This window comes from Sphingobacterium sp. JUb56 (genome assembly GCF_014191365.1).
Lineage (GTDB): Bacteria > Bacteroidota > Bacteroidia > Sphingobacteriales > Sphingobacteriaceae > Sphingobacterium > Sphingobacterium anhuiense.
The window spans coordinates 3171932-3229602 of the sequence record NZ_JACHWL010000001.1 but is presented as its reverse complement, the minus strand read 5'-3'; the positions used below and the strand labels follow the sequence as shown (position 1 = coordinate 3229602).

The following is a 57671-nucleotide window of genomic DNA, read 5'->3' as shown; positions in this document are numbered from 1 at the left end:
TAAAGTTTTTTTCATGTTTTCTGATTTTTAGATTAAAATTTAAAATTCCAGGTAATGGAAGGAATAGGTGCTCCAAATATGCTGGTTTGAACTGCTTCAGTTGCATTGGGAACTTTTTTACTATCTCTGAATGCTATTCGATAAGGATCTTTATGGGCGTACACATTATAAATACCAAAGGTCCAACTGGACTGAAAATATTTACCAGGTGCTCCTTCGAATGTTGCTGCTAAATCTAAACGATGAGTGGCTGGCTGGCGATAAGCGTTTCTTTGTGAATAAGAGAAAGTTGTGTTACCTCCAATATTATATTTGCCAGTAGGATAGGTTACAGCTTTACCTGTTCCATAGACGAAATTGCTCGAAAAAGTCCATTTGTCGCTGTATTTGTAAATAGCAACTAAAGATAAATCGTGTGTCCGGTCGTGTGTTGCAGGGTAATATTTTCCATCATTTATTCCATCAAATTTACGTTCTGTTTTGGATAGGGTATAGCCAAGCCATCCGTTAAATTTTCCATATCTTTTCTTTAGGAATAACTCAGTACCATAGGCTCTGCCAATACCGTAGAGTAGTTGTGATTCTACATCCTGATTGACTAGCAATTGTGCCGCATCTTTATAATCGATTTGATTTTGTAAATTTTTATAATACAGCTCAACTGATAATTCGTAGGTATTGTCTTTGAAATTTCTAAAATATCCAGTAGAAATCTGATCTGCGATTTCCGGTTTGATATTTTTGCTGCTCATGACATATAGATCTGTAGGACTAGCGCTTGTTGAGTTTGTTAAAAGGTGAATGTTTTGTGTATTTCTATTATAAGAGGCCTTGATTGATTGCTGATCGTCTAACATATAGCTTACGCTGAATCGAGGTTCTAAATTTAAATAATTTTGAACAACTTCACCTGTCTTATACTTTTCTGACATTAACGTATTGCCTAACATATCATATTTGCTGAATGTTCCAGGACCGACGACTAGCATTGAACTTAGGCGTAACCCGTATATCATACTTAATTTATCGTTTACTTTCCATTCATCGCTTAAGTACGCTGCCATCTCATAACCATACCGATGTTCAACATGCTTATCATTAAAACTGGAACTCGCTGTGGTGGTAATATCTCCTGGTGAAATATCATGTCTAGTTGCCTGGATTCCAAATTTTAAAGCATGATTATAACTTGCATAATAATTGAAATCTTGTTTAAAATTTAAGTCGGTTATTTTTGAAGTTGCCTTAAAACCATCATTTCGGTCCAGTCCTTCAATAACATAGTTATAATTGCTGTAGATGAATGAAGTGTTTGAAAATAATTTACTATTGAAAACGTGGTTAAATCTTACCGTACCAGTTGCATTTCCCCAATTAGTGCCAAAAATGTCCTGAAGGCCCAATACATCCTTACCAAAATAACCTGAAAGATAAATGGCATTATTATCGTTGAATCTGTAATTTGCTTTTGCATTAACGTCATAGAAAAACAATGTGCTTTTATTTATTGTGGTATCTGATGAAGCTTTCAGGAAAAGATCCGCATATGTGCGGCGGGCGGAAATCATAAATGAACCTTTATCCTTTACGATTGGCCCTTCAACTTTAATGCGGGAGGCAATCATTCCGATACCGCCTTGAACGGTTATTTTTTTATTATTCCCTTCATTCATTTTTACATCTAAGACAGACGATAATCTTCCGCCATATTCAGCAGGCATACCACCTTTATAGATGCTCACATCTTTGATCGCATCTGAATTGAATGTTGAAAAGAAGCCTAATAGATGAGAGGCGTTGTAAACAGTAGCTTCATCCAATAAAATTAAATTTTGATCTGAACCTCCTCCACGGACATAAAAACCAGTATTTCCCTCACCGGAACTTTTTATTCCCGGCATCAGTGTAATACTTTTTAATACATCCTGCTCACCTAAAACGACTGGTAGCTGATTAATTTGCTTCATGTTGAGCTTTTCAACACCCATTTGCGGAGACGAAATATTCTTGTTGTTTTTTCTGTTCGTAGATATGACCACTTCTTCAAGCATCGCTTGAGACTGCAATGCTATATTCAAAACAAAATTTTTATCTAAGGTGATGGTATCTGTATAGGTCTTGTAACCGATGTAGGAGCTTATCAGTACATATCGTCCTTCTGGTCCACCAATTGAATAAAAACCATATGAATTACTTAAACTGCCGGACTGTGGTAATTCCTGAAGTTTAACCGAAGCACCAATTAGTGTTTCGCCGGTTGATATATCTGTTATAGTTCCTGATATGTTGTATCGCTTTTGGGCAATACCTATATTGGTGATTGATACTAAAAATAATAGAAAAGATAGTGGTTTTAACATATTTCAAATTTTCTACGAAAGTAGAGGTTTGGCAGAATGAAATATTTACTATTATAGGAACGCTGGTAGATATTATAGGAACATGCGATTTTGAGTGCTTTTTTAGAATATCGTATTGAGATGATCGATATCTTGATTCCGTTGGGATTAATTACATTGCCTAATCATCTAACGCATGTCCGCAATGAAAAGCGACGAATCATCCCAACGCTTATGTTCGAATCCAGGGAAAACAAAAAAAGCCTCACATTTGTGAAGCTTTTTTGTGATCCCGCTGGGATTCGAACCCAGGACCCATACATTAAAAGTGTATTGCTCTACCAGCTGAGCTACGGAATCCTTTCTTGTTGGAAGTGTATCCCTTTTTGAAAGTGATGCAAAGATATAGTTTATAGTACTATAGTCCAAATAAAATTTATTATTTAACCCTAAGTCCCTAGTACACCGATATATTTATTTATATAATGCTCTTTATCTCGGGATTTATATTGCTGTATATAGCGTGGGTGATCTAGAATCATTAAATTTTCAAATAAATGCTCTTCTTTATTTATCTTTTCAATAAACGTTGCATTCTTTTTTCCTAATACAAATACGTTAGTTGTATCCAGGCCTAAGCTTATGTGTTTTTTTAGAGATTCGATCATAAATGGCTTAACCATTGCAAACAAGTTTCTATCATCATAATAGTTTGCATTGATCCATTTGTTTTCCTTTGTTCTGCGGACAATGGCTAATGGGAAGGGTGAATTGATGTAAAATTGTCGATAAAAAGCATGTGCACCACCAAATTCCTTAATCATGTCATAAAGAAAAACGGAAGATATTTCATGGGTATGTGCAGATTTCATGGGGATACCACAGATGTGTTCTAACCTTTTGGTGTCTGTAAATGGTACGCCTGTGACCCCTGCGCCGTGACGGCTAGGATTGATTCCTATAATAAATTTTCTAGGAGCAGTGTCGTCGTAATACTTGTTGTAAAACTTTTCCATAACGATTAAGGTCTCCGGGTTTTCAAAGTAAGGATTTAATACTCGAAAGTCATCTGGAAGATTTCCTGAGTAATGTAATTGTTTATTAAACTCAATTATTTGTGTTGCTACAGTCTTGGCGTTGTCCATACCTTGATTTTAATATTCTATTTATTCACAAATTAATTATTTTCTGAGATATGACGTATACAAATACTGACCTATCACAATTTAATAACAACAAAAGCCAATCGAAAGATTGGCTTTTGTGTTTTCTGGTAAGTGTAATTATGTAAAATGTCTACTGCTCTAATTATTTTTGAACATTATTTCAGTAGATATGATCTATTTAAATATCGTTAGTACATGCAGTTTGCTTTAAAAATTGATTTTCGATCCTACAGCAAGTTTGTTGTTTTTTGCAAATACGCCACATAAATGAAATAGAAGTCTAGCACCTACGTTACCATCCCAGTCGTCTTCTCCGGGAGCAACTTCAACTAAATCAATACCAATAATGTTTTTATCGCTATTAGCCAATCGACTTAACAAGTAAGTTGCTTGTTCATAAGACAGTCCCCCAGGTACCGGAGTTCCGGTGTTTGGACAGTACCAACGCTGTAAAGCATCAATATCAAAACTGACCGCTACATTTTCCGGTAATTGTGCTAGAATTTCATCACATTGATCTTTCCAAATTTTTCCTTCAAAGCTATTTGCTTTTAGATCTGTGTCAGTAAATACTTTTACTTTATTTGAAGTTTGAACTGCTTCCAATTCTCCTTCACTAAAATCGCGAATACCAACCTGAACGATTTTTTCCAATTGTGGAAGTTTGATCGCGTTGAACATAATTGATGCGTGAGAGTAGGTAAAACCTTCATAAGCATTGCGTAAATCCATGTGTGCATCGAAATGTAAAATTCCAAATGAATCATGGTTTTCAGCTAAAGCTTCATAATATCCCAAAGGTGTAGAATGGTCTCCGCCTAAAAGAATTACTTTCTTACCTTTATTCATCCAATACAATGAGCGTTCTTTTACTTCGTCATTGAATTGTTTGGAAGCTTTATTTATTTCTTCTAAATACCCTCTTAGTGTAACGTCATTTTCAATATCTTCACCATTTTCTAACGCCTCTATAATCGGTTGCGCTAAACTTTTATATTTTTCACTGTTTTCCGACCAGTGCGCAGGAGTTTCATCCATGAAAATTCCTAATTTCCATAAATCAGGAAATTCCTGATGCAGTAAATCAACCTGAAACGAGGCGTTTAAAATAGCATCAGGGCCATTACTAGCACCGCTTCCATAACTTACAGTTACTTCCCAAGGTGCGGGTACAACAATAATATCACTTTCTTCAGCTGTAAAGGGAAGCCCGTATATGCTTGAATCTGGTAAGCCAGGTTGTGATGGATCGAAATTTTCAATTTTTGTTTGCTTTGTCGACATGTTATGAATCACTAGTTGAACTGCAAATATAAAAAAACTTACCTGCGTTAAAAAGGATATCTTGATCCATGTTAGGGAGGGTAAATGAACAAATAAAGGTTCAGGAATTTAGGCTATCTTTACAGTCTACTAAAAGTATAAGAAATAAAATGGCAGAGCAACGTATCCATATTTGGGCAGGGACATCAAATAAAACGGAAGAACAATTTTATAAATATTTTGACCAAAGTAAATTTATTAAGGATTATAATCGATTTAAAACTGATGAAACCTACGCGAGAAATGCACCTGACTTTAATCTTCGTTCACAGTTTAGCAAAGCAATTGACAAACAGTATGATTATGATGTAGATTGGATCACTGTTTACTTTAGTCGCAAAAAAATGAGTATTCAAGCTGCTATAGAAGAACTGCCTATATGGAATGATCAAACAGAAGTAGCAATCTATCAGGCATGTGTTGATAAAGGAATTTCAACTGTGAATGCCATATTATGCTATGCCGACGCAGAGTTGATTATAGACAAACCGCTCGGAAATTACAACGACATGATCTATATTGGAAGCTTTAATATCCCTGCCTAGCATATACTAAACCAGATCAGTGTGTAATTGAGTTCGTGTTTCCTTCTAATTCTCATATCGATTAAACAGAAGAAACTAATTTTAAGATTAGCTTCTTCTGTTGAATCGGCCGGGAATGAACTTAAATTCTTTTTGAAAAGATCTAGTGGGTTAAACCAATTGAAAGACAGTGCCTATATATGCATGCAACCATTTTTGCTATGTCACTAAACAGCACAATCATTTTTTTATAGGTTATTCAGGAAATTTATATATTGGGTAACACTCTTTTCAATCCACTCCTCTGAACTATTTTGTTCAAGTCCATAATAAGCAAAGAATGGCTGATAATCGGCTTTTATATATTCAAAAGTCAATTCAAAAGGCCGGGTCAGTTCCTTTAAAGTATATTTATACTTTCCCTTAGTAGTGTACTCTTCCTCATTTATACCGATAGATAATGCCAGAGCGATCTTCTTCCCTGATACTTTGTAACCACTCTTACTTCCATATGCCCACCCATAAATAAGAACTTCATCCAGCCACTTCTTAAATAAAGGAGGACAATTGAACCAATAAAACGGAAATTGAAATACAATTTTATCATACTGCTCTATCAGTTTCTGTTCTGCAGGCACATCGATCTTCTCAGTAGGATAAACTTCGTGTAATTGATGGATGTGATATTGATCAGGATACTTTTTCAATTCTTCCATCCATCTTTTATTGATTATGGAATTTTCTGCATCGGGATGAATAACAATTACTAATGTTTTCATATGTCTTCTAATTTTAAAATTCTTATACAAAAGTAATTGATGAAGCATTAATTTTGTATGTTAGATGCTCATTGTATGGTACTATAAAAAATGTAAGTAATGACAAAAATAAAAGCAACTTCAACGAACTTTGCAAATAAGCAGGCTTTAGCAAATGAATGTTTGGAGGTTTATGCTTCTAACATAATTGGCGGTCAGTGGTCACTGGCGATCTGCTGCTATCTAATTAACGGAAAACTCCGATTTGGAGAATTGAAAAAATGTTTACCAAACATTACCGAGCGTATGCTTACCTTACAACTACGTAAGTTGGAGGAAAATAAAATTGTGAAACGAACGGTATACGCTGAAGTCCCTCCGCGCGTTGAATATGAATTAACTCCAATCGGAAATGAATTGAAACTTATTATTGATGAACTTGGAAAGTGGGGTGAAAAACATAAAACTGGAGCAATATAGTGCGGAATATTTTAGGCACAGTACAACATGGAGTTTTATCTAGGGAAAAGCTGTTGGTCATTTGTTGTACATTCTCGATGGTAGAAATGCAATTGGTGCAGTTTTACAATTACCGTATAATATCTTTAGCTTCCAGTGGATGGCAACGATCCGAATGGTTCTATTGAAATCCAGTAATAGCAAAAAAGCTTCACATTTCTGTGAAGCTTTTGGTGATCCCGCTGGGATTCGAACCCAGGACCCATACATTAAAAGTGTATTGCTCTACCAGCTGAGCTACGGAATCCTTCCTTTTTTGAAATAAATTTCGTTTTTGAAAGTGATGCAAAGGTAGAAAAAAAGGTGATATGTGCCAACTTTTAAGTTGAATATTCTTAAATTATTTTATTACTATTTGGTAATGAAATGATTAAATTTTTATCACCTTATTTTTTAGCATGTATCATTCTTGGATTTTGTTGCATATCATGATGTAATATCACTGTTTTAAACCCCTTTTTTCGTAACATATCGACTGTTTCATCCCCATAATACTGATTAATTTCAAAATATAAGTCACCTTCAGCTGTTAAATGCTTCAGGGCAAAAGAAGCTATCGTCTCATAAAATAATAAAGGAGCAGTTTCTTCCACAAAAAGAGCTAAATGCGGCTCGAATTCTAATACATTTGGATGCATTTCCTCTTTTTCTTTTGGTGTAATATAAGGAGGATTACTGACGATAATATCATATTGCTGGGATTGAAAGATATATTCCCATTCTAGGATGTCTGCATTCACAAAATTTATTGGTGCATCTAAACGGAGTGCGTTACGTTTGGCTGTGGCAATAGCTTCTTTAGAAATATCCAATGCAGAAATATGGGCTTCCGGCAAATGCTTTTTAAGTGAAATCGGTATGCAGCCGGATCCAGTTCCGATATCGATAATACGTAGAGGTGCCTGATCTCGATGATTGCGGATAATCATATCAACTAATTCCTCTGTCTCTGATCGTGGAATGAGCACAAAAGGATTGACTTCAAAAACTTCTCCATAGAAATCAGCTTTTTTCAAGATGTGCTGTATGGGTTTCTGTTTTAGCAGATCTTTTAAAATATTCGAAATGTGAGTGCTTTCCTCTTCTGACAATGTCAGTTCTTTATTTAAGCTATATTGCATTCTGGAAAGTCCTAAAACATCTTCAATAACTATATAGAAGATGTTTTTGATTTCTTCTGCGTCATAAAATGTAGCTAGGTCTTTTTGGAACAAGCTGTCGTAGGTTTGTAAATTTTCCATTGGTCAAACTTAGATAAATTTGTTTTATTTACAATTATAATTACCGCAGATATCAAACAATTTATTTGTTGAAGTCTTTTTTATTTGGAACTCATGTTGTTAAAAAATAATCAATCCTCATGTTATATTTAGAATTACTGAAGAATCAAAATTTACAATATTTCTAGTATTTTCTGTTACAGTATTGTTTTGATACTTTTGTATATGAATATGCAAGAAAGCTACATGCGGAGATGCCTGGAACTGGCCGTTCTGGGAGCAGGTACTACAAGCCCTAACCCAATGGTGGGTGCTGTTATTGTCTGTGATGACCAAATTATAGGAGAGGGTTTTACATCACCTTACGGTGGAGCTCATGCCGAAGTAAATGCTATTCAGCAGGTATTGGACCATTATGGGGATGAGGCCGCAACTAAATTAAGACAGTCAATTTTTTATGTTAGTCTTGAACCCTGTGCACATTATGGTAAGACACCACCTTGTGCAAATCTTATTGCAAGATACAAGCCTAAAAAAGTATATATAGCATGTTTAGATCCATTCGCCAAAGTGAACGGTAAGGGTGCAGAGATTTTAAAAAATGCAGGAATAGCTATTGAGATCGGACTATTAGAACAGGAGGCTTTGTGGTTAAATCGCAGATTTTTGACACGTGTTCAAAAAAATCGCCCTTATGTTATTCTCAAATGGGCAGAAAGTGCAGACGGGTATCTTGGAAAAGAAGGGGAGCAAGTGTGGATTAGTAATGTGGCGAGTAAGCAGTTGGTTCATAAATGGCGAGCTGAGGAAGATGCAATTTTAGTGGGTGCTAAGACTGCATTGGTTGATAATCCTAGCTTGACCGTACGCGAGTGGAATGGAAAAAATCCGAAACGTATATTGATAGATAAATTACTTTCCGTTCCCGCTGAAGCTGCGATTTTTAACGATGAAGCTGAAACCATTATTTTTAATGCTTTGAAGACGGAATGGTCTGGTCATAATAAGTATATCGAATTGGAAAATTATGATTGGTATCTTCCTCAAAATATTTTGTATCAATTGTATTTAATGGATGTGCAATCTATTATTATTGAGGGTGGAGCAAAGACATTGTCCCTATTTATTGAAGCTAATCTGTGGGATGAGGCTAGGGTTTTTAAAAGTAAACGTACTTTGGATGGCGGGATAAAAGCCCCGCAGGTAAAAGGTGAATTGAAAGAAATTATGAAAATTTCGGATGATCAATTGGAAATTATCGTAAATATATAAACTTTAAATTATTTGATTATCTTTAGGTTATGGCTATTCCTGAAGATCTTTTGCAATTCATATGGAGGTTGCGTCTGTATCACACAGATCAATTAAAAACCGTAAATGGCGAATCCATCCAAGTTTTACATGTAGGTGAACATAATGACAATGCAGGACCAGATTTCTTGTTTTCAAAAACCCGTATCGGAAGTGAGTTGTGGACAGGTAATGTGGAGATTCATGTCAGATCATCAGATTGGTTTCTACATGGACATCAAAAAGATGCAAAATATGCAAATGTAATTTTACATGTTGTGTGGGATCATGATCAAGAAGTGTTTCATGAAGATGGCTCCCTTGTTCCAACACTCAGGCTGTCGGATTATGTTTCTGAAGAATTACTGAGACAATATCAGCGTTTAATGGATGGGCAACGTTGGATTCCCTGTGAAAGTCAGATACTTCATTTAGATAGTTTTAAAGTGGAGAGCTGGGTGGAGCGTATGGCAGTAGAAAGAATGGAAGATAAGTCAAGACTGATACTTGAATTACTGCAAAAATTTGATGGAGATTGGGAGAAAATATTTTTCATATGGCTGTTTCGAAGTTTCGGATTTAAAGTAAATGCAGAAGCTTTTCAGGCTTTAGGCGAGCAATTGTCAAATTTATTATTGCTGAAATATAGGACAGATATCAGTAAATTGGAAGCTATGATTTTTGGTCAGGCGGGTTTTTTAAATTCTACTTTTGACGAAGCATATCCTCTACAATTACAAAAGGAATATCTTTATCTTAAAAAAGCCTATTCCTTAAAAGAAACTCATTTTCCACTGCTTTTTTCACGGATGCGACCTCACAATTTTCCCACTATTCGAATAGCTCAATTAGCCAGTTTGTTACAAAATGAAAGTGTTCGTCTACAAGGAATCTTAGCGATTGAAAATTTAAGTGAATTTAGATCGCTACTTAATAATATAAGGGTTACTCATTACTGGAAGACTCATTTTAGTTTTGCGAAGCAATCCTTAGCGACTAGTGATCATAGTTTAAGTGAAATGAGTCAAAATAGCTTGATTATTAATGCATTTATTGCATTAACATTTTCTTATGGGGCTTACTTTAAGCTGGAAGATTTGAAAGAAAAGGCAATGCGATGGCTAGAAGAATTACCAACTGAAAGAAATAATATTATTCAAAAATTTGAAGATATAGGGGTTAATGCGTGGCATGCGGCACATTCACAAGGTTTGTTGCATATAAAAAGGAAGTATTGCGATTCAAAACAATGCTTACGTTGTGGGATTGGCTTAGAATTGCTCCGGCGTTAGTTTACATATCCTTAAGTATTGTTGCAATATCACTGTAGCCTTTTGAGGCAGCGAGATCTGATGCTGTTTTGTTATTGGAGTTCTTTAATTCAATAATAGCTCCATGTTCAAGGAGTAAAACGATAATTTCAATATTTCCTTGTTGTGCTGCTAAATGCAATGGGGTAAGACCTGTTTGCTGTCTGTTGTTAACATTTGCTCCAGCTTCAATAAGTAGCTTTGTAATTGCCGTGTTTTTATTTAGAAGAGCAATGTGAAGCGGGTAGAGATGTTCCTCATTTTGGGTAGGGATATCAGGATTGGCTTTATGTGCAAGTAATAGACGAACAACATCTTCTTTATTAAAATGGGTCGCTAAAGCGAGGGCAGAATAACCATGTGTGGAGACCTCATTAACAACTGAAGGTAACTGTTTAATCATCGCTTCAATATAATTATCCAAGCCGGCAGCCACTGCTTCATGAATATTTAAGCCTTGATTGTGCTGAAGAAGAACGCGGATAATTTGAGGTTTATGAAAATAGCAAGCTAGTAATAAAGGCGAAATGCCGTGACTTGTTTCTTCTAAGATTAAGGCTGGGTTGCTTGTTAAAAGCAAATCTAAATCTCTACTATTTCCAGATTCGATGTATTGTTCTAATATACTTAAACTCATTTTCTAGTATTATACGATCTTAACGGTAACTAAAATAGAAAAAAAAAGTGATGAAAATCTGGATTTATAAAAGAAATGTACAGATTATTTTTTATTAATAATCATTGGTTGTGCATGTAGATAACCTTGTTAAGTTTTAATTTATCAGGCTTTTAGGTAATGAATAAGGTGTTTTTAATTATTTTTAGGAATATAGTTGTAACAATTATTCTTTTTTTTAAAAAATCCTTTAAAATATTCACACTTATGGTATATTTGTATACGCCCCTCCCAAGGGTTTGTTTTTCATAGGTAGATGTAGGGTCGAATATTCCTTATTCGACCCTTTTTTATAGCTTTGTTTTATTAAAAGGAAATTATGTCTAGAAAAATTGTAGTAGCAATAACAGGAGCAAGCGGTTCCATCTATGCTAAGGTTCTGCTAAATCGACTGATGGAATTAAAAGATCAGATCAGTGAAGTGGGAGTAGTAATGTCAGACAATGCCAAAGTTGTGTGGCAGGAGGAGTTGCAAAATAAAGATTATGAACAATTCCCTTTCCAGTTTTACAGTAAAAATGATTTTTTTGCGCCATTTGCTTCGGGATCTGCACGATTTGACACGATGATTATCTGTCCTTGTTCAATGGGGACTTTAGCACGTATCGCGCATGGTATCTCTTCTGATTTAACAACAAGGGCAGCTGATGTCATATTGAAAGAACGTAGAAAATTAATTTTAGTAACTAGAGAAACACCTTTAAGTCATATTCATATTCAAAATATGAAAGTTGTTACTGATGCAGGTGGTATTATCTGCCCGGCATCACCGTCGTTTTACAGTTTGCCAAAAACTTTTGATGAATTGGCAGGTACAGTCGTGGATCGGGTGTTGAGTCTGGCTGGTTTTAATTTTAATCATTATCAGTGGGGAACAGAATAGCGATAGCTACGTGAATATTTTCTAAAATTCAATGGAGAATCGATAGTATTTTGTAACTTTGTTTTTTGAAATGAAGCAGTCTAAAGCTACACGTATTAAAAATAATCCTTCCTCTAATTTTCAAAGAGAAAACTCGCTATTTTTATTGAATTCTACTAAGGAAAGAGTATTAGTGTGCTTTAAAATTGCGCGTACTTACTATTCAAATCCAATAAATTTCAACTTCTTAAGCATATGAAAAGCGTATTAATTACTTCTGTCAAAGTGGTTTTGCCGGGAAATGAATTTGATCAACAGGTGGTTGATGTATTCATTGAAAAAGGAAAGATTTCCAAAATTGCAAATTCCATTGAAGTCGCTGATAAAAATATAGAAATATTCGATGGTTCAGGAAATATCCTTTCTATAGGTTTCTTTGACCTAAATGCTAATTTTGGTGAGCCAGGTTTGGAAACCAAAGAAGATATTACTTCTGGATCGGCAGCTGCCGCCGCTGGAGGGTACACTGCTGTTGCTGTGATGCCCAATACGCAACCGGCAATCCAAAGCAGGGCTGAAGTCGCTTTAATTGTCAATATTGCAAAAGGTAATTTGGTAGATATTTTACCGATCGGAGCAGTGAGTAAAAATCGCGAAGGTCATGAAATGGCTGAGTTGTATGATATGAAACAGACTGGTGCCATTGCTTTTAGTGATGGTAATAAAAGTATGCAGCATGCTGGTTTAATGAGCCGTGCATTATTATATGCGCGCGGATTTGGAGGCTTAATCATTGCTCATCCAGAAGATGCTTCAATGGCGGGAGGTAATAAAATGAACGAAGGGGTGATGAGTACTTATTTAGGTATGAAAGGTATTCCTAATCTTGCAGAGTCTTTGATGGTTTCTCGTGACCTTTATCTAGCTGAATATGCCGAGTCACCTATTCACTTTACTACGATAAGTACAGCCGAAGCGGTAGATTTGATAAAAAAGGCAAAAGCAAAAGGAATTCAGGTTACCTGTGATGTTGCCGCACATCAATTGGTTTTTACTGACGATGAAATTGTTGATTTTGATAGTAATTATAAAGTAAGTCCCCCGTTGCGTACCAAATCCGATGCAAAAGCGTTAATAAAAGGATTGAAGGATGGTGTTATTGATGCTGTTGTTTCACAACATACTCCGCATGAAATTGAATTTAAAAATGTTGAATTTCATATCGCAAAAAATGGTATAATTGGTTTACAGACTGTTTTACCTCTTTTAATCAAAGCAGGATTAAACGAACAACAGATAGTTGAAAAATTAGCTGTAAATTCACGACGGGTAGTTGGATTAACTTTGCCTGAAATAAAAGAGGGTGAAGTGGCCAATTTGGTGCTATTCAGTATGAATGAAAATTGGATTTTTGATCAAGAATCAAACAGATCCAAATCTAGAAATAGTCCTTTGTTCGGAAAAGAGTTAAAAGGGAAAGTTAAATTAGTGATCAATAATGGTCAAATCATAAAAAATGCTTAATAATGGAAGCGAATATTAAAGCGGCTGTTGCTGCAGGGATTAATACCTACGGTAGAGTAGATAACATCGAAACAAAATCAGAATTTTTAACAAAAGTTGAGCATGTTTTTGATACCGATGGAAAATATATCGATAAATTGGCTTTATTGGATGAAGCTTTTGATGACTATCCACTATTTGATGAGTTAAGAGAAGTATATGTCGATCTGTTATTGATGAACTTTTTTTCTATTGATATTCAAAAATTAGAAGAAGATTATTTGGAGTCTGAAGAATGGGAGAAAATCGAAGATGAAACAATAGATCGCGGTACAGAACTATTGAATATATTTTTATACTTACGTGAATGTAAAGATGATGAGATTGATCCTGATTTAGATGATTACTTGAAGGAGTTTTTATTGGTTGATGAAGATGAGTTTCAAGATGAGCATGAGATTTATGAAGATATCATTGCCAATCAAATTTTAGTAGAAAGTACATATGCAGAAATTGCAAAAACTGCAAAAACAATCAATCCATCAAGTGAGGTTTATGAGCTATTTTATGCAATCATAAGTTTCTTCAGTGAGATTAACCCTAAAGATGCGCAGTTTGAAGAGTATGAATCTCACAGCGAAAACAAAGCTTTCGATGCAGCTCTTTATCAAATTATTACTAACTTTTACAAGGGCTAATGGAAGTTGGTGTTGACAAAAATAGTAAGATTACAAGTATCCTATATGGTTTTGGCTTGGGGGTGATTTCATTTTTCTTAGGATTATGTTCCATTTATGTAGTAAAGCCATTAGAAGGATCAGCCTTATTGCAGTACAGCAATCCATTTTTTAATTTTATTTTATTTTTAGGTGTGACGGTTTTAATAACCTTTGCGTTACGAAAAAAAATGGGAGGTATCTGGGACTTTAGTAAGGCGTTGAAATGTATTTACATCATGCTTGTAATTAATCATTTAGTCGCTTCAGTAAGTACCTTTACCTATTTAAAATATGTAGAACCAACTCTTCAGGAAGAAAATTTTCATGTAATGATGAATGCTCGGATTGAAAGTATGGAAAGAAGTACAGGTTTTGCCAGTGAAGAAGAAAAGCAAAAAACAATAGATGTAAGCATTGAACAAATGGAGAAAGATAATGAATCGGTTGCAAACATGACTTTGGGCGCTCGTGCAAAAGGTTTTATTATCACCTTACTTCCTTATTTTTTGTTTGCCCTAATGTTAGCTGCTTTGACAAAAAATGGTCAAAAAGCTAGCAGTAATCCTGCTGTTTAAAAAGGATAAATTTTAAAAAATCATTACGTTAAGGTGTTGTCAGAATGACGATACCTTAACTTGTTTATAAAGCAAATATATTGACAATGATCAACGTACATATGGATATTTCAGTTGTTGTTCCCCTTCTTAATGAAGAAGAATCTTTACCAGAGCTAACCTCATGGATAGACCGTGTGATGGCTAAACACCAGTTTTCTTATGAAATTATTTTAGTTGATGACGGAAGCAAGGATAAATCATGGGCTATAATTGAAGAATTAAAAAAGAGTAATAACAATATTTCAGCAATAAAATTTAGACGTAATTACGGTAAATCTGCTGCTTTAAATGTTGGCTTTGCAGCAGCTCAAGGTGATGTGGTAATTACAATGGATGCCGATTTACAGGATAGTCCTGATGAAATTCCGGAATTGTATGATCGTATAATGAATAAAGGGGCAGATCTAGTTTCTGGATGGAAACAGAAACGCTATGATCCACTTACAAAGACATTACCTACTAAACTGTTCAATGCTGTGACAAGAGGTATGTCGGGAATTAATAATTTGCATGATTTTAATTGTGGATTGAAAGCATATCGTAAAGATGTTGTTAAAAACATTGAAGTGTATGGAGAAATGCATCGTTACATTCCTGTTATAGCGAAATGGGCAGGTTTTACCAATATTCAAGAACAGGTTGTACAGCATTATCCAAGAAAATACGGTACAACCAAATTTGGTGCAGGTCGTTTTGTAAAGGGTTTTCTTGATTTATTATCCATATTTTTTGTTGGAAAATTTGCTAAACGTCCTATGCACTTCTTTGGTGTAATGGGTGTAGTGAGTTTTTTAGTAGGTCTTATTATTACTTTATACTTGATCTGTCACAAATTGATGAGTATCGCCGCTGGGACACCATTTAGAGATGTCACAGATCAGCCGATGTTTTTTTTATCACTGACAGCGATTATCATTGGTTCACAATTGTTTCTAACCGGTTTTTTGGCAGAATTGGTTTCGAGAAACAGTACAGATCGTAATAATTATCAGATCGAGAAAGTAATATAATTAATAGAAATGCGCATTGTTATCTTAGGATCTGCATATCCATTAAGAGGAGGGGGGATAGCTTCATTTAATGAACGATTGGCCGAGCATTATCAGCAATTGGGACATGAAGTGGATATTTATTCTTTTTCACTCCAGTATCCAAATTTTTTATTTCCTGGTAAATCGCAATTTTCAGATGAGTCCGCACCAAATGGATTACGAATTTTTTCAAAGGTGAATTCTGTCAATCCTTTTAACTGGATTAAAATAGGACTAGAACTAAAGAAAGCAAATTATGATCTCTTAATCGTGCGCTTCTGGATGCCTTTCTTTGGGCCCTGCCTTGGAACGATTCAAAGAATTGTACGTCAAAACAAACACACAAAAGTAGTATGTATTGCTGATAATATCATTCCACATGAACATCGGATTGGAGATCAAATATTAGCGAAATACTTCTTAAATGCTGTTGATGGTTGCGTTACGATGAGTAGAAGTGTTTTGGATGATTTAAAAGAGATCAATTCTAAGATACCTGCAACTTATACACCACATCCTTTATACGATAACTATGGTCCTAGCATTAGTCTAGAACAAGCTAGAGCAGCGCTGAAGATACCAGTGGAAGACAAAGTTGTCTTGTTTTTTGGTTTTATACGCCAGTATAAAGGATTGGATATGCTTTTGGAAGCGTTAGGAAAAGTAGAACTTCAGGAGTTAAATGTAAAATTATTGTTAGCTGGAGAGTTTTATGGAGATGAGGATCTTTACCAGTCACTAATTCAAAAATACGGTTTGCAAGACCGTATTTATCTCCACACTTCCTTTATTCCGAATGATGAAGTTGGTAAATATTTCTGTGCAGCCGATGTTGTCGTATTACCATATAGAACTGCCACACAAAGCGGTATTACCCAAGTAGCCTATCACTTTGATCTTCCTATGATCGTTACTCGAGTAGGCGGACTGCCAGAACTGGTGCACGATGGACTCGTTGGTACCGTTGTCGAACCTAATATAGCAGAAATTGCAAAAGGAATAGCATCTTTTTATAATCAAAATAAAGGAAGTGTCTTTCGTGAAAATATGAAAGAGGAAAAGAAAAAATATAGCTGGGATATCTTTGGTGAAGAAATAATTCGATTGGCGAAGTAATCTTTAAAATTTAATGTATAAAGCGTTTCATATACAATTATTTAGGGACTGATTGCTAATTATTTCCAGCCAGATTTATCAGAAAAATCAGAATTGTATAGGCAATCAACAATGATAAAAGTGCTTTGCAACCTGTACATTTCCTGTTCAATTGGAGGTAATTGTATTGCAAATCTGAGCAAATTTATCTAAGTTTGAATATAGGCACAAGCATAAATAAGGGAAAAATTGGTAGCATATACACAAGGAAGTTTAGATAAGATCGAAGAACTTTTTAAGGATCAGGGATATAGGGTGAGGTACGAGAAAGGGACTTTTAAGACAGGAGCGTGTGTGTTACAGAGTTCACTTGTAGTTGTCGTGAATAAGTTTTCTAATTTAGAGATGAAAATTCAGTCCTTGATGGCTATTTTAACTGAAATCGACATCGATCAATCACGCGTTAATGAGAAGCACCTTACTATTTATACACAAATTACTAAACTAAAATCAAAACGTTGATAGTCAAATTTTTAGGAACTGGAACTTCGCAGGGTGTACCTGTGATCGCTTGTCAATGTGCTGTTTGTTTATCAAATAGTCATTTTGATAAACGTCTTCGTTCCTCTATTTTGATTAGTTATGACGATAGAAACATTGTCGTAGATACGGGGCCAGATTTTAGATATCAAATGCTACGCGAGCATGTGATGCATATGGATGCGGTATTAATGACACATTCACATAAAGATCATATCGCAGGTCTTGATGATGTTAGAGCATTTAATTTTAAGCAACAGTCTTCCATAGATATTTATGGTACAGATGTTCTTCATGATGCGTTAAGAAGAGAATTTTACTATGCTTTTTCTGGAGTAAAATACCCTGGGATACCGCGTTTAGAATTAGTGGAAATTGAAGCATTAAAACCATTTCAATTGTTTGGAAAGGAAATTCTTCCTTTGGAAGTGATGCATTATCAAATGCCTGTATTAGGTTTCAGAATAGACGATTTTGCGTATATTACAGATGCAAAGACCGTATCCGATTTAACAAAAGAAAAACTTCAGGGATTGAAAGTTTTAGTTATAAATGCTTTACAAAAAGAAAGCCATGTTTCGCATATGACTTTGGATGAAGCTGTAGCTTTTGCTCAAGAAATAGGAGCTGAACAAACTTATCTAACACATATTGGTCATCGAATGGGGCTGCATAAAGATGTTGTGAAGGAACTTCCTGCAAATATTACTTTAGCTTACGATCAACTTGAGATCAGGGTGTAATTATACACTTCTATACTTTTGAGTAGATCTGTGCAATTACCAGATCCTCAGGATAAGTTATCTTAATGTTTTTATAATCACCAATCACAATATGAATAGGTATACCTAATCTTTCCACAACGGAAGCATCATCTGTAAAAGTCGCCTCTTCATCCTGTTCATAAGCTGTTTCTAATAAACCTCCTTCAAAAATCTGAGGTGTCTGTACAAGCCAAATATGATTACGATCAATTGCATAGTTGGTATCTGCTGTCGTCATACGAACAGAATCAGTACACGAACGAGCAACGATTACCGCTTTAGAAACCTTCACTTGTTCAAAGGCCAGATCAATTGTATTGGTGGCTATTAAAGGTCTCGCCGCGTCATGTACAGCGATAGCAATTTCCTGTAAATTTAGTTGCTTTTTTTTGATAAATGCAATTCCATTTTTGACCGTCTGAAATCTGGTTTCTCCTCCATAAGTAATATCATGAGGAATAGTGAACTTGTATTCTTGACAAAGAGATTTCCAAAAATACTCCATTGCTGGATCAATCGCTATGATGATATGGGGTTGTTTGGTACTTGTATAGAACTTCTCTATCGTATGCATCAAGACTGGTTTCCCGTTCATCAATAGATATTGTTTCGGTAAATCTGACTGCATACGACTACCTTTGCCAGCCGCAACTATTAAAACAAAGCTTTGATCGATCATGGGTTATGATGAATATAAAAGGATTGAAAACAAAAAACGTGGATAAATATACTATTTATCCACGTCTATATTTTTTAATTGTCGATTAGATAATCAACATGGCATCGCCATAACTGTAAAATCTGTATTTTTCTTTAACCGCTTGTTCATAAGCATTCATAACGTGTTCGTAACCACCAAAAGCAGCAATCATTACTAATAAAGTAGATTCTGGAGTATGGAAATTCGTAATCATTGAGTTTGCAATACTGAAATCGTATGGCGGATAAATAAATTTACTCGTCCAATCGTTCGCTGGTTTTAAGTGACGATCAGCAGAAACAGCCGATTCGATTGCGCGCATTGAAGTCGTTCCTACGGCACAAACTCTTCTTTTTAAGTCAATAGCTTTATTTACTGTTTTAGCAGCTTCTTCAGTGATGATAAACTGCTCAGAATCCATTTTGTGTTTTGTTAAATCTTCAACTTCAACCGTTCTGAAAGTTCCCAATCCAACATGTAAAGTTACTTCAGCAAAATCAACACCTTTTAGTTCCAAACGTTTCATCAACTCGCGAGAGAAGTGAAGACCTGCAGTTGGTGCTGCAACAGCTCCTTCATTTTTAGCATAAATTGTTTGATAACGAAATTTATCCTCAGGTGTTGCTTTACGAGTAATGTATTTTGGAAGTGGAGTTTCACCCAAAATCTCAATATTACGACGGAATTCTTCATCAGTTCCATCAAATAAGAAACGGATTGTACGTCCACGTGAAGTCGTGTTGTCAACAACTTCAGCAACTAATAAATCATCATCTCCAAAGTAAAGTTTATTTCCTACACGGATTTTTCGAGCTGGATCAACCAATACATCCCATAAACGAAGTTCTTTGTTTAATTCACGTAACAAGAAAACTTCGATTGTAGCACCAGTTTTTTCTTTATTGCCATATAGACGCGCCGGAAAAACTTTTGTATTATTTAAAATCATGACATCTTTGTCATCAAAATAATCTAATACATCTTTAAAAATTTTATGCTCAATTTTACCAGTATCACGGTGTAAAACCATTAAGCGTGATTCGTCACGATTTTCAGTTGGTTCAGACGCCAAAAGAGACTCTGGTAAGTTGAATTTAAATTGAGATAACTTCATCTTTAATATTGATATTTTAAATGATTGCCTTTTATATGTATTTAAGTTCCCTATAACAGACTTATTGGAACATAAATAAGCATACAAAGGTAGTCAATTTTTTAGTTAAAAGGGAGTTTCTTTCTGGATTAAATTGATTAATGAATTGATTTTGACATAAAATCAAAACTTAATTGTAATTTAGAACCTGAATATGCTAGCAATAGGTCTCATTAAGGAAAGTGCAAAATTCGCACTGTCGGCGCTAAAAGATAACCGCACACGTACTTTATTGTCCTTATTAGGGGTGACAATAGGTATTTTAACGATTATTGGTGTTTTTTCAGCCGTTGATACATTACGAAATAATATTGAAGATTCTGTTAAAAAAATAGGATCAAATACATTATATGTTCAGAAATGGCCTTGGACTGGAGGTCCCGATTTCCCTTGGTGGAAATATCTCAATAGACCAGAACCAAAGTACGAGGATTATTTAATGCTGAAAGAACGTATAACGACAGCAGATAAAATTGCCTATATGATTGATATCGGTAATTCTACGATTAAATATAAAAATAATAACGCCTCAGGAGTGTCTATTTCAGCAGGTACACAGGATCAGTACAGTATTCAGAATTTGAATGTTGAAAAAGGTAGATATTTTGTCGAAAGCGAAACCCGTGCAGGGTCATTAGTGACTGTTTTAGGTGCTGTCATCGCAGAGGGACTTTTCCCAAATAGTGATCCTCTGGGAAAATATGTCAACATGCTGGGAAGGAAGGTACAGGTAATTGGTGTATTAAAGAAGGAAGGGGAAGGAGTTCTAATCAACACTTCTCCTGATAATAGTGCATTTATTCCCTTTGAGCTTGCTCGAAATCTAGTTAATTACGATAATTTTTCACCAAGTATTGCTGTTCGAGTGATGTCAAAGTATTCTTTAGCAGAAGCTGAAAGTGAAATTAAAGTTTTAATGCGTTCAATTCACCGCATTTCTCCACAACGAGAGGACGATTTTTCAATTAATCAAACAACCATGATAACTTCACAACTGGATAAAATGTTTGGCATTGTAAATCTAGCCGGTTTCTGTATTGGAATCTTCTCCATATTGGTAGGCGGATTCGGTATAGCCAATATTATGTTTGTGAGTGTCAAAGAACGTACACATATTATTGGTATTCAAAAGGCATTAGGAGCTAAGAACTTTTTTATATTGTCTCAATTTTTGATCGAATCAATTGTGCTCTGTCTTTTAGGTGGTGCTATTGGCTTATCTATCGTGTTTCTGATCACATTATTGGTTAAAATTGGTACTGGGTTAGCAATTGTCGTGAGTATAAAGATGGTACTCTTGACGGTCTTTATTTCGACGTTAATTGGTTTGATATCAGGTATTGTTCCGGCTTTAATGGCTTCTAGATTAGATCCGGTGGAAGCAATCCGTAGCAAATAAGCTATAAAATGAAATTAAGTTTATTCTTTACCACATGATGTAGCGAGTTTTTGTATTATTTATCGTAATTTAAGTTCAGCTTAAACTGATTAAATTATTTAAAGATAAATACTATGGGAGACTCGATAAAAAAAGAGGAAATTGCAAATGATCTGTTAGATGCAAACTCGTCTGAAGATAATGTACATCATGTTAATAATCCTGTATTAGACCTTCCTACTATAGAGAAAAAATACCTGGCTAGAGTAAGAGCATGCTCTAAGGATCGGAATACATTTTATTTTACAGATGGTATTGCTAAAGTGGAAATTCGAATAGTTTCTGATGAAATTATTCGCGTTCGTTTGGCTCCTCAAGGATCTTTTTTAGATGACTTTTCTTATGCTGTTATCGATACAGATCAGCACGCAGTATCGTTTTCTGTAGATGAAGATGAAACAAGTTATTACGTCAAAACAAATAAAGTGATCTGCGCTATCCGTAAAGCAGATTTTTTGGTTTCATTTCAAGATTTTTCAGGTAAAGTATTCAATACCGATGATAAACCAATGCATTGGGAGGAAAATCCAGACTTTGGCGGTTATTATGTATATTGCAGTAAAAAGGCACATGAAGATGAAGCTTTCTTCGGCTTGGGAGACAAAGCCACCAATTTAAATCTTCGAGGTAAACGATTTAAAAACTGGAATTCGGATACCTACGGCTATGCTTTTAATCAAGATCCCCTTTATAAAACAATTCCATTTTATATCGGAGTGACTGGTGGAGAAGCCTACGGTATTTTCTTTGATAATACATTCAGAACATTCTTCGATTTTGCTTCAGAAAATAAACAACGTACAAGCTTCTGGTCCGAAGGCGGTGAGATGCAATATTATTATATTCATGGCCCAAATATGATCGATGTGGTAAAACGTTATCATAGTATCACTGGAACCCATTATATGCCTCCATTATGGGGGATTGGTTACCATCAATGTCGATGGAGTTATTATCCTGAGCAGAATGTAAGAGATATAACAGCAGAATTTAGAAAAAGAGAAATCCCTTGCGATGCTATTTACCTCGATATCGATTATATGGATGGCTATCGCTGTTTCACCTGGGACAAAAAATATTTTCCGGATCCTAAAAAAATGATATCAGATTTAGCTGCCAATGGCTTTAAAACAGTGGTTATGATAGATCCTGGTATTAAGGTTGATGAAAATTATTGGGTGTTCAAGGAAGGACAGCAAAATAGGTATTTCTGTCGTCGAGGTGATGATTATTTTATGGAAGGTTTTGTGTGGCCGGGAAGATGTCAGTTTCCCGATTTTACAAATCCAACTGTAAGGGAATGGTGGGGTACTTTATACAAAGGCTTGGTTGATGACGGAGTTGCTGGATTTTGGAACGATATGAATGAACCTGCTGTTTTTGGAAGAGGTACATTTCCGGATGACGTAAGACATAACTATGATGGCTATCGAGGTTCCCACAGGAAAGCGCACAATATATATGGCATGCAGATGGTACGTGCTACGTATGATGGTTTAAAAAAGCTATATAAAAATAAAAGACCTTTTACTATCACGAGAGCAGCGTATTCGGGTACACAGCGTTTTTCTTCGGTATGGACCGGAGATAATATTGCAACATGGGAACATCTTCGTATTGGTCTTCTGCAGTTGCAAAGATTATCCGTTTCGGGACTTTCTTTTTGCGGAACCGATATTGGAGGATTTACAGGAGAACCGGATGGAGAATTGTTTACACGTTGGATGCAATTTGGCGTCTTTTCTCCATTCATGCGCGTACATTCCGCAGGTGATACCCGCGACCGTGAACCATGGAGTTTTGGTCCCGAATGGGAAGCAATATGTAAGAAATTTATTGAAATGAGGTATAAATTACTACCTTATATCTATACCATTTTTTGGCAACAACATCGTTATGGAGAACCTATTTTAAGACCGATTTCCTTGGTGGAACAACATATCCCTAAAAATTTAATACGAGAGGAAGAGTTTTGTTTCGGAGATAAAATTTTAGTCTCACCTGTTCTTAATCCGGGACAAAAAAATAAAGTGGTTTATCTTCCAGAAGGAGAATGGTATTATTATTTCAATTTACAGAAATATGTAGGTTTACAGGAACATACTATTGATACTCCCCTAGATGAAATGCCAATTTTTGTAAAAGGAGGAAGTATAATTCCTGAATATCCCGTCATGCAATATACATTTCAGCAAAAAATTGATGCATTGAAATTGAATGTTTATTTCAGTAGAGGTAAGTTTGACTCTTATACCTATGCTGATCATGGCGATACCTTTGCTTATGAACAAAGTGTCTATGCTGAAAAACACTTCCTTTTAGAAGGGACAGATAATAGCTTAGTGATACTGCAACAAGTGGAAGGACTTTACAATGAAAGGTTTGATGATTACAAAATTTATCTGATCGGCATTCCATTTGAAGTAAGAACAGTTAAGGCAGATGGTGTTGAACTCAACTTGTTAAAAGATGAATCAGGCAATGATTACATCCAAGTAGAAAAAGATTTCAGAAACTTAATTATAACATAATTTACGATTATTAAACCTAACACCTAATCTGATCATGGGTCAACCAGTAGAAGTATTTTCGTTACTTACAGCATTCGACATATCATTATTTAGAGCTGGAAGACATTACAAATTATATGAGAAATTTGGATCTCATGTTGTTGAGTATAGCGGTCAATCAGGAGTTTATTTTGCCGTTTGGGCACCTTATGCAAGTCAAGTTTCCGTGATTGGAAATTTCAATGGTTGGAATCCTTATACACACCTTTTGCATGTGCGTTGGGACGGAAGTGGTATCTGGGAGGGATTTATTCCAAATATTGGAATAGGAGAAGTATATAAATACCATATTAATTCAATGTCAGGAGAGCAATTGGAAAAAGCTGATCCTTTTGCGTTGATTAGTGAGTTACCACCACAAACTGCGTCAATTGTCGGTACAACTTGGTATGAGTGGGAGGACAAAAACTGGATGTCACAAAGAGCTCAATTTAATAGTTTGGATAAACCTATGTCGGTGTATGAAATACACTTGGGTTCCTGGCAACGTGATCCTTCAGATCCCGATCGCTTGCTTTCCTATCGCGAAATTGCAGATCGATTAGTTCCCTATATAATAGAAACAGGATTTACACATGTCGAGTTTCTTCCTGTTATGGAACACCCCTTTTATCCATCTTGGGGTTATCAGATTGCGGGTTATTTTGCTGCATCTTCACGCTATGGGGGACCACAAGATTTAATGTATTTGATCGAATCTTTACATAAGCATAATATTGGTGTAATTTTAGATTGGGTACCTTCACATTATCCTGGTGACGCTCATGGATTATATCGTTTCGATGGTAGTTTCCTTTACGAGCACGAAGATATAAGGAAGGGATTTCATCCAGATTGGAAATCATATATCTTTAATTATGGTCGAAACGAAGTGCGATCATTCCTCATTAGTAATGCGCTCTTTTGGTTGGACCGGTATCATGTGGATGGTTTGCGTGTGGATGCCGTTGCTTCCATGCTTTATCTTGATTATTCGCGTAATGAAGGCGAGTGGGAACCCAATAAATTTGGAGGAAGAGAAAATTTGGAAGCTGTAGAGTTTTTAAAAGAATTTAACGAAGCTGTTTATCATCATTTCCCAGATGTTCATACCATCGCAGAGGAATCAACATCTTGGCCTGGTGTAAGTAAGCCAACATCTGTAGGAGGATTAGGTTTTGGCATGAAATGGATGATGGGTTGGATGCATGATACGTTAGATTATTTCAAAGAAGATCCTATTAATCGCCGATATCATCATCACAAATTGACTTTTGCAACTGTGTATGCATATCATGAAAATTTTATGTTGCCCTTATCTCATGACGAAGTTGTGCATGGAAAAAAATCTCTTTTGTATAAGATGCCGGGTGATGAATGGCAAAAATTCGCAAATTTAAGAGCACTTTATTTGTATATGTTTACATTAACCGGGACGAAACTGTTATTTATGGGTGATGAATTTGCACAAACAGCAGAGTGGAATGAAAACAAATCTTTGGATTGGCACTTACTGGATTATTCGCCACATAAAGGTATGCTTAGATTTGTTACCGCCTTAAATCGTGTGTACAAAAGTCAACCAGCACTTTATCAGAAAGCTTTTGTAGGCGATGGGTTTCAATGGGTAGAACAAGGAGATTATACCAATAGCGTGTACGCGTATTTACGCAAGGGATATGAAGAAAAAGACAACTTATTAGTCATATTAAATCTAACCCCAGTTGTTAGAAAAGAATTTAGGATAGGTATACCAAAAAATGGCGTATGGGAAGAAATTTTGAATTCAGATCAATTAGAATTTAATGGGAGTGGACTGATCGGCGAAGCTTACAATTCAACACATATTCACTGGATGGGTTTTGAGCAATCGATAACGATAACTTTACCACCTTTAGGAGGTATAATATTAAAACGAAAAGCATAATGAAAGTAATACATTTAAGTGTTGAATGTTTTCCGGTAGCAAAGGTAGGCGGACTGGCAGACGTATTGGGAGCTTTACCTAAATATCAGCGTAAACTTGGTGTTGACGCATCCGTTGTTATGCCTTGGTACAATCGAAAATTTACACAAGAAAATAAGTTTGATCATATTGCCTCCGGAGCTTTCTATCAAGGATCGGAATTATTGCATTATGAAATTTTGAAGGAAGCAAATGATCTGCTCGGATTTCCATTATATCTCATTCGCATACCCGGTAAATTAGATCGTGAGGAAGTATACTGTTACCCTGATGAATCTGAGCAATGGCTGTCATTTCAACATGCTTTTTTACATTGGTTAAAAGCAGATGGCATACAACCCGATTTGATCAATTGTCATGATCATCATGTCGGATTGGTTCCTTTTTTATTGAAATACAGTTATGAATTTCAACAGTTTTCGCATGTTAAAACACTTTTTACAGTTCACAATGGACAGTATCAAGGCTGGATGAATTGGAGTAAAGGTATTTTATTGCCAAGTTTCGATACTTGGCAATGGGGATTGCTTGATTGGGATGGTGTAATTAATCCCATGGCAGCAGCGGTTAAATGTTGCGATGCATTTTCTACGGTTTCAGAAGGATATTTAAAAGAATTATTTATCGAAGCAAATGGTCTACAATCTTTGTTTTCATCCGAATCGCAAAAAGGATACGGCATTGTTAACGGGATCGATACAGATTATTGGAATCCGCAGTTAGATACTTTAATTGATTCGAATTATAATCTTAATACAGTTGAAAAAGGTAAATCACAAAATAAAAAAAGCTTATGTGAACAGTATAAATTAGATCCTTCTTTACCATTAATGTCATTTATAGGCCGATTTGCGATAGAAAAAGGAGCAGATTTATTAGCTGAAATAATTGATCAACTATTGGGAAATATTAAATCCAAAATGAGTATATTTATTTTAGGCTCAGGAGATCAAGATATTCAGGATGCTTTGCAACAGGTTTTAGAAAAATACCCAAAACAGCTTGCGGTTTATTTTGGGTATAATGAATCACTTGCACATCAAGTATATGCAGCAACAGATCTGTTATTGATGCCCTCAAGAGTGGAGCCTTGTGGATTAAACCAATTATATGCCCTACAGTATGGGACAATTCCAGTAGTAAGAGGTATTGGCGGGCTCAAAGATACAGTTATTGACGTGCAAGAGACAGGTGGATACGGTATCGTATTTCCCGAAGCACATGTTGAAGATGCAGTACAGGGTGTGATAAGGACTTTAGAAATAGTTAATCAGGCCGATTTGTTGTCAGAAATTAGACAAAGGGAAATGCATTTGGATTTTTCATGGAATAAGTCAGCTCAAAAATATTTGGATTTGTACACTAAATTATTGAAATAATATGTCACACAAAGTAGTCTCTATTGTTTTGGGGGGTGGACGAGGTACTCGTTTGTATCCCTTGACCGAACAGCGCTCAAAACCAGCTGTACCAATTGCTGGTAAATACCGTTTGGTGGATATTCCGATTTCGAATTGCTTAAATTCCGGATATAATAAAATCTTTGTTCTGACACAGTATAATTCGGCATCTTTAAATAAGCACATTAAAAACGCTTATAATTTCAGTATTTTTAGTAAAGGATTTGTAGATATATTAGCTGCAGATCAAAATAATGAAGGCGATCGGTGGTTCGAAGGAACAGCTGATGCTGTGAGGAGAACACAGAAAAATCTGCTGAATGTCGATTATGACTATGTACTTATTCTGTCAGGTGATCAATTGTATCAAATGGATTATGCTGCATTAGTCGACTTTCATGTTAAAAACAAAGGAGATGTCACCATTGCAACTATTCCTGTCACTGGTAAAGATGCAACAGGATTTGGAATTTTAAAATCGGATGAAAATAATGTTATTACCTCCTTTATAGAAAAGCCTAATAAAGAAGAACTGTTAAACTGGGGGTCCGAAGTATCAGAAGAGATGGATAAGCGCGGTAGACATTATTTAGCTTCTATGGGGATTTATGTTTTTTCAAAAGGTGTATTGGCCTCCTTACTCAAAGAAAATCCAGGTATGGATTTTGGGAAAGAAATCATTCCTGAAAGTATAGATTCCAAAAATGTACTGAGTTATCAATTTGATGGGTACTGGACTGACATTGGTACAATTAGTTCTTTTTTTGAAGCAAATATTGGTTTAACCGATGATATCCCTGATTTTAATTTGTTTAATGAAACAGTTTATACAAGAGCACGGATGTTGCCTCCTTCTAAAATATCAGGAACTACATTAAACAATACAATTGTTGCAGATGGATGTATTCTTAATGGCGATAAAATTCAGCGTTCAATCATTGGTATTCGCTCCCGTATAGGACATGGTACAGTGATTAAAAACACCTATATGATGGGTAGTGATTATTATGAACAACTGGAGGAAGTTTTGGAATTAGGAAGTACGCAGGCACCTCCGCCAGTAGGCGTCGGTGAACGATGTTATATTGAAAATGCAATCCTAGATAAAAACTGTCGTATTGGTAATAATGTTCGTATAAAAGGAGGGAAGCATCTTAAAGATGGAGATTATGAGACTTATGCTGTTTGTGATGGTATCGTGGTCGTAAAGAAAGAAGCGGTTATTGTGAACGGCATTACCATTGGTTGTTAAGTGAAATTTTGAAAATTAAGGTAATTTTTTAAATTACCTTAATTAAATCAAATCGGAAGAGATGACTTTGGGTTGGAAAAAAATCATTGGTAATTTAGTACTATTATTACTGTTTGGCTATAGCTGTATCCTAATGGCAGAAATTATTTGGCAATATCGAAATTTTGAATTAGATACTTCTTTTTTACAGATTAAACAGACTGAAATAACGGAGATCTTCTGGTACAGATATGTGTTTTATGCCCATGTTACTTTTGCAATTTTAGCGCTTCCAGCTGGATTTACACAATTTAGTAGCACCATTTTAAGAACATACCCACGTTTACATATCGCATTTGGTTATTTATATGTTGGTGCTATTTTAATTGTTGCAGCACCCTCTGGTTTTTTAATCGCAATGCAAGCCAACGGTGGACCAGTTGCTCAGATTGCCTTTACCTTACTTGCAATATTTTGGTTTTACTTTACACTTCAAGCTGTTCTAAAAGCAAAAACGGGAGATTTTAAAGCGCATAAAAAATTTATGATCAGAAGTTTTGCATTGACATGTTCGGCATTAACTTTGCGCTATTGGAAACTTGTATTAGTTTATTTCTTTCATCCCTATCCCATGGACCTATACCAATTGGTGGCCTGGTTAGGCTGGATTCCAAATCTACTAATTGCAGAATGGATAATTAACCGTAATAAATAATATGAAAAGACTTTTCTATATGGCACTGGCATTCGTCATGCTAACCTCTTGTAATAGTAAAACAGATAAAAAATCTTCAGACCAATCAGTTTCGGGAGCTATGGTCGAAGATGAGATTCATCCAGAATTATATGGAAATTGGGTAGGCGATTTTACTGTAGATGAAAAAGTTTCGGAAGAAATTCTTGAAAAGCAAGGCGAATTTCCTGCGGAATTCGATTATAGTCCTAAAATTAATTTGACAATTAAAAGAATCACAGCTGATACAGTCATTGCGCAAAATGTGGTTAAAGGAAATTTAAGACCTTTGGTAGGGAAAATAGAAGAAAATGGAAATTTGATCACCTTTATCTTGGATGAGCCCGGAGATAAAAAATCTGACGGAAGATTTGAATTCAAATTGAATAAAGATACTTTAGAGGGATCTTGGACAGCATTTGATCAAAGTGTAAATGTGAAAAAACGGAATTTCAAATTAATAAAAAAACAGTTCGTTTATAATGCTAATCTCATGTTACCTAATGATGAAAATAGCGAACCATTAATTGACTGGTATGCGTCAAAAAAGGAAACAAAGACGATGGCAGACGGAGATTCAACTTACACCTTTATTAATGATTTATATCGTGCAGCATCGCCTGTTGTATATACGCTCAATGCGTCAAAAACAAAGCTCACAGAAGCTGATTTAAAAAATTTGAAGAAGTTGGATTTAGAGATTATTCGAAATACTATTTTTGCACGTCATGGATATGCTTTTACTAAAATTAATGTGCGTCAATTCTTTGATCCGGTGGATTGGTATGTCCCAGTTTCCAATGATGTAACAAAAGAGCTAACGCAATTGGAACGTGATAATATTGCCCTGTTAACACGTTTTGAAAAGTTTGCAACTGATAACTATGATCATTTTGGTCGTTAAGTACAAGTTGTATTTGATATAGATAATAAGTTTCGCCTAAAATTTACTTAAGTTTGATATCTAAATTTTAATCATTGAGCACTATCCTAATCATCGACGACGAAGAAAAGATTCGTACACTACTTGCTAGAATTATTACTCTAGAAGGCTTTGAAGTATTTCAAGCTTCAGATTTAAAGAAAGGATTGAAACGCTTGGAAGAGCAAGATATTGATGTTGTAATCTGTGATGTTAAATTACCCGACGGAAGTGGTGTAGATAGCACCAAGGTAATAAAACAGAAGTACCCGTTAACTGAAATTATCTTGTTGACAGCATATGGAAATATTCCGGATGGCGTACAGGCAATTAAAAATGGAGCTTTTGATTATATTACCAAAGGAGACGATAACAATAAGATTATTCCATTAGTAAATAATGCAAGCGAAAAGGTAGCATTGGCAAAAAGAGTTCAAAAACTCGAAGAACAGCTAGGGGACCGCTATTCCTTTGACAAGATTGTCGGAAAATCGAAATCAATCTTAAATGCAATTGATTTAGCAAAAAGAGTTGCTGTTACTGATACGACAGTGTTATTAACAGGTGATACAGGAACTGGAAAAGAAGTGTTTGCACAAGCGATACATCAGGCAAGTAACCGTAGTAAGTTTAATTTTGTCGCCATTAATTGTGCCGCTTTTAGTAAAGAACTATTGGAAAGTGAATTATTTGGACATAAGGCCGGTTCTTTTACCGGTGCAATGAAAGATCAAAGAGGACTTTTTGAAGAGGCAAATAAAGGCACTATTTTTCTTGATGAAATCGGCGAAATGCCAGTGGAATTGCAGGCCAAAATTTTAAGGGTATTAGAAACTGGCGAATTTTTAAAAATTGGAGAAACAAAAGTAACACGTGTAGATGTTCGTATTATTGCAGCTACGAATCGTAATTTGGAAGAAGAAATAGCAAATGAACATTTCAGAAGTGACTTATTTTATCGTCTTTCGGTATTCAGTATTTATTTGCCAGCACTGCGTGAACGTAAGCAAGATATTCATTTATTGGCAAATCATTTTACACAAATCTTTTCTTTGCGTGCTAAGAGAAAAGAATTACAAATCTCGCCTGAATATATTACTGCATTGGAAAACCATCAATGGAAAGGAAATATTCGTGAACTTAAAAATTGCATAGAACGTAGTGTGATTTTATCAGATAATGATGTATTGTGTGTTGACACGCTTCCTTTTGCTAGTATAGCCGTTGATTCAGGTGTAAAAATGTTATCTGCCTTCTCCATGGCAAGTGTCGAAAAAGTGCATATTCAAAAAGTACTACATCATACTCAAGGAAACAAAGCAGAGGCTGCTCGTCTTTTGGAAATTGGTATTGCAACACTCTATCGTAAGATCGAAGAGTATAAATTAATACCATGAGCTAGAGGTTTCTGGTCTTACGGAGACTTCATGCTCTTTATTGTTATTTTCCCACGTGGACGACTGTTTAGTTATTACTTTCATAATTATATTTCAAACTTTTGTTAACGAATTCCATACAGAGATGACTGTTTCCCCCGTAATCTCTTAATTGTTATTTAAACTGAACAAAACTATTATTCCTGCTCTTGCAATAAACAAACTGAAGATCCAATAGCATGTAATAGGGACTTTATTGATAAAAAGGTCGTACCAAATAGGTATTGTATCCACGGTGAGTCCACTATAAGTCCACAGTAAGTTCTCCTTATATAGCACTCTCACCCTGCTAATACTAAGCTAGAACGCTGCTTACAGGTATACCCTATGTCAAGGTTGGTCCCTAGCAATACCGTAGAACCGTGCAATACTTACGTATCAGAATCCCTTATAACCTTACAGCAGTTTACACGATATCTTTTGAAGAAAATCTTTCTATTATGATAAAGAGCGTATCAAAATGATAGGCTTTTTTGTTGGTAAATATTTCTGTTTTTAATATAATGAGTTGTTGTGTAGTGTTTTGTCTGTTTCTTGGCAGAGTTGGAATAAAATTGGCATCCAGCACTTCCAAAATGAATACTCATGTTAAATTCAAAATGGAAAAAAATCAGGCAGTACGACAGGTACTGGAAATCCGGCATAACGTCCGGATTATTGAAAATTGCCTTTGTCGCAATTGTGACTTTTGCACTTGTAAAATTTGTAGATATTCTCAGCACATAAATTAATAAAGATGATAGCCATAATATTGACACTTGTTGGTGTAATTTGTTTTGCACTGTTTTTTAAATCAATTGACTTTTTTGATCAGATTTAAGGTGAAGCCACGAAGTAGATAATCTTGATATATAGCAGCTATTATGTACTACTCGAGCAGTCATCAACAAATGAAAAAATAATAGAATGAAAACAAAAATGATAAGTACCCTAGAAGAATGGATACCAGAATCCAGTAATTGGATTTCAGATAAAGAATTAGGCGATCATACCGTAGCTGATTATATCATATTAGGAAAATTAGCCGAACAATGCTTAAAAAAGATGAGCTCAGGTAATGAATATGAGTATGCAGACGCCGAAGAAATTGCAAAAGTGGTGAATTTGATATATCAGGGAGGAAACCAATATACACGTAATGCGATCGAAAATGAATTTCTGACTAAGCTGTCCATAGAAGAAAGTCCAGCAAGTTTAAAAAAGCATCTGGCCATATTGCCAAAAGAATTGAGGAAGGAATACCTCAAAACGATAATGGAAAATTAAAATTATAGCAAACGATGATAGCATTACTCATAGTAGCAGTAGGCGTGTTTGCATACATCGTGTATGTATTACTAAAGCCGGAGCAGTTTTAACAATCAAACTGTGAATGAAATAATATTTAAAATTTAATTATGAATACAGAAATAATAGCCATAATCGTCATGTTTCTTGGTACGATCGCTTTAGCAATTCCTTTAGGAAAATATATTGCGAAAGTATTTGCTGGAGATAAGACAATCTTTGATCCCGTTTTCAATCCGATTGAAAGATTATTTTATAAACTAACAGGTATAGACCCAAAAGTTGAAATGAGTTGGAAGCAGCATATGGTTGCGATGCTCACCATCAATATGATTTGGTTTCTGGTGGGAATGCTGGTACTGATGACGCAAAGAAGTTTACCTTTAAATCCAGATCAAAATCCAAGCATGACAGCAGATTTGGCATTCAACACGGTAATCTCTTTTGTTGTGAACTGTAATTTACAACATTACTCTGGTGAAACTGGGGTGAGTTATTTGGGTCAATATTGGTTGATGTTTTTACAGTTTGTCAGTGCAGGTACTGGTATGGCTGCGGTAGTAACTCTTTTTAGAGCTTTTAGAGATAGAACAGCTACAGATTTAGGTAATTTTTATGAATATTTTATTAAATCTTGTACGCGAATTCTGCTTCCATTATCCTTTATTGTAGCTATTATACTTGCTTTTCAAGGAACACCCATGACGTTTGAGGGTAAGGATACAATTGTAAGTTTGCAAGGTGATACCGTTCAAGTATCGCGAGGACCTGCTGCAGCGTTTGTTGCAATCAAGCATATTGGAACAAATGGTGGTGGTTTTTTTGGAACCAATTCGGCTCATCCTTTTGAAAACCCTACCTATTTGAGCAATATGGTAGAAATGGCGGCACAGATGATCGTTCCATTTGCCATGATCTTCGCTTTTGGTTATTTTATCAAGAGGAGAAAGTTATCCTGGATGATGTTTGCCGTGATGACGGTAGGGTTCTTGCTATTGGCAATTCCAAATGTCAAGATGGAAATGAATGGTAACCCTTCTCTAACAAATATGGGAATTGATCAGTCATTAGGTGCGATGGAAGGAAAAGAAATCCGAATTGGAGCAGCAACATCTGGATTCTGGAGTATTGTGACAACAGTGATTTCAACGGGATCTGTTAATTCCATGCACGATAGTTCAATGCCACTTTCCGGAATGAATGAATTATTAGCAATGATGATAAATAGTTTTTATGGAGGTGCAGGAGTTGGTATCCTTAACTTTTTCATCTTCATTATTCTTGCTGTATTTATCAGTGGACTGATGGTGGGACGCACACCCGAGTTTTTAGGAAAAAAAATAGAAGCTAGAGAAATGAAGATTGCGATGATTATTGCATTGATTCACCCATTTCTAATCTTAATCAGTGCAGGTTTAGCAACCGCATTTCCCGGACAAGGAGCATCAACATTAAACAATCCTGGTTTTCATGGTTTCAGTGAGATCTTATATGAATATACATCTTCATCGGCAAATAATGGAAGTGGATTCGAAGGTTTAGGTGATAATACACCTTGGTGGAATATCAGTACTGGTATCGTTTTGATCTTATCACGCTTCTTGCCGATTATCGGACCAGTAGCAATTGCAGGTTTGTTGGCTAAGAAAAAATTTATTCCTGAGGGCGAGGGAACTTTACAGACAGATACAGCAACTTTTGGGATTTTGGTATTTACAGTAATCATTATTGTAGCTGCATTATCATTTTTCCCAGCATTAGCTTTAGGTCCTATTGCAGAATATTTTTCTATGCGTTAATCTCATTTGAATGATAACGATCACTGGTTTAGATAAGCTAACACGATCGTTTACTTCATCAATATAAATATTTAAAAATGAATAAGAATCAATCATTATTTCAGAGTGACATGTTGTTGCAAGCTTGCAAACAGTCTTTCGTGAAATTGAACCCTAAACTGATGTTTCGTAATCCCGTAATGTTTACGGTAGAGATCGGAACTTTTGTGATGCTAATAGTCAGTTTATGGATATTGTCAGGAGAATCATCACAAGGTAGTTTTGGTTATAACTTCACCATATTTTTGATTTTATTGCTTACTCTGTTGTTTGCCAATTTTGCGGAAGCGATTGCTGAAGCTAGAGGAAAAGCACAAGCAGACAGTTTACGTAAAACAAGAGAGGAAACCCCTGCAAAATTAGCAAATGGAAGTATGATTTCTTCTTCACAACTTGTGAAAGGTGATATCTTTATATGTGAAGCAGGTGATATCATTCCTTCTGATGGAGAGATTGTTGTAGGCTTGGCAACGATAGACGAAAGCGCGATCACTGGAGAGTCGGCTCCTGTTATACGTGAAGCAGGAGGGGATAAAAGTAGTGTAACAGGAGGAACAAAAGTATTGTCCGATAAGATACAGGTAAAAGTAACGACCGAACCAGGTGAAAGTTTTTTAGATAAAATGATCGCTTTGGTAGAAGGAGCAAGTCGTCAAAAAACACCAAATGAAATTGCATTGACCATTCTTTTAGCAGGTTTTACCTTGGTATTCATTATTGTTACTGTGACTTTAAAACCTTTTGCAGATTATGCCAATGCGCCCATCACAATTGCAGCTTTTATTTCACTATTTATCTGCTTAATACCCACTACGATTGGCGGATTATTATCCGCAATTGGTATCGCAGGAATGGATAGAGCGTTGCGAGCAAATGTCATTACTAAAAGCGGAAAAGCAGTAGAGACGGCTGGAGATATTGATGTCCTATTATTGGATAAAACTGGTACCATTACCATTGGTAACCGTAAAGCAACACATTTTTACCCAACGAAGGGCATAGCCGAAGAGCAACTGATTAAAGCTGCTGTATTAAGTTCAATGAGTGATGAAACTCCTGAAGGAAAATCAATCATTGAGTTGGCGGGCGTTAATCCGTTGGCGTATCCAATCAATGCACCCGTTTTTATCAAATTCACGGCAGAGACAAGAAGTTCCGGGATTGATTTTGATCAGACTCGTATTCGTAAAGGTGCGACTGATGCGATCCGTAATATCGTTACGCAGGCCGGAAATGTATTTCCAGTAGATATAACCGATCAGGTTACTGAAATTTCTCAAAATGGAGGTACACCCTTAGTTGTTTGTGAAAACGAAATTGCTTTAGGCGTCATTGAATTGCAGGACGTTATTAAACCAGGGATTCAAGAGCGGTTCGAACGTTTACGGAAAATGGGTATCAAAACAGTTATGGTAACCGGCGATAATCCATTGACGGCAAAATATATTGCCGAAAAGGCCGGAGTCGATGATTTTATTGCTGAGGCTAAGCCAGAGGATAAGATGAACTACATCAAAATGGAACAAGCTAATGGCCGTCTGGTTGCCATGATGGGAGATGGTACAAATGATGCTCCAGCACTGGCTCAGGCAGATGTTGGTGTTGCAATGAATAGTGGGACGCAAGCTGCTAAGGAAGCAGGCAACATGGTTGATTTGGATAATGATCCGACGAAATTGATCGAAGTTGTGGAGATCGGTAAACAATTATTGATGACTCGTGGCACTCTTACTACTTTTAGTATTGCAAACGACGTGGCGAAATATTTTGCGATTATTCCTGCTTTATTCATTACGGCTATTCCAGCGTTGCAAGGATTAAATATTATGCAATTACATAGTCCAGAGAGCGCCATCTTATCTGCCGTGATATTCAATGCCCTAATTATTCCATTTTTAATTCCATTGGCTTTGAAAGGGGTGGCCTATAAACCGATAGGTGCAAGTGCACTGTTACGTCGTAATCTGCTCATTTTTGGAGTAGGGGGTATTTTGGTGCCATTTGTAGGCATCAAATTGATTGATCTTATTGTATCCTTATTTATTTAAAAAAACGAAATCATGAAAAAGCATATTTTTCCAGCTATAAAGCTGACTTTTATCCTAATTGTTTTTTTTGCAGTCATCTATCCTTTTGCTGTATGGGCCATTGCTCAAGTAGCTCCAAATGAAGGTAAAGGTGAAATCATCACTTTTAAAGGTAGGACTTATTACAGCAACATTGGTCAGGCCTTTACAAATGATCACTATTTCTGGTCCCGTCCTTCTGCGGCTGGCTATAATGCAGCAGGATCTGCGGGAAGTAACAAAGGCCCTTCAAACCCTTCATATCTGGCAGAGGTAAAAGGTAGGATAGATACATTTTTGGTGCATAATCCCGCTATTACAAAAGCACAAATACCTGCTGATCTTATTACTGCAAGTGCGAGTGGCTTAGATCCTCACTTTTCAGTACAGGCAGCTCAGGTTCAGGTGAAACGTATTGCTAAGATCCGAAATATTGCAGAAGCAGACTTAATGACATTAATTCATGAGCATACCGAAAAACCATTAATCGGACTATTTGGTCCTGCGAAAATAAATGTATTAAAGTTGAATATTGCATTAGACCAATTATCTGCAAAATAATTTAATATGAAATATCCATGTCATACACATTCGAATAAATGTAATTCTGTCAAGAGTGATGTGTACGCAGTCTGGATATTTCATAGCATCCTTATACAATCAATTAACAAATGTGAAATCAAGCTGTAAAATCATCTGCTATGGATGTTAAGCATGATATACACGAATGCTCTATCAACAAAATGATAAAATTAAGATGAAAAAATATATCATCAGTTCCCTATTGTTATTAGGAACTATCCATATTTTGCAAGCACAAGAAAACGTTGAGATCAAAAATCCGTTAACGATTAGTGGCTATGTTGAAGTATACAGTCAGTACGATTTTTCTAACCCTAAAAATAATTCCCGACCAGGATATGTATACAGTCATCATCGTAATAATGAGGTTAATTTAAATCTTGGATTGATTAAATTAAATTATGAATCTGATAGAATCAGGACTAACCTGGCATTGGCGGCTGGTACTTATATGAATGCAAATTATGCTGCTGAACCAGTAACGTTGAAAAATATATACGAAGCAAATGTCGGTATCAAGATTTCAGAAAAGCGTAATTTATGGATTGATGCTGGTGTTTTGCCATCTCATATTGGATTTGAAAGCGCCATTAGTAAGGATTGCTATACCCTGACACGTAGTATAGGAGCGGATAACTCTCCTTATTTTGAAACAGGAGCTAAGATATCGTATACGACCGATGACGGTAAATGGATGATGAGTGGATTAGTTTTAAATGGCTGGCAAAGAATTCAGCGGATTGACGGAAACAGTACCCCCGCTTTTGGGCATCAGTTAACGTATAGGCCCACGGATAAAATAACTTTAAACAGCAGTTCGTTTATTGGTAATGATAAAGCCGATTCTGTTCGTCAGATGCGGTATTTTCATAATTTTTATGGACAGTTCCAACTGCATGATAAATTTACGGTTATAACAGGGTTTGATATTGGTGCTGAACAAAAGGAAAAAGGAAGCAGTCATTACAACACATGGTTTACTCCAGTTTTGATCGCTTCCTATCAACCTCATGATGATTTTGCTATAGCTTTACGAGGTGAATATTATCAAGATAAGAAAGGGATAATTATTAATACCGGAACTACAAATGGTTTTCAAACATTTGGTTATTCCTTTTCAGTAGATTATGTGGTTTTCTCAAATTTAGTATGGCGAACAGAGTTAAAGAGACTACAGAGTAAAGATGCTATTTTTGCTGATCGAAATGATTCTTTGGAAAAAGATAATATGATTGGAATTACTTCTTTGGCATTACGTTTTTAATCAAATTATTATTTCTCTTGTTGTTTTATACTGGTTTATAAAATAACAAGAGAGCTAATAACATGATCTACACTTATATGGAAGAAAGAAAAGATGCGGAACATTTCTTAGGGCTGATAAAAAAATCTAGGAAAGGAAAATTTAAACTGTATATCGGTATGAGCGCTGGTGTAGGGAAGACTTATCGTATGCTACAAGAGGCACATATGCTTCTACATAGTGGGGTAGATATTAAAATAGGTTATATTGAAACTCATAATAGAAAAGAAACACATGCATTATTGGATGGTATTCCGTTGATAACCAGACGTAAACTTTTTTATAAGGGAAAAGAGCTTGAAGAATTGGATGTTCAGGCGGTTATTAACATACATCCTGAAATTGTCATAATTGATGAACTTGCTCATAGTAATATTGAAGGAAGTGTCAATGCTAAGCGTTGGCAGGATGTTGTCGATATATTGGATGCAGGTATCAGTGTGATCAGCGCAGTCAATATTCAGCACATTGAAAGTCTGCATGATGAGATTAAGAATATCACAGGTGTTGATGTACAGGAACGTATACCCGATAGTGTGCTTGGATTGGCCGATGAGGTCGTTAATATTGATTTAACAGCTGAAGAGTTGATAAATAGATTGAAAGATGGTAAAATTTACGATGCTGCTAAGATAGAAATGGCATTAGCAAATTTTTTTAATAGTGATCATATTTTGCAATTACGTGAACTGGCTTTAAAAGAAGTTGCTTCACAGGTGCAAAGGAAAGTTGAGACGGAGGTTATTCATCATAAATATATGAAGAAGGAGCAATTTCTAGCTTGTGTAAGTTCAAATGAGAAGACTGCTACGATCGTAATTCGTAAGACTGCAAGGTTAGCAAACTATTATAATAGTAAATGGTTTGTTCTCTATGTACAAACGCCTAAAGAAAGTGTTTCTAAAATAGCGCTGGATAAACAGCGACATTTGATTAATAATTTTAAATTAGCAACAGAATTGGGCGCCGAGATTATAAAGGTTAATCATAGCAAGATCGCTACAGCCATTATTGAGCAATGTGAAGCAAAACAGATAACGACAGTTTGTATAGGTAAGCCACATTTGGGATTAATCAAAATCATTTGGGCAACAAATACTTTTAATAAACTTCTGACGAAGCTTTCAAACGAAAAAATTGATCTTATAATTCTTTCATAATGCGTATAAAGACAAAATTAACTTTTGGTGTTGGGTCACTTTTTCTGATGATTGTACTATTGGTTGTGGTAAGTGGCTGGTATGTCAATCAGTTGAAAAGGGATACCAATAATATTCTCGTTGCCAATTATAATACTTTGCAATATGCCCGCAATATGCTGTTGGCATTGGAAGAATATGATGTTGATCCAGTAGCGTTACATGATTTTAAGGAAAATCTAGAGAAACAAAAGCATAATGTTACTGAAATCGGAGAGGTGCAGGCTACAAAGATGGTCGAAAAACATTTCTATCAGTTTACTGAAAATAAAGCGGATGTTACGCTGCTTTCCAAAATAAGAAAAGACATTACTGAATTGATGCGTCTCAATATGGAAGCCATAGAACGTAAAAGTGATATTGCTTCTGTAACTGCAGAAAAAGCCATTGCTGTCATTTCCATTACCGGAACATTGTGTTTTCTGATTGCTTTTGTTCTGATCGTTAACCTGCCATCAAATATTGCAAATCCTATTAAAGAATTGACAGAAAGCATTAAGCAGATTGCAAATGAAAACTATAAAAAACGAATACATTATGATAAACGTAATGAATTTGGAGAGCTTGCAAATTCTTTTAATACAATGGCTGAAAAACTAGAAGAATATGCCGAAAGTAAATTGGATAAAATATTAAAAGGTAAAAAACGAATAGATACTCTTATTAATAACATGCATGATCCTGTAATTGGGATTGATGAACAGAAGGTGGTATTATTCGCGAATGAAGAAGCTTTGAAAATTTCTGGTTTACAAAATGAACAGCTAATTGGAAAGCAAATACAGGATGTAGCGGTGACAAATGATCTGATACGTGATTTTATCAAAGATATTTTTCAGGATCAGAAACAACGAGAAGCTACTCTTCTTAAGATTTATGCAAATGGTAAAGAAAGTTATTTTGAGAAGGAGATTGTCGATATCAATATTGTACCGACGGGAGAATTAGATTCTCAATTTATAGGACAGGTCATCATGTTGCGTAATATTACCCAGTTTAAAGAAATGGATTTCGCTAAAACGAATTTTATAGCAACCATATCGCATGAACTTAAAACACCGATTGCCTCCATAAAGATGGGGTTACAACTTTTAGAAAATAAACAAATTGGTGTACTCAATGAAGATCAAAATAATCTTGTTCAAAGTATCCGCGAGGATACCGGGAGGTTGTTGAAAATTACAGGTGAGCTTTTGAATATGACACAGGTTGAAAGTGGGACCATTCAGTTAAATGTAGCACCGACCAATGTGAGCGAACTTATAGAATATGCTATACGCGCAACAAAAGCGATGGCAGAACAAAAACATATAGAATTGCAATTGCAAATGGAAAATAACTTACCAGATGTGCTCGCGGATAATGAAAAAACAGCCTGGGTATTGACCAACTTACTTTCAAATGCAGTACGTTATTCCTATGAAAATGCTATCATTGGGATCTCTATTGGATCTAGTGAGGATAAAGTGAAATTTGCAATTAAAGATGCTGGACAAGGTATAGAAGATCAGTATAAGGATAAAATATTTGAACGGTATTTTCGAATTCCGGGAACTAAAAAAGAAGGTACAGGTTTGGGTTTAAGTATCAGTAAAGAGTTTATCGAAGCACAGGGGGGGACTATAACTGTTGATAGTGAATATGGTTCAGGAAGTACTTTTTCTTTTACATTGAATCGTATTGATACCAATAATTAAAAAAAAACTAGTGTCTGTAGTAACACTTGAGATTGAGAAAATCTAATATGTTTTTTATTCCATAATTTTCGCTTTGAGATTTGGAGTGGCCACAATAGGGTAAAGGTTCCTGTGTGCTTGGCAGTTCTAACAAGTGGTGTTGCACATTCATTTTGCTTAAAGGTATGATAGCAATGCGCGATGGCTCATTGATTTATCACTCTGATCAATGTATATACCAACTTAGCCGGTTGTCTTCGCGTTTTTGGTAAACTATTTTGCGTTGCAGCGGTGTAGTAATTCGCCATGTCCAATTGATTCATCACGCTGGCCAATGTATATTGAAATTTGGCAGTCTGTCTTTATTCTTACGGTAGTTCATTTTACGCTATTGCTTATTATTAACTCTGAATGGCTTATAGCTATTGCTACGTAACATGCTTTTAGAGAAATATTATTTTACTATTAAGTTAGTTGAGTTTACTGGCGGGTAAAATTCTGATATTGTTTAGCCTCTTGTTTAAATTAAAAGAGCTTCTCGTACAGAATCGATGCACTTAGGGAAAGTCTGATTTTTAGTTGAATTTATTGAACATCATATTGGAGAGCTTATTTTGTATTCGGAATTGACGTAAAACCCACACTACAGCTTTGATATGCCGTATGCCGAAATAAAATTAGCAGAAGGATTTATGAATACGGCATACCGCGGCAAGATAAATCATATCCGTTCCCTTGCCATGTTACGTAGAAAATTGGGCTAATCTGAGTATATAACAAAAGAAGAGACTATCTTTAAAGACAGCCTCTTCTTTTGTTATGGGTTATAAAAGTTTATGCTAATTTGCCTAATGCTTCTTTGATACGTCTTAAAGCTTCTACTAAGCTTTCATCAGATGCAGCATATGACAGACGGATGTATTTGTCATTTCCAAATGAATCACCACCAACTGTTGCAACATGACCTACATTCAATAGATATAGAGCTAAGTCAGATGAATTGTTGATTACATTTCCATTCTCATCTTTTTTTCCAAAGAAAGAACTGATTTCTGGGAAGAAATAGAAAGCGCCTTCAGGTAAGTTTGTTTTAACTCCTGGAATTGCGGATAATAGATCATAAACCAGTTGACGACGACGAGCAAATGCCTCTTTCATTTTATTCACTGATGCTAATCCTTGCTCATAAGCAACGATTCCTGCACGTTGTGATATCGAACATGTTCCCGATGTCGTTTGTCCTTGTAATTTGTCATTTGCGGCAGCGATCTCTTTATTACAAGCAATATAACCTAATCTCCATCCGGTCATTGCAAATGCTTTGGAGAAACCGTTAATGATAATCACACGGTCTTTAATGCTATCAAATTGAGCGATAGATTCATGTTTGTCTACAAAATTGATATGTTCATAGATTTCATCTGATAAGATAAATACCTGTGGATGTTTTTCAAATACTTTTGCCAAAGCAGCTAACTCATCTTTACTATACACCGTACCTGTAGGGTTATTTGGTGATGAGAACATGAACAATTTAGTTTTAGGCGTGATAGCAGCCTCAAGTTGCTCAGGAGTAATTTTAAAGTTATTATCGATTTCAGTATTGATAAAAACCGATTTTCCTTCAGCTAAAACAACCATTTCTGAATAAGAAACCCAGTATGGGGTGGGTATTACAACTTCATCACCAGGATTAACAAGTGTTAAAATAACATTTGATAAAGACTGTTTTGCACCTGTAGAAACTACGATTTGAGAGATGTCATAATCAAGATTATTTTCAATCTTCAATTTATTCACAATAGCCTGACGTAATTCTGGGTATCCCGGAACTGGCGAGTAACGTGTCCAATTTTCGTCTAAAGCTACCTTAGCAGCTTCTTTAACGTGGTCAGGAGTATTGAAATCTGGTTCGCCAACACTTAAGCTGATAACATTAACGCCTTTTGCGGCTAATTCGCGACCAAGCTTAGTCATTTTAAGCGTAGCCGACTCGGATAAGTTGTTTATCCTATCTGATAAATATGATTGTGTGCTCATGGTAAGACAAAGATATTATTTAGAATGCAAATAATACTTTAATTTCTTGAAAAAAGACAAACGATTGCTTCTTTTTTACTGAAAATATGTAAAATTATTAAGATTTTGATTTCTTTAGAATAACATCTATTCTAATCTTTCATCTCGTATATTACCGATGTTACTATGTTAGAAATATACGATAAATTTTATAATGATATTTCTGCTTAGCATTGATCACCATTTTATTTTATCAGATTGCATTGATGTAAAAGAGTATGCTAAAAGATTAGTAGTTTCAAACTAAAAAGGAAATCGTAGCGTTATATGACTACCTTTGTCGCGAAAATAAAGTATTATTATGTCTAAGCAAAAAAGATTAGTTCTGCTATCCCTTTTGACAGGGCTAGGATTGATGATCATCAAATTTGTCGCGTATTTCCTTACTGCTTCCAATGCTATTTTCACCGATGCTGCGGAAAGTATTGTCAATGTCATTGCCTCAAGTTTTGCTTTCTATAGTATTTATTTAGCCGCTCAACCTAAAGATAACAATCATCCGTATGGCCATGGAAAAGTTGAATTCTTTTCTGTTTTCTTGGAAGGGGGACTTATTTTTATAGCCGGATCAATCATACTGGTAAAGGGATTTTACAATATCTTTTTCCCATCTACATTATCAAATTTGGAAGAAGGGATCGGTTTAGTTTCTGTTACGGCCCTGATTAATTTTATAATTGGATTCTACATCATGAAAAGAGGGCGAGCATTGGGTTCTCTTACATTGGAAGCCGACGGTAAACATCTACAAGTTGATGCCTATAGTACAATAGGCCTAGTAGTCGGTCTTATTCTTATGAAATTAACAGGCTTAAAGTGGATCGATATTGCTATTTCTTTTGTCTTGGGCACTTTTATTTTATATAATGGGTATAAATTGTTACGGCAGTCAGTGGGGGGACTTATGGATGAGTCCGATGTAGATCTTGTAAAAGAAGTCGTTCAAGTTTTGCAGGAAAACCGTCATACAGATTGGATTGATATACACAATCTGCGCGTGCAACGATATGGCAATGAATTGCATGTAGATTGTCACTTGACACTTCCAAATTATTATTCTTTAATTAAAGTACACGATGAAATCTCGATTTTAGATAAAATCGTTAATACCAAAATGTCTGTTGAAACGGAGTTTTTTATTCACGCAGATCCATGCCTCCCTGAATGTTGCAGCTACTGTCAGGTAAAAGACTGTCCGATACGATCGCAAGAGTTTACAGTTGAGATTGAATGGCAAGTCGAAAACGTCACAGCAAATCGAAAACATTTTTTATCTTAATCGATAAATCATGAAATTATGTGCATAAATAGGGGACAGCTTAGCTTAAATGTCTGTCAAAAAAAGTATCTTTGCTTTTTAGAAACGATTTTTAAAAATCCTATATGAAGCAAATACGTAATTTCTGTATCATCGCACACATTGATCACGGTAAAAGTACATTAGCCGATCGATTATTGGAGTATACCAACACCATTACACAACGTGAAGCGCAGGCACAATTACTAGATAATATGGATTTGGAACGTGAACGTGGTATTACCATTAAGAGTCACGCCATCCAAATGAACTATATACAAGACGGAGTGGAGTATATCTTAAATTTAATTGATACTCCCGGACACGTCGATTTTTCTTACGAAGTATCACGTTCTATTGCTGCCTGTGAAGGAGCTTTGTTAATTGTAGATGCTTCTCAAGGTATACAAGCACAAACGATCTCCAATCTTTATTTAGCATTAGAGCATGATTTAGAGATTATTCCAATTTTGAATAAGATGGATCTTCCTGGTGCTATGCCAGAGGAAGTGAAAGACCAGATCATTGATTTAATTGGTGGTAACCGAGAAGATATTATTCCAGCATCTGGTAAAACAGGCCTTGGGATTCCTGATATTTTAAGAGCCATTGTAGCGCGGGTTCCAGCACCAATTGGGGATCCAAATGCGCCATTGCAAGCCTTAATCTTCGATTCAGTTTATAACTCTTTCCGTGGTATCATGGCTTATTTCAAAGTTGAAAATGGTGAGATCCGTAAAGGTGATAAAGTGAAATTTGTGGCTACAGGAAAAGAATATTCTGCGGATGAGATTGGAACTTTGAAATTAAATCAAGTTGCTAAAGATGTCGTTAGAACAGGTGATGTTGGATACATCATCTCCGGGATTAAGGAAGCACGTGAAGTAAAAGTTGGCGATACGATCACTCATAAGGAAAGACCTTGTGATGGTGCTATTCAAGGATTTGAAGAAGTAAAACCAATGGTTTTTGCCGGAATATATCCTGTTGATACAGAAGATTACGAAGAGTTACGTGAATCTATGCACCGTTTACAATTGAATGATGCATCTTTAGTGTTCGAACCAGAATCCTCAGCAGCGCTAGGTTTTGGATTCCGTTGTGGATTCTTAGGAATGCTTCACATGGAGATTATCCAAGAGCGTCTTGAGCGTGAGTTTGATATGACTGTTATCACAACTGTTCCTAACGTTTCTTACAAAGCGTATTTAACAAAAGATAAGGAAGAAGTTCAGGTTCATAACCCATCCGATTTACCAGATCCAAGTAAATTAGATGCTATTGAGGAACCTTATATTAAAGCAAATATCATTACTAAATCTGATTTCGTAGGACCGATTATGTCTTTATGTATCCAAAAACGTGGTGCAATCATTAATCAGTCATATTTAACTTCAGACCGTGTTGAATTGGTATTTGAGATGCCAATGGGGGAAATTGTATTTGATTTTTATGATAAGTTAAAAACGATTTCCAAGGGCTATGCTTCTTTTGATTATACACAGATAGGTTATCGTCAATCGGATTTGGTCCGTTTGGATATCCGTTTAAATGATGAACCTGTAGATGCATTGTCATCTCTAATTCACAGAAGTAATGCATATGACTTTGGTAAGAAAATTTGTGAAAAATTAAAAGAATTACTACCTCGCCAACAGTTTGAAATTCGTATCCAAGCATCTATTGGAATGAAAATTATTGCCCGTGAGACAATTTCTGCTTTACGTAAAGATGTAACAGCAAAATGTTATGGCGGTGATATTTCTCGTAAGCGTAAGCTTTTGGAAAAGCAGAAAAAAGGTAAAAAACGAATGCGTCAAGTAGGTAACGTTGAAATACCGCAATCGGCATTTATGGCGGTACTGAAATTAGATTAGAAACTTAAAAAATCCTATTCCTATAAAAATGAATTTATTAGACGGTAAACTCGTATCAGCTAAAATCAAAGAAGATATCAAAAAAGATACAGCTGATTTTACAGCGCAAGCTGGACGTAAACCTCATTTAGTGGCTATCCTAGTTGGAAACGACGGAGGTAGTGAAACTTATGTGGCGAGTAAAATGCGTAATTGTGAATTGGTAGGTTTTGAATCTACTAATATTCGTTACGATGTTGATGTGACTGAAGAACAATTGATCGCGAAAATTCAAGAAATAAATGCGGATGCAAATATTGACGGTTTGATCGTGCAGTTGCCACTTCCAAAGCATATCGATCCCGATAAAATAACTGAAGCAATAGATTACCGAAAAGATGTAGATGGTTTTCATCCCATCAATTTGGGCAGAATGCAACGAAATCTTCCTTGCTTTATCCCAGCAACACCTTATGGTATTATGTTGATGCTGGATCATTATAAAATTGAAACTGCAGGTAAACATGCTGTAGTGGTAGGTAGAAGTAATATCGTTGGTTCACCAATGAGTATTCTTTTAGCACGAAACTCTAATCCAGGTAACTGTACAGTTACCTTAACACATAGTCGTACAAAAGACCTTAAAACAGAAGTTTTACGTGCGGATATTATTGTTGCTGCAATTGGCAAGAAAAACTTTGTTACTGCAGATATGGTGAAGGATGGCGCAGTTGTAATTGATGTAGGTATTAATAGAGAAGACTCAACAGAAACAAAATCTGGCTTTAAATTATATGGAGATGTAGATTTTGAGCAAGTCGCTCCTAAAGCTTCATGGATAACTCCTGTACCTGGAGGAGTGGGCTTGATGACGATTGTAGGATTACTTAAGAATACACTAGAAGCGGCAAAAGGCACAATTTATCCTAAAGCATAATTGGCATAAATATTGTTTAGTTAAATCTGTTAACCAAAAAAATATACGAAATGAAAAAAGTTGCATTTTTAGCATTATTCGCAGGAGTTTCATTAACTTTTGCGGCTTGTAATAACACGCCAAAAGAAGATAAAAATAGTGATGGAGAAGTCACAGTCGGAGAAAAGTTAGATAATTCTCTTGATAGTTTAGATAAACATGCAGACGTTGCTGCAGCTGATGCGAAAGCTAAATATGAGCAAGCTCAAAAAGATCTAGATGCTGCAATAGCAAAAGGAGATAAGAAAGCTGAAGAAGCTGCACGTAAAACGGTAGATGAGACAAAAACTGCTTGGGAAAAAATTACTTCAGGTACTGCTAAAGTAGCGGGAGATGTTGAAGAAGGTGTTAAGGATGCCGCTCATGCAACTGGTCATGCTATCGATAAAGCCGCCGAAGCGACTGCTAAAGCTGGAAAATCTGCAGTTGAAGGCACTAAAGATGCTGCCAAAGCTGTAGGTGAAGGAACCAAAGATGCAGCTAAAGCTGTAGGTGACAAAGCCAAAAAAGTTGGTGAAGCATTGAAAAATTAAATCGAAATAAGATTTTAATAAAAAAGCCTTTCAGAAATTCTGAAAGGCTTTTCTTTTGATTTGAAATTTTTAATTTTCCTTTCGAATGGTAACAGCATTCTTATGTGCATGAAGTCCCTCTAATTCTGCTAAGATCTCCACAGTAGAACCAATATTAAGTAGTCCTTCCGGACTTATATGTTGGAAAGTAATCTTTTTTACAAATGAATCTACAGATACACCTGAATAGGATCTTGCATATCCTGATGTGGGTAAAGTATGGTTTGTTCCAGAAGCATAATCTCCCGCACTTTCAGGCGTTAAGTGTCCTAAAAAGACAGAACCTGCATTTAAAATAAGACGAACAAGACGTTCCCATTGATCGGTTTCTAGGATCAGATGTTCTGGTGCATAATAATTACTAAACGCCAGTGCCTCATTTAAATCAGTTGCTAACACCGCATAGGAGTTCTCGATTGCTTTGCTTGCTAATTCAAAACGGGGTAAAATAGCAAGTTGCTTTTCTAATTCAAGATTTACAGCTTCAATAATATCTTTGGAAGTTGCTACCAGTACAGCCTGACTGTCCGCACCATGTTCAGCTTGAGCTAATAGATCTGCAGCTACATAAGCAGGTGTGGCAGTTTCATCAGCAATTACTAAAACTTCAGATGGACCAGCAGGCATGTCGATACTTACATTGGCCATACCTTGAACAATGCTTTTTGCTTTTGTCACAAATTGATTGCCAGGTCCAAATATTTTATCAACTTTAGGGATCGTTTCCGATCCAAAAGCCATTGCCGCTATAGCTTGAGCACCACCGACAAGGTAAATGCGTTCGATTTTTAATAATTTGAGACAATAGGCTACGAAACCGTTTATTTTTCCACTTTTTTGGGGAGGAGAACAAACAATGATTTCTTTACATCCCGCAATTCGTGCTGGTACACCTAACATTAATAGTGTACTTGGTAGAACAGCGGAGCCTCCCGGTATATAAAGACCCACTTTTTCAATAGGGCGGATCTCCCGCCAGCATTTTACACCTATCATGGTCTCTACAACTCGCTCACGCTTTACTTGTGAAGAGTGGAATTTATGAATATTCTGGAACGCAATTTCTAAAGCCCTTTGTTGTTCGCGATTAATCGTTGATGCCAGTGCATCAATATCGTTAGCATCAAGGTAAAGTTTTTCTAATTCAACTTTGTCAAATTGTTGTGCATAGCTAATCAAAGCTTTATCACCATTTTGACGAACTTCTTGTATAATATCTAAGACAGTATCTTGGATAGCATGCGAAGGATCAGTATTACGCGTTGTTAATTCCTGCAATTCAATGGGATTTAACTGAGCATATTCAAAAGTTTTAAGCATGATGAATTTTATTTTAAGCGCAGTGCGCTTATTAACTACATAATAATTTTTTCGATCGGCATGACCACAATTCCTTGGGCACCTGCAGACTTTAGCTTGTTGATCTTACCCCAGAAATCATCTTCTGAAATAACGGTATGAACGGCAACCCAACCTTCTTCTGCTAAAGGAACAACAGTCGGTGATTTTACACCATGTAAAAGACCTGTTATAGTAGGTAAATTAACTTTCTCAACATTCAGAACAACGTACTTAGTTTCTTTTGCCATTAACACCGACTGGATTCGCTGTAAAAGTTCTGCTAAGATTTCGTTATTCTCCAATCCTGGACGACCGATAAGAATTGCTTCAGATTTACGGACATCGGCAAACTGTTTTAATCCATTATTTTTAAGGGTTCCGCCCGTAGAGACAATATCACATATAGCGTCGCTCAAACCTAAGCCAGGGGCAATTTCAACAGATCCGGATATCATCTGAATATCTGCCTCGATGCGGTATTCATCTAAAAATTTCTTTAAAATAACAGGATAAGAAGTTGCAATAGATTTTCCATTAAGATCTCTTAAATCTTTAATATCACTATCTTTTTGAACCGCTAGTTTTAAAGTACATTTTCCAAAACCGAGACGTTGTAGATAATTAACTTCAGATTCAGTTTCATCAATGACATTTTCACCAACTATTCCGAGATCAGCAATTCCTTGCTCTACATATCCTGGAATATCATCATCACGAAGGAAAAGAATTTCAAGAGGGAAATTGGAAACGGTTGTTATTAAAGAACTTTTATAATTTTCGAAGTCGAGACCACAGTTTTTAAGTAATTGAACTGATTTTTCGTTTAATCTACCCGATTTTTGGATAGCAATTTTAAGATTTTTCAAAGCTTTATAATGTTAGCTGTAAATTATTAATAAATAGAAATCAAACACAAGGGAAAAAATGCTTCACGTAGAAACACACTTATTACATATCGCCGCAATGGCGATGATGCATATGAAAGTGATGTCCGTGAGCAAAAATCATGTTTGTATTAATAATGTGTCAAAAATAGTATTTTGTTAATAGAAATCAAATTTAAATAGCTATTAATTGATAAAAATAAAATAGAGATAGCGTAAATATGACATTTCTGCATTGAAATTAAACATATTTTACCTTACTAAAATATTTAATAAGCGATAGAAATTACGTTAAAGTATGCTTCAAGCTTCTTTTTGCGTGATGTTGTTATGATGCACAACATTATTACATTTGGAAGCTATTTATACTTTTTTAGTATAAAATTTAATATTAATTTTAAATTCTCGATGTCTGTAAGAAGAATAGGGACTTGTACAATCGAAAATAATAAGCTAAAATATGAATTTAGAAAATCTAAATCGCCGTTCTTTTCTAAAGAAAACAAATACCGTAGTTCTGGGGACTGCTCTGGCTGCATCAAGCCTTAATTTGTATGCAAACAGTGCTCCAAAGAAAATTAAGATCGGACTTGTAGGCTGTGGCGGTAGGGGGACAGGGGCCGCTTCTCAAGCATTGCGCGCAGATCCAAATGTCGTCATTACCGCTGTTGCAGATATCTTCCAAGATCAAGTAGACCTATGTTTAGATTCATTAAGACAGATATCAAATGATCAAGTAAAGGTCGATAGCAAAAACATCTTTTTAGGATTTTTAGGATTTCAAAAATTGATGAATACCGATGTGGATGTGGTTTTACTTTGTTCTCCACCAAACTTTAGACCAGATCATTTGGAAGAGGCCGTCAAAAAAGGAAAACACATCTTTTGCGAAAAACCTGTTGCAGTAGATATTCCAAACTTGAAAAGAGTTTTTGAAAGCGTAAAGATTGCTAAAGAAAAGAATCTCTGTTTGGTAAGTGGTTTCTGTTTTCGGTATGCAACACCAAACCGTGAAATCTTTCAAAGGATAAAACAAGGTGATATTGGTGATATACAATCTGTTTCTACTTTTAGATTTGGAGGAGAGTTAAGTCATAAGGAAAGACAGTCCGGTTGGTCAGATTTAGAGTATCAGTTGCGTAATTGGTTCTATTTCCAAAGATATTCTGGCGATCTTATTGTCGAGCAAGCTATACATAGTGTTGATATGATGTCTTGGGCATTAGGAGATATTGTTCCTAAGACTATTATTGCAACTGGAGGAAGACAGTCCCGAGAGTTGGATAAATTCGGCAACGTTTATGATCATATGTCTATTGAATTTGATTATGGCAATGGATTAAAGGCCTTTCATTCTTGTCGTCAACAAAATGGAACTGATTCCCGAAATTCAGTGGACGTCATAGGAAAGAACGGTCGTGCAAACTTAAATATTCCTTCAAACTTCGAGATTTATGGTGACAAAGCGTGGAAGTTTACTGGACGGAACAATAATATGTATCAAACCCAGCATGATGAACTTTTCGCAGCCATCCGTGATAAAAAAGTGATTAACGATGGACCACACCTTGCGAATAGTACCCTACTTGCAATTTGGTCTCGAACGGCCGCTTATACGGGGAAAGCGATTACGTATGATCAGATTATGCAATCGACAGAAGTTTTAGGCCCTACTTCATTAGAATATGATTGGAAAATGCAAGCTGATAATCGCGGGATTCCTCAGCCGGGAAAAACACCATTTGTTTAGGTATGGACGTTGGAATTAAGATATTAGTAGTCGGGTGTGGTAATATGGGAGCATCTCATGCCCGCGCCTATCATGACTTACCGGGTTTTGAAATTGTTGGGCTGGTATCCAGGGGAGAAAGTAAAAGTAGATTGAATAAATCGCTTCAGGCAGCTTATCCTGAATTTGATGATTTTGAAGAGGCGTTACTGCAAACAAAACCAAATGCAGTCTGTATTTCAACCTATCCCGATACGCATGAAAATTATGCAATCAGATCTTTTGAGGCAGGAGCACATGTTTTTCTTGAAAAACCTTTAGCGGATACAGTACTAGGCGCTCAAAATGTTATCGATGCAGCAATAAAGTATAATAAAAAATTGGTGGTAGGATATATTTTACGATATCACCCTTCATGGAAAAAGTTTATCGCAATTAGCCGTAAGATGGGAACACCTTTGATCATGCGTATGAATCTCAATCAGCAGAGTCATGGTTATATGTGGGATGTACACCGCAATTTAATGAATAGTTTAAGTCCAATAGTAGATTGTGGTGTTCATTATATTGATGTGATGTGTCAAATGACAGACGCTAAGCCTGTTCGAGTTTCCGCTATCGGAGCTCGATTGACAAATGATATACCCGAAACGAATTATAATTATGGACAGCTTCAGTTACATTTTGATGATGGTTCTGTAGGATGGTATGAAGCAGGATGGGGACCTATGGTCAGTCAAACTGCTTTTTTTGTTAAAGATGTGTTTGGCCCTAAAGGGGCGGTATCTATTGTGCCAAATCATGCTGTCAGAGAAGGAGTGTCTGATTCGGTGGAAGCACATACCAAAACAGAATCAATTCGTGTACATCATGCTGATATTGATGTAAATAATGAATTTTTAAAAGCGGATGAATGGATTCATTTAGAAGACGAACCTACACATCAAGATCTTTGTAACAGAGAACAGTTGTTTTTTCAAAAAGCAATTGTAGAGGATTTGGATTTAAAGAAGCAATCGGAAGATGCTTTGAATAGTTTACGTATTGCTTTTGCATGTGACCAAGCTGTGAAAACCAAAAGTATAATAACGTTGTAAAGAACTTTTAATAGAGAAATAATGGTTTTAGGTATGTTATTTTGTAATAAGGCAATTAGCAGAACAGCATATGTAAACCATGGTTCACTATTTTATTTAAAACAATAAAATGTGGAGAAATAAAGTAAATTAATTTTAATTGTGAAAGATAGATCGTTTTGGTCTATCTTTTGTTGTTTAGGAGCTATATTTGTAATGTATGAAAAAATTGGTTCATGTTGTATTTCTTACTATACTGTTATCCCATTCTGCTACAGCTCAGGATAACCTATGGCAGATGAAATTGAGTTTTAAAGGACAGATCGCTGTGGAAGAATTAGAAAAGTCTGTGCCTGAATTTGCGTTAGATTTCTATGAGCCATTTTTAAAAGGAGGAACCACTGCTCAAGAGGTTACGATTTTTACCTCACCTACGAAGATTAAATCAGTTGATAATCTAGGGCACGTTCTGATTGCAGATCGAACTAAAAAACAGGAATATTCATTTACAAAAGGTGATGATCTACTTTCACAGGATGTGCTGTCTTCAGATTATCCCTTATTGAAGAATCCGACTGATCCAAAAGATGCTTATCTTATCTTGGAAAACGGGTCCGAAAAAGAAACCATCAACGGTGTTTCCTGTATAAAAGCATTGTTGAAAGTTGTGGACCCTTATTTAGGTGAAGTTGCAATGACAATTTGGTATGCTCCGGATCTACCGAGTTATTATCTAAGTAGTTTGCCTTTTTTGATTAATGTACCAGGAGCAGTTCTGAAATTAAATGATCAGGTGCATAATTCTTTAGGTTTTGAAGTCTCAGCTTTGTCTAAGCTAAGTGACTTAAAGGAATTTGAATTACCTCATGAGGTTAAAATTGTTAAGCTTTCAGAAAATGAAGGTAGTAACTTGGATGATGCAAGTGTTTTTCAAGATGCATTTGAACTTAAAGCACCTTTAAAATGGTTTTCACAGCAGAATGCCGCATATGGTGATGAACATTTGTTTGGGGTTAAAAAAGCGGATGGAACAATTGTGGAGCCTGCAAATTTTTATTCAATCGATGTATTGAATAAACAAAGAGCAATAGTTTCTGATAGTAGTAGTTTGTTTTGGATTATTGATGATGAAGCAAAAAAGATAAATCATGTAGGTTTTGAAGTGCTTTATGCTGTTAATGATGAGAACATGGTGTATGCAATAGAAGATCGATATGGTATCATCAATGCTTCAGGAGTGTCAATTATTGGAGGTTTAAGCAATATCAGCAACTTTGTAGGATCATATTTGCTATTTTCTGAAAACAATAAGCAAGGTTTATTGGATTTTAATGGGAAGATTGTTCTGAAACCTACTTTAGATTTTATTGATACTGATGAGCAAGGTAATATTCTGGTTAAGGATTTGAAGATTAGTTCCGAAGTACAACAATATTCACTACCAGATTTTCAGGAGAAGTACTTGAAATAGAGTCGAAAAAATATTCATTCAAAAATAAAGGCGATCATTGATCGCCTTTATGCTTTATTATTAATCCCAAATTTAGATTAAGGGATGTTCAAATATTTATGTGTTTGAAGTGAAATATTCCATTTAGGATTATCTTTGACATGATCAATGATCAGTGGGGTCATTTCAGGATATTTGGACCATTCAGGTTGCAAATATAATTTACAGTCGTTGTTTACTAATTTAGAATGTTCTTCAGCCCATTCAAAATCACTTTTATTAAAAACAATGACTTTTAATTCACCGGCAGCTTCTAAAACATCTTTTCTTGGAGCTTTAAATTTCTTTGGAGAAAGACAGATCCAATCCCATTCGCCACTTAGTGGATAGGCACCAGATGTCTCTATAAAAGTTTGAATTCCAGCTGCGTGAAGACCTCTTGTTAAGTAATCCAAATTGTAGATTAAAGGTTCTCCTCCAGTGATGACAACTGTCTTTGCAGGATATTTTTTTGCATTTTCAATAATCTGATCAGCAGAAGTAAGCGGGTGTAAAGTGGCATCCCAGCTTTCTTTAACATCACACCAGTGACACCCCACATCACATCCTCCCAATCGAATAAAATATGCAGCTTTTCCTGTGTGAAATCCCTCTCCCTGAATTGTATAGAACTCTTCCATCAACGGAAGTAAAGTGCCGTCTTCTGGAACTTGATGTGACATAGTAATGAATTTAAGATTGCAAAAATAATAAAAAAGATTGTGATATCGGGATTGTTTTCAATTCATTACTTTTAGATTAGATAGTCAAATCACTTGACGATCTTATTTGTCGCAGACAGGATTCTATATATCTCCATGTTTATCATTAGCGAATATTTCATCATGAGCTGTTAGTTCAGCTTTTCTATGATGAATATTCCTATGTTATGTTTGCATTATGATGTGCTATCTTCCAATTGAAGGGTAGAACTAAAATGTGTCGATCAATGATGGGAGTGCAATAAAGACTTAAAAGTACAATTATGGATTATTTTCAGTATATTTGATGGATAATAGGTCTAGGAATAGATTTAATTTATTAAGCCTTATTGATAATTAACAATTTAGTATGTTGTGTATCTGTAAGGTGTTGTTTTATAAATAATTACTAAAAATAATCATATTTGTTGATGATTAAAATTACATTACCTGATGGTTCCGTTCGTGAGTACGAAAAAGGAACATCAGCTGCTCAAGTAGCATTGTCAATCTCGGAAGGTTTAGCTAGAAATGTGTTAGCCGCCGAAGTGAATGGAGAGATTTGGGACTCATCTCGTCCTATTGAAGAAGATTCTGCAGTAAAGTTGTTGACCTGGAATGATACAAATGGTAAATCTACCTTTTGGCATTCTTCTGCGCATCTATTAGCAGAGGCATTAGAAGATCTTTACCCAGGTATCAAGTTTGGTATAGGTCCCGCGATTGAGACGGGTTTCTATTATGACGTTGATTTTGGAGATCGTGAATTCTCATCTGATGATTTTAAGCAAATTGAAGATAAGATGCTAGAACTAGCAAAACGTAAAGAAATTTTCGAACGTAAAGCTGTTTCTAAAGCTGATGCTATTGCATATTTTACTGAAAAAGGAGACGAATATAAATTAGATCTGATTAAAGATCTGGAAGATGGAAAGATTACATTCTATACACAGGGAGAATTTACCGATCTATGTCGTGGACCACATATTCCTAATACGGGATTTATCAAAGCGATCAAATTAACAAATGTTGCCGGTGCATACTGGAGAGGTGATGAGTCTCGTAAACAATTGACTCGTATTTATGGGGTAACGTTTCCAAAAGCTTCCGAATTAACAGAATATTTGAAGTTCATTGAAGAAGCAAAAAAGCGTGATCATCGTAAATTAGGTAAGGAATTAGAGTTGTTTGCTTTTTCAGAGAAAGTAGGAGCAGGATTACCATTGTGGTTGCCGAAAGGAGCAGCTTTGCGTCAAAAATTACAAGATTTTTTACAAAGAGCTCAGTTAAAATCAGGTTATGAACCCGTGATGACACCTCATATTGGTAATAAACAATTGTACGTAACTTCTGGGCATTATGATAAATATGGCGAAGATTCATTCCAGCCGATAAGAACTCCAGTTGAAGACGAAGAGTTTTTCTTGAAGCCGATGAACTGTCCACATCACTGTGAGATTTATAAAACAAAGCCACGCTCTTATAAAGATCTTCCTGTACGTTTTGCAGAATTTGGTACGGTTTACCGCTACGAACAATCTGGAGAATTACATGGTTTGACACGTGTAAGAGGGTTTACACAAGATGATGCACATTTATTCTGTCGCCCAGATCAGGTGAAGGAAGAATTTAAAAAAGTGATTGACTTGGTATTGTATGTTTTCAAAGCATTAGGTTTTGAAGAGTATACTGCACAGATTTCATTAAGAGATCCAGAAAATCGTACCAAATATATTGGTACCGATGAAAATTGGGCTCTTGCAGAAAGTGCAATTATCGAGGCCGCTGCAGAAAAAGAATTATCCACTGTCGTGGAATATGGCGAGGCAGCTTTCTATGGACCTAAACTGGATTTTATGGTGAAGGATGCTTTGGGACGTAGATGGCAGCTAGGTACTATTCAAGTGGATTATAATTTACCTGAGCGCTTCGAACT

49 protein-coding genes and 2 tRNA genes (2 of these 51 running past the window's edge) are annotated in these 57671 nt (G+C 35.7%); 36 read left to right on the top strand and 15 right to left on the bottom strand.

The window, feature by feature from the left end:
* The 5 genes from FHR29_RS13865 to FHR29_RS13845 form a co-directional block, all read right to left on the bottom strand.
* Positions 1-15: the beginning of a DUF4249 domain-containing protein gene (locus tag FHR29_RS13865; protein ID WP_183915371.1), read on the bottom strand. The gene continues 774 nt to the left of window position 1, outside the view; 15 of the gene's 789 nt are visible here — the first part of the coding sequence; the start codon lies at positions 13-15; its stop codon lies beyond the left edge, outside the window.
* A 17-nt stretch (positions 16-32) separates the two neighbouring features.
* The gene (locus tag FHR29_RS13860; protein ID WP_168128179.1) at positions 33-2360 is read right to left on the bottom strand and encodes a TonB-dependent receptor; all 2328 of its coding nucleotides are present in this window, start codon (positions 2358-2360) and stop codon (positions 33-35) included.
* Positions 2361-2626: 266 nt separating this feature from the next.
* Positions 2627-2699, bottom strand: a tRNA-Lys gene (locus FHR29_RS13855).
* A gap of 89 nt (positions 2700-2788) precedes the next feature.
* Positions 2789-3484 carry an SMUG2 DNA glycosylase family protein gene (locus tag FHR29_RS13850; protein ID WP_183915369.1) on the bottom strand — a complete coding sequence of 232 codons (696 nt, stop codon included), beginning with the start codon at positions 3482-3484 and terminating at the stop codon, positions 2789-2791.
* 228 nt (positions 3485-3712) lie between these two features.
* The gene (locus FHR29_RS13845; RefSeq protein WP_168128181.1) at positions 3713-4789 is read right to left on the bottom strand and encodes an agmatinase family protein; all 1077 of its coding nucleotides are present in this window, start codon (positions 4787-4789) and stop codon (positions 3713-3715) included.
* A 149-nt stretch (positions 4790-4938) separates the two neighbouring features.
* Between FHR29_RS13845 and FHR29_RS13840 the strand changes: the two genes are divergently transcribed.
* Positions 4939-5373: an immunity 22 family protein gene (locus FHR29_RS13840; protein WP_183915367.1), complete on the top strand. Its 435-nt coding sequence runs from the start codon at positions 4939-4941 to the stop codon at positions 5371-5373.
* A gap of 227 nt (positions 5374-5600) precedes the next feature.
* Here the strand turns inward: FHR29_RS13840 and FHR29_RS13835 are convergent, their stop codons facing one another.
* On the bottom strand, positions 5601-6131 hold the full coding sequence (locus FHR29_RS13835; protein ID WP_183915365.1) for an NAD(P)H-dependent oxidoreductase: 531 nt from the start codon (positions 6129-6131) through the stop codon (positions 5601-5603).
* Between the two features lie 99 nt (positions 6132-6230).
* On the opposite strand from FHR29_RS13835, the gene FHR29_RS13830 reads away from it, so the two are divergent.
* Complete coding sequence (locus FHR29_RS13830; RefSeq protein WP_183915363.1) at positions 6231-6590, top strand: helix-turn-helix domain-containing protein; 360 nt, start codon at positions 6231-6233, stop codon at positions 6588-6590.
* Positions 6591-6800: 210 nt separating this feature from the next.
* Here the strand turns inward: FHR29_RS13830 and FHR29_RS13825 are convergent.
* Both FHR29_RS13825 and prmC read right to left on the bottom strand, forming a co-directional pair.
* Positions 6801-6876: transfer RNA gene (locus FHR29_RS13825), tRNA-Lys, on the bottom strand.
* Positions 6877-7015: 139 nt separating this feature from the next.
* On the bottom strand, positions 7016-7870 hold the full coding sequence (gene prmC / locus FHR29_RS13820; protein ID WP_183915361.1) for a peptide chain release factor N(5)-glutamine methyltransferase: 855 nt from the start codon (positions 7868-7870) through the stop codon (positions 7016-7018).
* 204 nt (positions 7871-8074) lie between these two features.
* Between prmC and ribD the strand changes: the two genes are divergently transcribed.
* A complete protein-coding gene (ribD, locus tag FHR29_RS13815; RefSeq protein ID WP_168128183.1) occupies positions 8075-9121 on the top strand; it encodes a bifunctional diaminohydroxyphosphoribosylaminopyrimidine deaminase/5-amino-6-(5-phosphoribosylamino)uracil reductase RibD in 1047 nt (348 codons plus the stop codon).
* A 29-nt stretch (positions 9122-9150) separates the two neighbouring features.
* A complete protein-coding gene (locus FHR29_RS13810; protein WP_168128184.1) occupies positions 9151-10431 on the top strand; it encodes a DUF2851 family protein in 1281 nt (426 codons plus the stop codon).
* Between the two features lies 1 nt (position 10432).
* Here the strand turns inward: FHR29_RS13810 and FHR29_RS13805 are convergent, their stop codons facing one another.
* Positions 10433-11086: an ankyrin repeat domain-containing protein gene (locus FHR29_RS13805; protein ID WP_021188140.1), complete on the bottom strand. Its 654-nt coding sequence runs from the start codon at positions 11084-11086 to the stop codon at positions 10433-10435.
* 358 nt (positions 11087-11444) lie between these two features.
* Here FHR29_RS13805 and FHR29_RS13800 point away from each other — a divergent pair, with 358 nt between their 5' ends.
* The 8 genes from FHR29_RS13800 (at position 11445) to FHR29_RS13765 (ending at position 18235) form a co-directional block, all read left to right on the top strand.
* Positions 11445-12008, top strand: a complete 564-nt coding sequence (locus FHR29_RS13800) for a UbiX family flavin prenyltransferase (RefSeq protein WP_132771829.1) — start codon at positions 11445-11447, stop codon at positions 12006-12008.
* A 234-nt stretch (positions 12009-12242) separates the two neighbouring features.
* Complete coding sequence (locus FHR29_RS13795) at positions 12243-13511, top strand: dihydroorotase family protein (RefSeq protein ID WP_132843185.1); 1269 nt, start codon at positions 12243-12245, stop codon at positions 13509-13511.
* A 2-nt stretch (positions 13512-13513) separates the two neighbouring features.
* Positions 13514-14188, top strand: coding sequence for a hypothetical protein (locus FHR29_RS13790; protein WP_021188139.1), 675 nt, complete (start codon positions 13514-13516; stop codon positions 14186-14188).
* Positions 14188-14784, top strand: a complete 597-nt coding sequence (locus tag FHR29_RS13785; protein ID WP_183915359.1) for a DUF4199 family protein — start codon at positions 14188-14190, stop codon at positions 14782-14784. Before FHR29_RS13790 ends, FHR29_RS13785 begins: the two co-directional genes overlap by 1 nt.
* Before the next feature lie 101 nt (positions 14785-14885).
* Positions 14886-15836, top strand: coding sequence for a glycosyltransferase family 2 protein (locus tag FHR29_RS13780; RefSeq protein WP_021188136.1), 951 nt, complete (start codon positions 14886-14888; stop codon positions 15834-15836).
* 9 nt (positions 15837-15845) lie between these two features.
* Positions 15846-16973, top strand: a complete 1128-nt coding sequence (locus FHR29_RS13775; protein WP_183915357.1) for a glycosyltransferase — start codon at positions 15846-15848, stop codon at positions 16971-16973.
* A 228-nt stretch (positions 16974-17201) separates the two neighbouring features.
* Complete coding sequence (locus tag FHR29_RS13770) at positions 17202-17474, top strand: hypothetical protein (RefSeq protein ID WP_021188135.1); 273 nt, start codon at positions 17202-17204, stop codon at positions 17472-17474.
* Positions 17471-18235, top strand: a complete 765-nt coding sequence (locus FHR29_RS13765) for an MBL fold metallo-hydrolase (RefSeq protein WP_183915354.1) — start codon at positions 17471-17473, stop codon at positions 18233-18235. The genes FHR29_RS13770 and FHR29_RS13765 overlap by 4 nt, the downstream gene beginning before the upstream one ends.
* Before the next feature lie 10 nt (positions 18236-18245).
* On the opposite strand, the gene FHR29_RS13760 is transcribed toward FHR29_RS13765, so the two are convergent.
* Both FHR29_RS13760 and queA read right to left on the bottom strand, forming a co-directional pair.
* Positions 18246-18935 carry a 2-C-methyl-D-erythritol 4-phosphate cytidylyltransferase gene (locus tag FHR29_RS13760; RefSeq protein WP_183915352.1) on the bottom strand — a complete coding sequence of 230 codons (690 nt, stop codon included), beginning with the start codon at positions 18933-18935 and terminating at the stop codon, positions 18246-18248.
* An 85-nt stretch (positions 18936-19020) separates the two neighbouring features.
* Positions 19021-20070, bottom strand: coding sequence for a tRNA preQ1(34) S-adenosylmethionine ribosyltransferase-isomerase QueA (gene queA / locus FHR29_RS13755; RefSeq protein WP_045752934.1), 1050 nt, complete (start codon positions 20068-20070; stop codon positions 19021-19023).
* Between the two features lie 193 nt (positions 20071-20263).
* Between queA and FHR29_RS13750 the strand changes: the two genes are divergently transcribed.
* From FHR29_RS13750 to FHR29_RS13675, 16 genes are all read left to right on the top strand, one after another.
* The gene (locus tag FHR29_RS13750; protein WP_132771824.1) at positions 20264-21508 is read left to right on the top strand and encodes an ABC transporter permease; all 1245 of its coding nucleotides are present in this window, start codon (positions 20264-20266) and stop codon (positions 21506-21508) included.
* 113 nt (positions 21509-21621) lie between these two features.
* Positions 21622-24078: a glycoside hydrolase family 31 protein gene (locus FHR29_RS13745; RefSeq protein WP_183915350.1), complete on the top strand. Its 2457-nt coding sequence runs from the start codon at positions 21622-21624 to the stop codon at positions 24076-24078.
* A gap of 34 nt (positions 24079-24112) precedes the next feature.
* On the top strand, positions 24113-26023 hold the full coding sequence (gene glgB / locus FHR29_RS13740; protein ID WP_183915348.1) for a 1,4-alpha-glucan branching protein GlgB: 1911 nt from the start codon (positions 24113-24115) through the stop codon (positions 26021-26023).
* Entirely contained in the window at positions 26023-27441 is a 1419-nt protein-coding gene (locus FHR29_RS13735; protein ID WP_183915346.1) for a glycogen synthase, read from the top strand. The genes glgB and FHR29_RS13735 overlap by 1 nt, the downstream gene beginning before the upstream one ends.
* 1 nt (position 27442) lies before the next feature.
* A complete protein-coding gene (locus FHR29_RS13730) occupies positions 27443-28714 on the top strand; it encodes a glucose-1-phosphate adenylyltransferase (RefSeq protein WP_021188128.1) in 1272 nt (423 codons plus the stop codon).
* Positions 28715-28847: 133 nt separating this feature from the next.
* Entirely contained in the window at positions 28848-29408 is a 561-nt protein-coding gene (locus FHR29_RS13725) for a DUF2306 domain-containing protein (RefSeq protein ID WP_260292112.1), read from the top strand.
* Position 29409: 1 nt separating this feature from the next.
* A complete protein-coding gene (locus FHR29_RS13720) occupies positions 29410-30330 on the top strand; it encodes a YARHG domain-containing protein (protein ID WP_183915342.1) in 921 nt (306 codons plus the stop codon).
* A gap of 74 nt (positions 30331-30404) precedes the next feature.
* Positions 30405-31745: a sigma-54 dependent transcriptional regulator gene (locus tag FHR29_RS13715; protein WP_183915340.1), complete on the top strand. Its 1341-nt coding sequence runs from the start codon at positions 30405-30407 to the stop codon at positions 31743-31745.
* A gap of 945 nt (positions 31746-32690) precedes the next feature.
* Positions 32691-33050 carry a hypothetical protein gene (locus tag FHR29_RS13710; protein ID WP_183915338.1) on the top strand — a complete coding sequence of 120 codons (360 nt, stop codon included), beginning with the start codon at positions 32691-32693 and terminating at the stop codon, positions 33048-33050.
* A gap of 14 nt (positions 33051-33064) precedes the next feature.
* Complete coding sequence (gene kdpF / locus FHR29_RS26880; protein ID WP_084825336.1) at positions 33065-33142, top strand: K(+)-transporting ATPase subunit F; 78 nt, start codon at positions 33065-33067, stop codon at positions 33140-33142.
* Between the two features lie 39 nt (positions 33143-33181).
* Positions 33182-34870 (top strand): potassium-transporting ATPase subunit KdpA, encoded by a 1689-nt coding sequence (gene kdpA, locus FHR29_RS13700; RefSeq protein ID WP_183915336.1) that lies wholly within the window; start codon positions 33182-33184, stop codon positions 34868-34870.
* Positions 34871-34947: 77 nt separating this feature from the next.
* Positions 34948-36957 carry a potassium-transporting ATPase subunit KdpB gene (kdpB, locus tag FHR29_RS13695; protein WP_183915334.1) on the top strand — a complete coding sequence of 670 codons (2010 nt, stop codon included), beginning with the start codon at positions 34948-34950 and terminating at the stop codon, positions 36955-36957.
* Positions 36958-36969: 12 nt separating this feature from the next.
* Positions 36970-37536, top strand: coding sequence for a K(+)-transporting ATPase subunit C (locus tag FHR29_RS13690; RefSeq protein WP_183915332.1), 567 nt, complete (start codon positions 36970-36972; stop codon positions 37534-37536).
* Between the two features lie 196 nt (positions 37537-37732).
* A complete protein-coding gene (locus tag FHR29_RS13685; RefSeq protein ID WP_183915330.1) occupies positions 37733-38821 on the top strand; it encodes a porin in 1089 nt (362 codons plus the stop codon).
* 77 nt (positions 38822-38898) lie between these two features.
* Positions 38899-40020, top strand: coding sequence for a sensor protein KdpD (locus FHR29_RS13680; protein WP_132771815.1), 1122 nt, complete (start codon positions 38899-38901; stop codon positions 40018-40020).
* The gene (locus tag FHR29_RS13675) at positions 40020-41756 is read left to right on the top strand and encodes an ATP-binding protein (RefSeq protein WP_183915328.1); all 1737 of its coding nucleotides are present in this window, start codon (positions 40020-40022) and stop codon (positions 41754-41756) included. Before FHR29_RS13680 ends, FHR29_RS13675 begins: the two co-directional genes overlap by 1 nt.
* Positions 41757-42569: 813 nt before the next feature.
* Here the strand turns inward: FHR29_RS13675 and FHR29_RS13670 are convergent.
* Positions 42570-43775: a pyridoxal phosphate-dependent aminotransferase gene (locus tag FHR29_RS13670; protein WP_237682694.1), complete on the bottom strand. Its 1206-nt coding sequence runs from the start codon at positions 43773-43775 to the stop codon at positions 42570-42572.
* Between the two features lie 340 nt (positions 43776-44115).
* Here FHR29_RS13670 and FHR29_RS13665 point away from each other — a divergent pair, with 340 nt between their 5' ends.
* The 4 genes from FHR29_RS13665 to FHR29_RS13650 all read left to right on the top strand — a co-directional run bounded on the left by FHR29_RS13665 (position 44116) and on the right by FHR29_RS13650 (position 48476).
* Entirely contained in the window at positions 44116-45093 is a 978-nt protein-coding gene (locus FHR29_RS13665; protein ID WP_132773763.1) for a cation diffusion facilitator family transporter, read from the top strand.
* A gap of 104 nt (positions 45094-45197) precedes the next feature.
* A complete protein-coding gene (lepA, locus tag FHR29_RS13660; protein ID WP_183915326.1) occupies positions 45198-46988 on the top strand; it encodes a translation elongation factor 4 in 1791 nt (596 codons plus the stop codon).
* A 28-nt stretch (positions 46989-47016) separates the two neighbouring features.
* On the top strand, positions 47017-47904 hold the full coding sequence (locus FHR29_RS13655; protein WP_132773762.1) for a bifunctional 5,10-methylenetetrahydrofolate dehydrogenase/5,10-methenyltetrahydrofolate cyclohydrolase: 888 nt from the start codon (positions 47017-47019) through the stop codon (positions 47902-47904).
* Positions 47905-47954: 50 nt separating this feature from the next.
* A complete protein-coding gene (locus FHR29_RS13650) occupies positions 47955-48476 on the top strand; it encodes a hypothetical protein (RefSeq protein WP_132843210.1) in 522 nt (173 codons plus the stop codon).
* Positions 48477-48545: 69 nt separating this feature from the next.
* Here the strand turns inward: FHR29_RS13650 and hisD are convergent, their stop codons facing one another.
* Complete coding sequence (gene hisD / locus FHR29_RS13645; RefSeq protein ID WP_183915324.1) at positions 48546-49835, bottom strand: histidinol dehydrogenase; 1290 nt, start codon at positions 49833-49835, stop codon at positions 48546-48548.
* 35 nt (positions 49836-49870) lie between these two features.
* Positions 49871-50722 (bottom strand): ATP phosphoribosyltransferase, encoded by an 852-nt coding sequence (gene hisG, locus FHR29_RS13640; RefSeq protein ID WP_132843213.1) that lies wholly within the window; start codon positions 50720-50722, stop codon positions 49871-49873.
* A gap of 478 nt (positions 50723-51200) precedes the next feature.
* Here hisG and FHR29_RS13635 point away from each other — a divergent pair, with 478 nt between their 5' ends.
* The 3 genes from FHR29_RS13635 to FHR29_RS13625 all read left to right on the top strand — a co-directional run bounded on the left by FHR29_RS13635 (position 51201) and on the right by FHR29_RS13625 (position 55016).
* Complete coding sequence (locus FHR29_RS13635) at positions 51201-52490, top strand: Gfo/Idh/MocA family protein (RefSeq protein WP_183915322.1); 1290 nt, start codon at positions 51201-51203, stop codon at positions 52488-52490.
* 2 nt (positions 52491-52492) lie between these two features.
* On the top strand, positions 52493-53566 hold the full coding sequence (locus tag FHR29_RS13630) for a Gfo/Idh/MocA family protein (protein WP_183915319.1): 1074 nt from the start codon (positions 52493-52495) through the stop codon (positions 53564-53566).
* A gap of 199 nt (positions 53567-53765) precedes the next feature.
* The gene (locus tag FHR29_RS13625) at positions 53766-55016 is read left to right on the top strand and encodes a hypothetical protein (protein WP_132843216.1); all 1251 of its coding nucleotides are present in this window, start codon (positions 53766-53768) and stop codon (positions 55014-55016) included.
* A gap of 77 nt (positions 55017-55093) precedes the next feature.
* Here the strand turns inward: FHR29_RS13625 and FHR29_RS13620 are convergent, their stop codons facing one another.
* A complete protein-coding gene (locus tag FHR29_RS13620; RefSeq protein WP_021191521.1) occupies positions 55094-55717 on the bottom strand; it encodes a 7-carboxy-7-deazaguanine synthase QueE in 624 nt (207 codons plus the stop codon).
* Positions 55718-56166: 449 nt separating this feature from the next.
* Here FHR29_RS13620 and thrS point away from each other — a divergent pair, with 449 nt between their 5' ends.
* A protein-coding gene (thrS, locus tag FHR29_RS13615) for a threonine--tRNA ligase (RefSeq protein WP_132773759.1) crosses the window boundary here: on the top strand, positions 56167-57671 show its 5' portion. Its footprint extends 421 nt past the window's final position; only the first 1505 of its 1926 coding nucleotides appear in the window; the start codon lies at positions 56167-56169; its stop codon lies off the right edge, out of view.

What these genes read in the sequence shown, in the direction of transcription:
- FHR29_RS13860 (WP_168128179.1), bottom strand. Translation starts at nt 2,360, where the DNA reads ATGTTAAAACCACTATCTTTTCTATTATTTTTAGTATCAATCACCAAT.
- FHR29_RS13850 (WP_183915369.1), bottom strand. Translation starts at nt 3,484, where the DNA reads ATGGACAACGCCAAGACTGTAGCAACACAAATAATTGAGTTTAATAAA.
- FHR29_RS13845 (WP_168128181.1), bottom strand. Translation starts at nt 4,789, where the DNA reads ATGTCGACAAAGCAAACAAAAATTGAAAATTTCGATCCATCACAACCT.
- FHR29_RS13840 (WP_183915367.1), top strand. Translation starts at nt 4,939, where the DNA reads ATGGCAGAGCAACGTATCCATATTTGGGCAGGGACATCAAATAAAACG.
- FHR29_RS13835 (WP_183915365.1), bottom strand. Translation starts at nt 6,131, where the DNA reads ATGAAAACATTAGTAATTGTTATTCATCCCGATGCAGAAAATTCCATA.
- FHR29_RS13830 (WP_183915363.1), top strand. Translation starts at nt 6,231, where the DNA reads ATGACAAAAATAAAAGCAACTTCAACGAACTTTGCAAATAAGCAGGCT.
- prmC (WP_183915361.1), bottom strand. Translation starts at nt 7,870, where the DNA reads ATGGAAAATTTACAAACCTACGACAGCTTGTTCCAAAAAGACCTAGCT.
- ribD (WP_168128183.1), top strand. Translation starts at nt 8,075, where the DNA reads ATGAATATGCAAGAAAGCTACATGCGGAGATGCCTGGAACTGGCCGTT.
- FHR29_RS13810 (WP_168128184.1), top strand. Translation starts at nt 9,151, where the DNA reads ATGGCTATTCCTGAAGATCTTTTGCAATTCATATGGAGGTTGCGTCTG.
- FHR29_RS13805 (WP_021188140.1), bottom strand. Translation starts at nt 11,086, where the DNA reads ATGAGTTTAAGTATATTAGAACAATACATCGAATCTGGAAATAGTAGA.
- FHR29_RS13800 (WP_132771829.1), top strand. Translation starts at nt 11,445, where the DNA reads ATGTCTAGAAAAATTGTAGTAGCAATAACAGGAGCAAGCGGTTCCATC.
- FHR29_RS13795 (WP_132843185.1), top strand. Translation starts at nt 12,243, where the DNA reads ATGAAAAGCGTATTAATTACTTCTGTCAAAGTGGTTTTGCCGGGAAAT.
- FHR29_RS13790 (WP_021188139.1), top strand. Translation starts at nt 13,514, where the DNA reads ATGGAAGCGAATATTAAAGCGGCTGTTGCTGCAGGGATTAATACCTAC.
- FHR29_RS13785 (WP_183915359.1), top strand. Translation starts at nt 14,188, where the DNA reads ATGGAAGTTGGTGTTGACAAAAATAGTAAGATTACAAGTATCCTATAT.
- FHR29_RS13780 (WP_021188136.1), top strand. Translation starts at nt 14,886, where the DNA reads ATGGATATTTCAGTTGTTGTTCCCCTTCTTAATGAAGAAGAATCTTTA.
- FHR29_RS13775 (WP_183915357.1), top strand. Translation starts at nt 15,846, where the DNA reads ATGCGCATTGTTATCTTAGGATCTGCATATCCATTAAGAGGAGGGGGG.
- FHR29_RS13760 (WP_183915352.1), bottom strand. Translation starts at nt 18,935, where the DNA reads ATGATCGATCAAAGCTTTGTTTTAATAGTTGCGGCTGGCAAAGGTAGT.
- queA (WP_045752934.1), bottom strand. Translation starts at nt 20,070, where the DNA reads ATGAAGTTATCTCAATTTAAATTCAACTTACCAGAGTCTCTTTTGGCG.
- FHR29_RS13750 (WP_132771824.1), top strand. Translation starts at nt 20,264, where the DNA reads ATGCTAGCAATAGGTCTCATTAAGGAAAGTGCAAAATTCGCACTGTCG.
- FHR29_RS13745 (WP_183915350.1), top strand. Translation starts at nt 21,622, where the DNA reads ATGGGAGACTCGATAAAAAAAGAGGAAATTGCAAATGATCTGTTAGAT.
- glgB (WP_183915348.1), top strand. Translation starts at nt 24,113, where the DNA reads ATGGGTCAACCAGTAGAAGTATTTTCGTTACTTACAGCATTCGACATA.
- FHR29_RS13735 (WP_183915346.1), top strand. Translation starts at nt 26,023, where the DNA reads ATGAAAGTAATACATTTAAGTGTTGAATGTTTTCCGGTAGCAAAGGTA.
- FHR29_RS13730 (WP_021188128.1), top strand. Translation starts at nt 27,443, where the DNA reads ATGTCACACAAAGTAGTCTCTATTGTTTTGGGGGGTGGACGAGGTACT.
- FHR29_RS13725 (WP_260292112.1), top strand. Translation starts at nt 28,848, where the DNA reads ATGGCAGAAATTATTTGGCAATATCGAAATTTTGAATTAGATACTTCT.
- FHR29_RS13720 (WP_183915342.1), top strand. Translation starts at nt 29,410, where the DNA reads ATGAAAAGACTTTTCTATATGGCACTGGCATTCGTCATGCTAACCTCT.
- FHR29_RS13710 (WP_183915338.1), top strand. Translation starts at nt 32,691, where the DNA reads ATGAAAACAAAAATGATAAGTACCCTAGAAGAATGGATACCAGAATCC.
- kdpF (WP_084825336.1), top strand. Translation starts at nt 33,065, where the DNA reads ATGATAGCATTACTCATAGTAGCAGTAGGCGTGTTTGCATACATCGTG.
- kdpA (WP_183915336.1), top strand. Translation starts at nt 33,182, where the DNA reads ATGAATACAGAAATAATAGCCATAATCGTCATGTTTCTTGGTACGATC.
- kdpB (WP_183915334.1), top strand. Translation starts at nt 34,948, where the DNA reads ATGAATAAGAATCAATCATTATTTCAGAGTGACATGTTGTTGCAAGCT.
- FHR29_RS13690 (WP_183915332.1), top strand. Translation starts at nt 36,970, where the DNA reads ATGAAAAAGCATATTTTTCCAGCTATAAAGCTGACTTTTATCCTAATT.
- FHR29_RS13685 (WP_183915330.1), top strand. Translation starts at nt 37,733, where the DNA reads ATGAAAAAATATATCATCAGTTCCCTATTGTTATTAGGAACTATCCAT.
- FHR29_RS13680 (WP_132771815.1), top strand. Translation starts at nt 38,899, where the DNA reads ATGGAAGAAAGAAAAGATGCGGAACATTTCTTAGGGCTGATAAAAAAA.
- FHR29_RS13675 (WP_183915328.1), top strand. Translation starts at nt 40,020, where the DNA reads ATGCGTATAAAGACAAAATTAACTTTTGGTGTTGGGTCACTTTTTCTG.
- FHR29_RS13670 (WP_237682694.1), bottom strand. Translation starts at nt 43,775, where the DNA reads ATGAGCACACAATCATATTTATCAGATAGGATAAACAACTTATCCGAG.
- FHR29_RS13665 (WP_132773763.1), top strand. Translation starts at nt 44,116, where the DNA reads ATGTCTAAGCAAAAAAGATTAGTTCTGCTATCCCTTTTGACAGGGCTA.
- lepA (WP_183915326.1), top strand. Translation starts at nt 45,198, where the DNA reads ATGAAGCAAATACGTAATTTCTGTATCATCGCACACATTGATCACGGT.
- FHR29_RS13655 (WP_132773762.1), top strand. Translation starts at nt 47,017, where the DNA reads ATGAATTTATTAGACGGTAAACTCGTATCAGCTAAAATCAAAGAAGAT.
- FHR29_RS13650 (WP_132843210.1), top strand. Translation starts at nt 47,955, where the DNA reads ATGAAAAAAGTTGCATTTTTAGCATTATTCGCAGGAGTTTCATTAACT.
- hisD (WP_183915324.1), bottom strand. Translation starts at nt 49,835, where the DNA reads ATGCTTAAAACTTTTGAATATGCTCAGTTAAATCCCATTGAATTGCAG.
- FHR29_RS13635 (WP_183915322.1), top strand. Translation starts at nt 51,201, where the DNA reads ATGAATTTAGAAAATCTAAATCGCCGTTCTTTTCTAAAGAAAACAAAT.
- FHR29_RS13630 (WP_183915319.1), top strand. Translation starts at nt 52,493, where the DNA reads ATGGACGTTGGAATTAAGATATTAGTAGTCGGGTGTGGTAATATGGGA.
- FHR29_RS13625 (WP_132843216.1), top strand. Translation starts at nt 53,766, where the DNA reads ATGAAAAAATTGGTTCATGTTGTATTTCTTACTATACTGTTATCCCAT.
- FHR29_RS13620 (WP_021191521.1), bottom strand. Translation starts at nt 55,717, where the DNA reads ATGTCACATCAAGTTCCAGAAGACGGCACTTTACTTCCGTTGATGGAA.